Annotated in this window: 53 protein-coding genes and 1 pseudogene (1 of these 54 running past the window's edge); 28 read left to right on the forward strand and 26 right to left on the reverse strand. The window is 38.3% G+C overall.

Features of this window, described 5'->3' with window-relative positions:
* Positions 1-225 precede the first annotated feature (225 nt).
* Both EPA86_RS04670 and EPA86_RS04675 read right to left on the reverse strand, forming a co-directional pair.
* Complete coding sequence (locus EPA86_RS04670) at positions 226-1,389, reverse strand: saccharopine dehydrogenase C-terminal domain-containing protein (RefSeq protein WP_140602263.1); 1,164 nt, start codon at positions 1,387-1,389, stop codon at positions 226-228.
* 16 nt (positions 1,390-1,405) lie between these two features.
* Complete coding sequence (locus tag EPA86_RS04675) at positions 1,406-2,476, reverse strand: saccharopine dehydrogenase (protein ID WP_140602264.1); 1,071 nt, start codon at positions 2,474-2,476, stop codon at positions 1,406-1,408.
* Positions 2,477-2,698: 222 nt separating this feature from the next.
* Here EPA86_RS04675 and ygjK point away from each other — a divergent pair, with 222 nt between their 5' ends.
* Complete coding sequence (gene ygjK, locus EPA86_RS04680) at positions 2,699-5,092, forward strand: alpha-glucosidase (protein WP_246058260.1); 2,394 nt, start codon at positions 2,699-2,701, stop codon at positions 5,090-5,092.
* A 167-nt stretch (positions 5,093-5,259) separates the two neighbouring features.
* Complete coding sequence (locus tag EPA86_RS04685) at positions 5,260-5,658, forward strand: hypothetical protein (protein ID WP_140602265.1); 399 nt, start codon at positions 5,260-5,262, stop codon at positions 5,656-5,658.
* 93 nt (positions 5,659-5,751) lie between these two features.
* Here the strand turns inward: EPA86_RS04685 and EPA86_RS04690 are convergent, their stop codons facing one another.
* Positions 5,752-8,547: a bifunctional aconitate hydratase 2/2-methylisocitrate dehydratase gene (locus EPA86_RS04690; protein ID WP_140602266.1), complete on the reverse strand. Its 2,796-nt coding sequence runs from the start codon at positions 8,545-8,547 to the stop codon at positions 5,752-5,754.
* A 461-nt stretch (positions 8,548-9,008) separates the two neighbouring features.
* Between EPA86_RS04690 and acnB the strand changes: the two genes are divergently transcribed.
* Together acnB and EPA86_RS04700 are read left to right on the forward strand one after the other, a co-directional pair.
* Positions 9,009-11,597, forward strand: a complete 2,589-nt coding sequence (gene acnB, locus EPA86_RS04695; protein ID WP_140602267.1) for a bifunctional aconitate hydratase 2/2-methylisocitrate dehydratase — start codon at positions 9,009-9,011, stop codon at positions 11,595-11,597.
* A 163-nt stretch (positions 11,598-11,760) separates the two neighbouring features.
* Positions 11,761-12,297: a cytochrome b gene (locus EPA86_RS04700; RefSeq protein WP_140602268.1), complete on the forward strand. Its 537-nt coding sequence runs from the start codon at positions 11,761-11,763 to the stop codon at positions 12,295-12,297.
* Between the two features lie 61 nt (positions 12,298-12,358).
* Here EPA86_RS04700 and EPA86_RS04705 read toward each other — a convergent pair whose 3' ends face one another.
* On the reverse strand, positions 12,359-13,255 hold the full coding sequence (locus EPA86_RS04705; RefSeq protein ID WP_140602269.1) for a thioredoxin family protein: 897 nt from the start codon (positions 13,253-13,255) through the stop codon (positions 12,359-12,361).
* A 49-nt stretch (positions 13,256-13,304) separates the two neighbouring features.
* Positions 13,305-14,198, reverse strand: a complete 894-nt coding sequence (locus EPA86_RS04710; RefSeq protein WP_170309567.1) for a dienelactone hydrolase family protein — start codon at positions 14,196-14,198, stop codon at positions 13,305-13,307.
* Between the two features lie 223 nt (positions 14,199-14,421).
* On the opposite strand from EPA86_RS04710, the gene trhO reads away from it, so the two are divergent.
* From trhO to EPA86_RS04735, 5 genes are all read left to right on the forward strand, one after another.
* Positions 14,422-15,426, forward strand: coding sequence for an oxygen-dependent tRNA uridine(34) hydroxylase TrhO (gene trhO, locus EPA86_RS04715; RefSeq protein ID WP_140602271.1), 1,005 nt, complete (start codon positions 14,422-14,424; stop codon positions 15,424-15,426).
* 239 nt (positions 15,427-15,665) lie between these two features.
* Positions 15,666-17,729, forward strand: a complete 2,064-nt coding sequence (locus EPA86_RS04720; protein ID WP_140602272.1) for a S9 family peptidase — start codon at positions 15,666-15,668, stop codon at positions 17,727-17,729.
* Positions 17,730-17,822: 93 nt separating this feature from the next.
* On the forward strand, positions 17,823-18,167 hold the full coding sequence (locus EPA86_RS04725) for a cupin domain-containing protein (protein ID WP_140602273.1): 345 nt from the start codon (positions 17,823-17,825) through the stop codon (positions 18,165-18,167).
* An 8-nt stretch (positions 18,168-18,175) separates the two neighbouring features.
* A complete protein-coding gene (locus EPA86_RS04730) occupies positions 18,176-18,574 on the forward strand; it encodes a GNAT family N-acetyltransferase (protein WP_140602274.1) in 399 nt (132 codons plus the stop codon).
* 21 nt (positions 18,575-18,595) lie between these two features.
* Positions 18,596-18,961: a GFA family protein gene (locus tag EPA86_RS04735; protein ID WP_140602275.1), complete on the forward strand. Its 366-nt coding sequence runs from the start codon at positions 18,596-18,598 to the stop codon at positions 18,959-18,961.
* Between the two features lie 4 nt (positions 18,962-18,965).
* Here the strand turns inward: EPA86_RS04735 and EPA86_RS04740 are convergent, their stop codons facing one another.
* From EPA86_RS04740 to EPA86_RS04770, 7 genes are all read right to left on the reverse strand, one after another.
* Positions 18,966-19,697: a substrate-binding periplasmic protein gene (locus EPA86_RS04740; protein WP_140602276.1), complete on the reverse strand. Its 732-nt coding sequence runs from the start codon at positions 19,695-19,697 to the stop codon at positions 18,966-18,968.
* A 106-nt stretch (positions 19,698-19,803) separates the two neighbouring features.
* Positions 19,804-20,994 (reverse strand): sodium/glutamate symporter, encoded by a 1,191-nt coding sequence (gltS, locus tag EPA86_RS04745; RefSeq protein ID WP_140602277.1) that lies wholly within the window; start codon positions 20,992-20,994, stop codon positions 19,804-19,806.
* 20 nt (positions 20,995-21,014) lie between these two features.
* Positions 21,015-21,488 carry a potassium channel family protein gene (locus EPA86_RS04750; protein WP_246058261.1) on the reverse strand — a complete coding sequence of 158 codons (474 nt, stop codon included), beginning with the start codon at positions 21,486-21,488 and terminating at the stop codon, positions 21,015-21,017.
* Between the two features lie 149 nt (positions 21,489-21,637).
* A complete protein-coding gene (locus EPA86_RS04755) occupies positions 21,638-22,207 on the reverse strand; it encodes a hypothetical protein (protein WP_140602278.1) in 570 nt (189 codons plus the stop codon).
* Positions 22,208-22,308: 101 nt separating this feature from the next.
* Complete coding sequence (locus tag EPA86_RS04760) at positions 22,309-24,249, reverse strand: DNA topoisomerase III (RefSeq protein ID WP_140602279.1); 1,941 nt, start codon at positions 24,247-24,249, stop codon at positions 22,309-22,311.
* Positions 24,250-24,375: 126 nt separating this feature from the next.
* Entirely contained in the window at positions 24,376-24,744 is a 369-nt protein-coding gene (locus tag EPA86_RS04765; RefSeq protein ID WP_246058262.1) for a DUF5329 family protein, read from the reverse strand.
* An 89-nt stretch (positions 24,745-24,833) separates the two neighbouring features.
* Positions 24,834-26,729, reverse strand: a complete 1,896-nt coding sequence (locus EPA86_RS04770) for a beta-ketoacyl synthase (RefSeq protein ID WP_140602280.1) — start codon at positions 26,727-26,729, stop codon at positions 24,834-24,836.
* A gap of 129 nt (positions 26,730-26,858) precedes the next feature.
* Between EPA86_RS04770 and EPA86_RS04775 the strand changes: the two genes are divergently transcribed.
* The 10 genes from EPA86_RS04775 (at position 26,859) to EPA86_RS04820 (ending at position 34,919) form a co-directional block, all read left to right on the forward strand.
* Positions 26,859-27,884: a GlxA family transcriptional regulator gene (locus tag EPA86_RS04775; RefSeq protein ID WP_140602321.1), complete on the forward strand. Its 1,026-nt coding sequence runs from the start codon at positions 26,859-26,861 to the stop codon at positions 27,882-27,884.
* 166 nt (positions 27,885-28,050) lie between these two features.
* Positions 28,051-28,848, forward strand: a complete 798-nt coding sequence (locus tag EPA86_RS04780) for an NF038132 family protein (RefSeq protein WP_140602281.1) — start codon at positions 28,051-28,053, stop codon at positions 28,846-28,848.
* Positions 28,849-28,996: 148 nt separating this feature from the next.
* On the forward strand, positions 28,997-29,791 hold the full coding sequence (locus EPA86_RS04785; RefSeq protein ID WP_140602282.1) for a substrate-binding periplasmic protein: 795 nt from the start codon (positions 28,997-28,999) through the stop codon (positions 29,789-29,791).
* 134 nt (positions 29,792-29,925) lie between these two features.
* On the forward strand, positions 29,926-30,570 hold the full coding sequence (locus tag EPA86_RS04790; protein WP_140602283.1) for a dUTP diphosphatase: 645 nt from the start codon (positions 29,926-29,928) through the stop codon (positions 30,568-30,570).
* 109 nt (positions 30,571-30,679) lie between these two features.
* Positions 30,680-31,336 carry a DUF2726 domain-containing protein gene (locus EPA86_RS04795; protein WP_140602284.1) on the forward strand — a complete coding sequence of 219 codons (657 nt, stop codon included), beginning with the start codon at positions 30,680-30,682 and terminating at the stop codon, positions 31,334-31,336.
* Positions 31,337-31,463: 127 nt separating this feature from the next.
* Positions 31,464-31,985: a pilus assembly FimT family protein gene (locus tag EPA86_RS18430; protein WP_140602285.1), complete on the forward strand. Its 522-nt coding sequence runs from the start codon at positions 31,464-31,466 to the stop codon at positions 31,983-31,985.
* A gap of 87 nt (positions 31,986-32,072) precedes the next feature.
* The gene (gene mtnN, locus EPA86_RS04805; protein ID WP_140602286.1) at positions 32,073-32,807 is read left to right on the forward strand and encodes a 5'-methylthioadenosine/S-adenosylhomocysteine nucleosidase; all 735 of its coding nucleotides are present in this window, start codon (positions 32,073-32,075) and stop codon (positions 32,805-32,807) included.
* 1 nt (position 32,808) lies between these two features.
* On the forward strand, positions 32,809-33,780 hold the full coding sequence (locus tag EPA86_RS04810) for a cobalamin biosynthesis protein CobD/CbiB (protein ID WP_246058263.1): 972 nt from the start codon (positions 32,809-32,811) through the stop codon (positions 33,778-33,780).
* A gap of 130 nt (positions 33,781-33,910) precedes the next feature.
* Positions 33,911-34,261, forward strand: a complete 351-nt coding sequence (locus EPA86_RS04815; protein WP_246058264.1) for a rhodanese-like domain-containing protein — start codon at positions 33,911-33,913, stop codon at positions 34,259-34,261.
* A 28-nt stretch (positions 34,262-34,289) separates the two neighbouring features.
* Positions 34,290-34,919, forward strand: a complete 630-nt coding sequence (locus tag EPA86_RS04820; protein ID WP_140602287.1) for a trimeric intracellular cation channel family protein — start codon at positions 34,290-34,292, stop codon at positions 34,917-34,919.
* Here the strand turns inward: EPA86_RS04820 and EPA86_RS04825 are convergent.
* From EPA86_RS04825 to EPA86_RS04840, 4 genes are all read right to left on the reverse strand, one after another.
* Entirely contained in the window at positions 34,916-35,533 is a 618-nt protein-coding gene (locus EPA86_RS04825; protein WP_140602288.1) for a porin family protein, read from the reverse strand. The genes EPA86_RS04820 and EPA86_RS04825 overlap by 4 nt on opposite strands.
* Before the next feature lie 199 nt (positions 35,534-35,732).
* Positions 35,733-36,392 carry a lysophospholipid acyltransferase family protein gene (locus EPA86_RS04830; RefSeq protein WP_140602289.1) on the reverse strand — a complete coding sequence of 220 codons (660 nt, stop codon included), beginning with the start codon at positions 36,390-36,392 and terminating at the stop codon, positions 35,733-35,735.
* A gap of 24 nt (positions 36,393-36,416) precedes the next feature.
* Positions 36,417-36,740 carry a ribonuclease E inhibitor RraB gene (locus EPA86_RS04835; RefSeq protein ID WP_140602290.1) on the reverse strand — a complete coding sequence of 108 codons (324 nt, stop codon included), beginning with the start codon at positions 36,738-36,740 and terminating at the stop codon, positions 36,417-36,419.
* Between the two features lie 107 nt (positions 36,741-36,847).
* Positions 36,848-37,339 carry a DUF4136 domain-containing protein gene (locus tag EPA86_RS04840; protein ID WP_246058266.1) on the reverse strand — a complete coding sequence of 164 codons (492 nt, stop codon included), beginning with the start codon at positions 37,337-37,339 and terminating at the stop codon, positions 36,848-36,850.
* Between the two features lie 204 nt (positions 37,340-37,543).
* Here EPA86_RS04840 and EPA86_RS04845 point away from each other — a divergent pair, with 204 nt between their 5' ends.
* From EPA86_RS04845 to EPA86_RS04865, 5 genes and pseudogenes are all read left to right on the forward strand, one after another.
* Positions 37,544-38,422 (forward strand): TraB/GumN family protein, encoded by an 879-nt coding sequence (locus EPA86_RS04845; protein WP_140602292.1) that lies wholly within the window; start codon positions 37,544-37,546, stop codon positions 38,420-38,422.
* A 127-nt stretch (positions 38,423-38,549) separates the two neighbouring features.
* Positions 38,550-38,963: a GFA family protein gene (locus EPA86_RS04850; RefSeq protein ID WP_140602293.1), complete on the forward strand. Its 414-nt coding sequence runs from the start codon at positions 38,550-38,552 to the stop codon at positions 38,961-38,963.
* A 473-nt stretch (positions 38,964-39,436) separates the two neighbouring features.
* Positions 39,437-39,641 (forward strand): annotated as a pseudogene (locus tag EPA86_RS18515) (hypothetical protein); the annotation flags it as partial.
* A 159-nt stretch (positions 39,642-39,800) separates the two neighbouring features.
* Complete coding sequence (locus EPA86_RS04860; protein WP_425462562.1) at positions 39,801-40,616, forward strand: ankyrin repeat domain-containing protein; 816 nt, start codon at positions 39,801-39,803, stop codon at positions 40,614-40,616.
* A 143-nt stretch (positions 40,617-40,759) separates the two neighbouring features.
* The gene (locus EPA86_RS04865; protein ID WP_140602296.1) at positions 40,760-41,335 is read left to right on the forward strand and encodes a hypothetical protein; all 576 of its coding nucleotides are present in this window, start codon (positions 40,760-40,762) and stop codon (positions 41,333-41,335) included.
* A 287-nt stretch (positions 41,336-41,622) separates the two neighbouring features.
* On the opposite strand, the gene EPA86_RS04870 is transcribed toward EPA86_RS04865, so the two are convergent.
* The 7 genes from EPA86_RS04870 to EPA86_RS04900 form a co-directional block, all read right to left on the reverse strand.
* The gene (locus tag EPA86_RS04870; protein WP_140602297.1) at positions 41,623-42,225 is read right to left on the reverse strand and encodes a response regulator transcription factor; all 603 of its coding nucleotides are present in this window, start codon (positions 42,223-42,225) and stop codon (positions 41,623-41,625) included.
* Positions 42,222-43,382, reverse strand: coding sequence for a sensor histidine kinase (locus tag EPA86_RS04875; RefSeq protein WP_140602298.1), 1,161 nt, complete (start codon positions 43,380-43,382; stop codon positions 42,222-42,224). The genes EPA86_RS04870 and EPA86_RS04875 overlap by 4 nt, the downstream gene beginning before the upstream one ends.
* 119 nt (positions 43,383-43,501) lie before the next feature.
* Complete coding sequence (locus tag EPA86_RS04880; RefSeq protein WP_140602299.1) at positions 43,502-44,212, reverse strand: tetratricopeptide repeat protein; 711 nt, start codon at positions 44,210-44,212, stop codon at positions 43,502-43,504.
* Positions 44,213-44,471: 259 nt separating this feature from the next.
* The gene (locus EPA86_RS04885; RefSeq protein ID WP_140602300.1) at positions 44,472-44,966 is read right to left on the reverse strand and encodes a nitrous oxide reductase accessory protein NosL; all 495 of its coding nucleotides are present in this window, start codon (positions 44,964-44,966) and stop codon (positions 44,472-44,474) included.
* Complete coding sequence (locus EPA86_RS04890; protein WP_140602301.1) at positions 44,966-45,784, reverse strand: ABC transporter permease; 819 nt, start codon at positions 45,782-45,784, stop codon at positions 44,966-44,968. The genes EPA86_RS04885 and EPA86_RS04890 overlap by 1 nt, the downstream gene beginning before the upstream one ends.
* Positions 45,784-46,710: an ABC transporter ATP-binding protein gene (locus EPA86_RS04895; RefSeq protein WP_140602302.1), complete on the reverse strand. Its 927-nt coding sequence runs from the start codon at positions 46,708-46,710 to the stop codon at positions 45,784-45,786. Before EPA86_RS04895 ends, EPA86_RS04890 begins: the two co-directional genes overlap by 1 nt.
* 4 nt (positions 46,711-46,714) lie before the next feature.
* On the reverse strand, positions 46,715-48,070 hold the full coding sequence (locus EPA86_RS04900; protein WP_425462563.1) for a nitrous oxide reductase family maturation protein NosD: 1,356 nt from the start codon (positions 48,068-48,070) through the stop codon (positions 46,715-46,717).
* A gap of 122 nt (positions 48,071-48,192) precedes the next feature.
* Between EPA86_RS04900 and EPA86_RS04905 the strand changes: the two genes are divergently transcribed.
* Genes EPA86_RS04905 through EPA86_RS04915 form a run of 3 tightly spaced genes read left to right on the forward strand, consistent with a single transcriptional unit; the run spans position 48,193 to position 50,847 of the window.
* Positions 48,193-49,830, forward strand: coding sequence for an FMN-binding glutamate synthase family protein (locus EPA86_RS04905; RefSeq protein WP_140602303.1), 1,638 nt, complete (start codon positions 48,193-48,195; stop codon positions 49,828-49,830).
* A gap of 30 nt (positions 49,831-49,860) precedes the next feature.
* Positions 49,861-50,460: a glutathione S-transferase family protein gene (locus tag EPA86_RS04910; RefSeq protein WP_140602304.1), complete on the forward strand. Its 600-nt coding sequence runs from the start codon at positions 49,861-49,863 to the stop codon at positions 50,458-50,460.
* A gap of 36 nt (positions 50,461-50,496) precedes the next feature.
* A complete protein-coding gene (locus EPA86_RS04915) occupies positions 50,497-50,847 on the forward strand; it encodes a hypothetical protein (RefSeq protein WP_140602305.1) in 351 nt (116 codons plus the stop codon).
* Between the two features lie 460 nt (positions 50,848-51,307).
* Here EPA86_RS04915 and nosZ read toward each other — a convergent pair whose 3' ends face one another.
* From nosZ to tyrS, 3 genes are all read right to left on the reverse strand, one after another.
* The gene (nosZ, locus tag EPA86_RS04920; RefSeq protein WP_140602306.1) at positions 51,308-53,197 is read right to left on the reverse strand and encodes a TAT-dependent nitrous-oxide reductase; all 1,890 of its coding nucleotides are present in this window, start codon (positions 53,195-53,197) and stop codon (positions 51,308-51,310) included.
* A gap of 67 nt (positions 53,198-53,264) precedes the next feature.
* Positions 53,265-55,418 (reverse strand): transcriptional regulator NosR, encoded by a 2,154-nt coding sequence (nosR, locus tag EPA86_RS04925; protein ID WP_140602307.1) that lies wholly within the window; start codon positions 55,416-55,418, stop codon positions 53,265-53,267.
* 327 nt (positions 55,419-55,745) lie between these two features.
* Positions 55,746-56,945, reverse strand: coding sequence for a tyrosine--tRNA ligase (gene tyrS / locus EPA86_RS04930; RefSeq protein ID WP_140602308.1), 1,200 nt, complete (start codon positions 56,943-56,945; stop codon positions 55,746-55,748).
* A 218-nt stretch (positions 56,946-57,163) separates the two neighbouring features.
* Here tyrS and EPA86_RS04935 point away from each other — a divergent pair, with 218 nt between their 5' ends.
* Positions 57,164-57,671 carry the 5' portion of an OapA family protein gene (locus EPA86_RS04935; RefSeq protein WP_140602309.1) on the forward strand. It continues 908 nt past the right edge of the window, so 508 of the gene's 1,416 nt are visible here — the first part of the coding sequence; the start codon lies at positions 57,164-57,166; the stop codon falls past the right edge of the window.

A 57,671-nucleotide genomic window follows, 5' to 3' on the forward strand; every position in this document is an offset into this window, starting at 1 on the left:
GTAATCTCTTTGAGTTCGTTTAGTGATTGATTTCATAACACTCTCCAATTTAATCGTGGAAAAGTGTCAACCTTATTTAGGACGGGTCACCTGCATAAAAAAAGGACCATGCGGTGCATAATCCTTTTTCATTTTTTACTCAATGAAAACGCTCAACGTTAGTCAAGCGGTTTGTTAGCAATAATAGGCTTTTCTTTACGTAAGTTTGTTGTCTAAATCAGCCGCTTATTTCATCACTTGGTGAGTAATCACTTCACCTAAGTCAGTTAATTGCTGTATCCATGAAGCAACTTCTTTGCTTTGATGAGGTGCGGCGCTGACGCCTTTTACTGCTACGTTATTGAGTATCGATTCAATGGCGAAACTGACAGGAATAGAGACGAGTCTTGCCATGGCTTGACCTTTCTCATTTCCACTTGAGTCAAGCAAGTAGCTTTGCTGCCAAACGGTACCATCTGCATTTTTAGCTTCTAAATCAACATGAAGTACCACACGATCGGGTTCATTCTCTTCATAGCTATATTGACGCTCTAGTGATTCACTAATGACTTTTAATTCTTGCTCAGCGGTTTCAGCTGAAGCAGAAGACGTTAATTGAGCAACTTTATCAAATAGTTCAGCCCAAGCATCTGACCAGCCAGCTAATCGCAATGTACCACGAACAAATTGTTGTACATTTTCATCTGCTAAGTGGTATTGCTCCATGAAAGGCAATGAGTCTCTATTTGGGTAACATTGAAATGTTTCACTACCTTCAGGTAAATCAACAGTATAATCAGCAAGAGCTTCCCATGGCGCATTTGAATTGCCTTCAACACCATTTTCTAACCATTTTGCCGGCGATTTTAAAGCTTTTAACACACCTAATGGTGACCAACTGAATTTGTATTTGAAGTCGTTAGCAATTTTAGGGAAACCGCCACAATATGAGCGGAAATACAGTTTATTGTCGCTATGGTATTGCGAACTATTTTTGTAGTTTTCCACCAATGCATGGGCAAGTATATGATCTAAACCTGGGTCTAAACCAACTTCATTTACAAAGCATAAATTAGCTTCCTTTGCTTGTTGGTGAAGCGCTTGCATCTCAGGTGAGATATAACTACTTGACACAAAGTGAGCATTTTTCTCTAAGCAAAGCTCTGCTACTTTAATGTGCATAGTTGCAGGTAACATAGATATTAAGATATCACCCGCTTTAACCTTGTTGGCTAATGCTGACCATTCTAATGTTGATATCTCAATTTTGTCGGCGATTTGTGAAAGCGCAGCTTGTGCTTTACCTAAGCTTCTATTCCACACGATAACGTTACGATTATCATGGGCAAGCTTTTCTATGCCGGGGATAGAAGATAGACCGACACCAAGCCAATGAATTGTTGCTGACATAAGGGTTCCTTACTGCTTAAAGTGCTGCTGTTTTGTCGTTAAATAAACTTAATGCTTTTGGCCAAACACCTTGGCTCTGGTCATTAAGTGTGAGTAAATGTTTGACTAATTGTTCACCGTAATCTTCACTACTTTCTTTTGGTAACAGTGAAGGAAGATGATCTATAGCAATCATGTCCAATGGTGAATCACCTTGAATTAAAGAAAGGCAAGGTGATTTAAAGGTTGTGCATTCGCTATAAATGGGTAGTGGATTATAACTACCATAAGGGTCACAACTAACATCAACTATCATCGATAATGTTCTTTCTTTGCTGTCTAACATTTCTTTGGTGATAAAAGGTGGCAAATCTTGGTTGATGAAAACACAGTTGACTAAAATATCCATTTGTAAAATCTCAGCAAATGGACCACCTTTTTGTGTTTCAGCAATATCCCACTCCACGGTTTCAAGGGAAAGTGCTTTAGCTAAGGCCACTGCACCTGAGCCACTACGCCCTTTTGCCCCAATAACCAAAACCCTTGGTTTTGACTCACAGCGATTAAGTAACTCATTAATATCTGCAATTAATGCTTGTTGGTTAACATAAGAGTTAACTTCTTTAAGGGGTGGAGTAGCATTTTGCTGCTGGTTTAACCAAGCCATAACACCTAGAGCTGCGCCAGCATAACCCGCCCAATAGCCAAAAGCGGCTATACGGCGATTGTTTTCATCTACTAAGTATTCAAGGTCAAAAAGCTCACCTTTACCGTTAACAAATCGACTCAGTAATGCTTGCCAGCCTTGTTGTTCTTTATAAGCATGGGCAAAATATATATGTTGATGACGCAAGGGGAAATCGGCTTCAGGTAATTCTTTTAGCGCTAATATAATGGCATCTTCAGGGGCATCAACCCAGCTACCTTCTGGTGCTATTTCAGCGCCTACATTCTGATATTCATTAATAGAAAAAATGCTTTGGCTTGAAGATTCAATAGTTACTTTAAAACCAGCATCAAGTAGTTGCTTGGTATTTTCTGGAGTTAAAGCAGTACGTTGTTCTTGTGGTTTAGTTTCAGCACGTAACCACAGGTGTGTATGTGTCATGACAAAAAATTCTCTAATTGAACTGAATTTATACTATAAATAGTACAGTATACAGTATTCGAACGTCATGATATAGTTTTATCATGGACCATACGCTATTACTATGCAATTTTTTAAGAAAGAGATGTAATATCTCAATAAATGCAGTAGCTCAGAAAAGAAGAGTACCTAAACTTGAATATCAAATATAGCCTCAACTTAACGAAAAGAACAATCCTGTCTTTGATAAGCACAATTCTAATCACAGCAATTGCTCAAGCTAGCTCGGAGACTGAAAACCTTATTGATCGCACTGGCACTCCGCTGCAGTTCAAATCTTACGATCAATATGGAAATCAGAAGTTTAACCCGCTATTAGACAATGGTGCGTGGCACGGTTACTTATTACCACAGATGAGTGAAGATTACGCAAGCTTTACTGGGCCTATGGTTATCGCACAAGAATATGGTGTGTTTATTGCTAAAAAGCTAGAGCAATTACAAGTTGTTGATCGTAAGACAAATCAACAATATGACTTTACAAAGGCAAAGCGTGTTATTCAATCAAGGCCGGGTGAATTATTTCAGCAATATGGCTTTGATGATCTAAGTGTCGAGTTGTCCCTAGTTTTTGTCAATGACAGAACGGCTCTACTTACTACAGAGTTGTTTAATAAAGCCAGTATTGCCAAAGAGCTAGAGTTGCGTTGGCATGGAAAATTATTATCACAATGGGATGACAAACTCTCAGTTAAAAAGGCCTTACCTAATTGGGTGGTAAACTTAACCAGTGGTGTTGATAGTGTTGCTTTTACTTTCCCAAAAGTGCGTTCAACCTGGCACTTAATGCTTGATAAAGGCTCACAATATCAAATCAAACGCTCTATTAAGACTAGAACAATACTCTCTCAAGGAAATCAAAGTTATGAAAGTGTTGCTCAATTAACTTTAAAAGCAAACAGTCGCCAAGCGATTTATAGTGCACAAAGCTATTATCATACAACTGAAGAAGCCAGTGCTTATCAGGACAAGAGTTTGGCCATATTAGCTGAACCTAAACGCTTTATTGAAGCAACTAAAAAGCGCTGGCAAGAATATTTAGAAAATGGTCTATCACAAGAAAAATATAACCAGGGACTAAAAAGGTTAGCGCTTAAAAGTATTGAAACCTTACATGGTAATTGGCGTAGCCCTGCTGGGGAGCTGAAAAATAACATTGTTTCTCCTTCGGTTACAGCACGTTGGTTTAATGGGGCATGGGCGTGGGATAGTTGGAAGCATGCTTATGCTTTAGCAACGATTAACCCTGAGTTAGCGAAAGATAATGTGCGCGCTATGTTTGATTATCAGGTTGATGTGTCCGATGAATTACGATCACAAGACGCGGGTATGGTAGTCGATGCTATTTTTTATAACAAAGACAGTGCTCGCGCAGGTGATGGTGGCAATTGGAATGAACGCAATACTAAACCTCCGCTAGCGAGTTGGGCTGTTTGGCAAATATATCAACAAGATGGTGATAAAACTTTTGTTAAAGAGATGTATCCAAAACTGCTGGCCTATCACCAATGGTGGTATCGTAATAGAGATCATAATGGTAATGGTTTAGCTGAATACGGCGCAACTAAGCACAGGTTACATAATAACGACAAGCAACAAATTGTATTTACTGTTGAATATGCTCAAGCACCGAGTAATAAATTAAATTTATCTCATTGTAAAGTCAGTGGTTCGCATAGTTATCAATGTGCGGGTATGGAAACTTATCAGCAAGTATTAGATGTTGGTGGCTATAAAGATTTAGATATTCCAGCACAACATGCTGCTGGCTGGGAATCGGGTATGGATAATGCAGCGCGCTTTGGCTTTATTAATGCTGAGCAATTGACCGCTTATGCTCAAAAAAACTATCAAGGTGATATAAATAAAGCTAGAGCAGATTGGCAAGTAAGATTTTTTGTTAATAAAGACAAACAAGGTAATTTACTCGGTTATTCCATTGATCAAGAGTCAGTAGAGTTGAATAGCTATCTTGCCCAAGAGAAGCAGATATTGGCCAAAATGGCGCGCTTATTGGGCGATGACAAACAAGCTGACAGTTTTGAGCAAAAGGCCATAGCATTAATCAAAACCATTAACCAATGCTTTTATCATAAAGAAACTGGCTTTTATTACGATAGAAAAATTAGTGCTAACATTGATAAAGATGCAACCTGTCAGGGTACCTTACTTCATAAGCGAGGACGAGGGCCTGAGGGTTGGAGTCCATTATGGGCAAATATCGCTGAAAAAAAACAAGCTGAGAATGTAGTTAAGGTAATGCTTGATGAAAAAGAGTTTAATTCTCTAATTCCTTTTGGTACGGCGTCACTGCAAAATCCAGCATATGATGCTGATATATATTGGCGTGGTCGTGTATGGTTAGATCAATTTTATTTTGGAATTATTGCCTTAGATAACTATGGTGAGAAAGTGGCAGCAAAACAGTTAACACAAAAGTTACTTGATAACGCTGAAGGCTTGCTTGAGCAAGGCGCGATTCGAGAAAACTACAACCCTGAAACAGGTGCCGTGCAAGGAGCAACTAACTTTAGCTGGAGCGCAGCCCACCTTTATATGCTGTATCAAGCGTTATAAGTTACACCTGTACCTAATTTTAAGTTCAGCCACCCAAGTGGCTGAACTTGATAGTTTTCTGATGATAATGCTCGCTTGAGTTACTGACTTTCACTACACTTTAAGGTATAGCTATATTAGGCGTTAGAAACCTTTTGTAGATCTTTAGCCCGAGTGAAAGGAGTACTATGAGCATTTTTAAAAAGCACTTTAAGCTTTACTGCGCAATTATCGTTGTTTTAACAGGATTGATGCTATCAGCTTGCCAACATACTCCAGCTCAACAGGGAAATAAGCCTCTTCATGAAGTAAGCAAAGAAAGCTTATGGGATTTTGATCATGAAGTACGCTATTACCAAACCCCGTTATCGAAAAGCAGTTATCAATTAGAAGTTGTTGCTAATGGCAGGGTGAGATTTGAGCGTTTAGCGACCTTTTTAATGCGAATAAGTTATCAACTGTGTCAAGGTTATGGTTATCAACTAAAAGTGTTAGATGGTGTGGAAAGTTATGATCATTACCGTGCATCACCTAATCTAATAATGGGTAATTTGAAAGCTAGGCTTGAATGTCCAATATCGCAATAGTTAAGTCTCGAAGGTTATTAAAAGCTATAAAAAAGGGTTGCTAATTAGCAACCCTTTTTTCAATGTTAAATTAACGTGTTAATCGTTATATGATTAAACCACTGTAATTGGAATGTACTTAGTTGTCATTTCTTCAGTAGGTGGTGCAAAACGTGTTAAGTCGATACCTTCAACTGCAGATTTATACTCGTCCATAGTCGGGAAGCGACCTAATACTGTTGAAAGCACTACTAATGGTGTTGAACCTAGTAATGATTCACCTTTCTTCTCAGCACTATCAGCTACAACACGGCCTTGGAATAAACGTGTAGAAGTCGCAATTACTGTATCACCAGGTTCAGCTTTCTCTTGGTTACCCATACATAAGTTACAGCCTGGGCGTTCAAGATATAAGATGTTCTCATACTTAGTACGCGCTTCACCTTTCGGGTTAGCATCGTCGAATACGAAACCAGAGTACTTAGCTAAGATATCCCAATCACCCTCAGCTTTTAGCTCATCAACAATGTTGTATGTTGGTGGCGCAACAACTAATGGTGCATTGAATTCAATTGAACCGTTTTGCTTCTCTAAGTTACGGAACATTTGCGCGATAATTTGCATATCACCTTTGTGAACCATACAAGAACCAACGAAACCTAAATCTACAGGCTTGCTGTCATAGTAAGAAACCGGGCGAATAACATCATGTGTGTAACGCTTAGAAACATCTTCGTTGTTTACATCAGGGTCAGCAATCATTGGTTCTACGATTGTATCTAGGTCAACAACCACTTCAGCATAGTACTTAGCGTTTTCATCTGGTGCTAAGGCTGGCTCTTCACCAGATTTGATACCTGCGATACGCGAATCAGCAAGCGCAATTAAGCCTGCTAATGTACCGGCTTCGTTTTCCATACCCTTATCAATCATGATTTGGATACGGCTCTTAGCAAGCTCGATAGACTCAATTAAGGTTTCATCGTTTGAAATACAAACAGATGCTTTCGCTTTCATTTCAGCAGACCAGTCAGTGAATGTGAATGCTTGGTCAGCTAATAAAGTACCAATGTGTACTTCGATTACGCGGCCTTGGAATACGTTTTCACCTTCAAATTGCTTAAGCATTTGTGCTTGTGTTGCATGAACAATATCACGGAAGTCCATGTGTTCAGCCATTTCACCTTTAAAGGTTACTTTTACTGATTCAGGAATTGGCATTGCAGATTCACCTGTTGCAAGTGCAATTGCAACCGTGCCTGAATCCGCACCAAAAGCAACACCTTTAGACATACGTGTATGTGAATCACCACCGATGATAATTGCACGGTCATCAACAGTAATGTCGTTAAGTACCTTGTGAATAACGTCAGTCATTGAATGATAAACACCTTTAGGGTCACGTGCAGTGATAAGGCCAAAGGCATTCATAAAGCTCATTAACTTAGGCGTGTTTGCTTTTGCTTTACTATCCCAAACAGATGCCGTGTGACAACCTGATTGGAAGGCACCGTCAACGATTGGAGAAATGGTAGAAGCAGCCATTGCTTCTAATTCCTGACATGTCATAGGACCCGTAGTATCTTGAGAGCCTACAATGTTGACTTTAACACGTACGTTAGAGCCAGCATGTAGAGAGGCTTCAGAAGCAACACCTACAGCATTACGATTGAAGATTTTCTCAACAGCTGTTAAACCTTGACCTTCGTGTGAAATTTCTTTCGATGCAGCATAAACAACAGGTGCTTCAATACCTAATGCTTGGGCCGCAAAAGTTTGTAGTTTCTTACCAAACGTTACAGCATAAGAACCGCCAGCTTTCATGAATTCTTGCTTTTGCGGTGTGAAAGCAGAAGATATGTCAACGAGCTCTTTGTTACCGTTGTAAAGTTTCTTTGCTTTAGTGTCGATAGTAAGCACTGTGCCTGTTGCTACTGAGTACGCTTCTTCTAATACAGGGTCGCCATTGGCATCAGTTACGGTATTACCGTTTGCATCTACTTTTTTAACCCAGTTCTTAAGGTCAAGACCAATACCGCCAGTTACATCAACCGTGGTTAAGAAAATAGGTGCGATACCGTTAGTACCCGCAACAACTGGTGCAATGTTAATAAATGGTACGTAAGGACTTGCTTGCTTACCTGCCCATAGTGCAACGTTGTTAACACCAGACATACGTGATGAACCAACACCCATAGTCCCTTTTTCAGCAATTAACATGACTTTTGCACTCGGGTGCTTAGCTTGAAGTGCTTGAATTTCTTCTTGTGCTTCTGGTGTGATCATACATTTACCGTGTAATTCACGGTCAGCACGAGAATGAGATTGATGACCAGGAGAAAGTAAATCAGTTGAGATGTCGCCTTCACCAGCGATATATGTCACTACGTCAATTTTTTCTTCAATAGCAGGAAGTTTTGTAAAAAATTCTGCTTGTGCATAGCTCTCTAAAAGATCTTTAGCTACAGCACTCCCTGCTTTGTATGCTTCTTCGATACGCGCTGTGTCAGCATCGTATAAGAATACTTGAGTTTTTAATACGTCGGCAGCTGGTGCTGATACAGCGGCATCATCACTTAATGCAAGGTCAAGTAATACTTCAATTGATGGGCCACCTTTCATGTGTGAAAGTAATTCAAAAGCAAATTCAGTGGTAATTTCGGCAACTGTTTCTTGGCCTAAAATAATTTCTTTTAAGAATTTAGCTTTAACACCTGCAGCACTAGTTGTACCTGGTAAAGTGTTATAGATGAAAAAGTTAAGAGAATCTTCGCGGTATTCATTATCTTGCTCTTTAATTTGAGCAATAATTTCTGATAACAAGTCAGCACTATCAATAGGCTTAGGTGCTAAACCTTGATCCTTCTTACGACTTTCAATTTCTTGGATATATTCTAAATAAAGACTCATTTAATACTCTCTTTTAGCGTGTAATTGGCTAATAACATTAACGAATAGAAGGGGGATGTTAACCTCAAAGGATCAAATCGCCCTTGTAATAACAGGACAAATTTGTCCTTATTTTACCTGAATTTTTTCTTTCTACGAATCATTTGCTGAAATAAGCATTATTCACCAAATTTATATCAAGTAGAAGGCTAAGTTATAATACTTATACTACTGCACTTGTAACGCTTTCTTCACGGTATAGCCTAATTTATTGGTGAGTTTGATACCTAGGTCTAATAAGGCTCCTTTATTTTTGGTGATATAGTCATTTTACGTTAACTCTTTTGCTGCATTTAGCTTAGCAGTAAGTGAGAAATATGTTTAATCATGGGTACTAAGTCACATTGTCCTCGTCTTAATATAATTATATTGAGTGTAACCATAGCAAGTTGTCAGTACCCCCTAACAATAAGGTGAATATCGTGCTTCAAGAATATAGAAATCATGTAGCAGAGCGTGCGGCAGAAGGTGTTGTTCCTAAGCCGCTAGATGCAGAGCAAGTTGCTCAACTGGTAGAACTTATTAAAAATCCACCGGCAGGTGAAGAAACATTTCTATTAGAGCTATTGGCTGATCGTGTACCACCAGGAGTTGATGATGCTGCGTATGTTAAAGCAGGCTTTTTAGCGGCAATAGCTAAAGGTGAAGCTGAATCGCCCATATTAGATGCTGCTCGTGCTACTGAATTATTAGGCACTATGCTAGGCGGATATAATATTGAACCTATGATTGATCTTTTAGACTCAGATCATGCTGATATTGCCGTTGAAGGTCTTGCTAAAACCTTATTAATGTTTGATGCTTTTCATGATGTTAAAGATAAAGCAGATGCAGGTAATGTCTATGCTCAAAAAGTTTTAACTTCTTGGGCTGATGGAGAATGGTTTACAAACAAAGCAAAAGTTGCTGAAAAAATTACCGTAAAAGTATTTAAAGTGACAGGCGAAACCAATACGGATGACTTGTCTCCAGCACCTGATGCTTGGTCTCGTCCTGATATTCCAGTGCACGCAAAAGCGATGCTTAAAATGGAACGAGAAGGTATCACACCTGATGAACCTGGCGCAATTGGCCCGATAAATCAGTTAGAATCCTTGCAACAAGAAGGTATTCCTTTAGCGTATGTTGGTGATGTTGTTGGGACAGGTTCATCGCGAAAGTCAGCGACTAACTCAGTGCTTTGGTTTATGGGGGAAGATATTCCGCATGTACCGAATAAGCGTACTGGTGGCGTATGTTTAGGCGGTAAAATAGCTCCTATTTTCTATAATACCATGGAAGATTCAGGTGCTTTACCTATTGAGTTAGACGTGCAAAAAATGCATATGGGTGATGTTATTGACATTTATCCCTATGAAGGTGTTGTAAAAAATGCTGCAGGTGAAGTGATATCTAATTTTGAGCTTAGTGCGGTATTATTAGACGAAGTACGTGCAGGTGGCCGTATACCGCTAATTATTGGCCGTGGTTTAACGGGTAGAGCTCGTGAAGCATTAGGGCTTGAAGAAACAGATTTATTTGCTAAGCCTGTTGAACTTGAAGCATCGACTAAGGGCTTTACTTTAGCACAGAAAATGGTGGGTAAAGCCTGTGGTATAGAAGGTGTTCGTGCTGGTCAGTATTGTGAACCTAAAATGACAACTGTGGGCTCTCAAGATACCACGGGCCCGATGACGCGTGATGAGTTGAAAGATTTAGCCTGTTTAGGTTTCTCTGCTGATTTAACCATGCAATCATTTTGTCATACCTCAGCTTATCCTAAGCCTGTTGATGTACAAACACATCATACCTTGCCTGACTTTATGATGAATCGCGGTGGTGTTTCCCTTCGTCCAGGTGATGGTGTTATTCATTCATGGCTGAACCGTATGTTACTACCTGATACGGTTGGTACGGGTGGTGATTCGCATACACGTTTCCCATTAGGTATTTCATTCCCAGCGGGCTCTGGCTTAGTGGCATTTGCAGCGGCAACAGGCGTTATGCCATTAGATATGCCTGAGTCAGTGTTAGTACGTTTTAAAGGTGAAATGCAGCCAGGTATCACTTTGCGTGATTTAGTACATGCCATCCCGTATAACGCTATTAAACAAGGTTTACTGACCGTTGAAAAAGCGGGTAAGGTCAATGAGTTTTCAGGTCGAATATTAGAGATTGAAGGTCTTAAGGGCTTAACAGTTGAACAAGCCTTTGAACTATCGGATGCGTCAGCCGAACGAAGCGCAGCAGGTTGTACTATAAAGCTTGAAGAAGAGGCTGTAGCAGAATATTTGAACTCTAACATTGTCATGCTTAAATGGATGATCAGTGAAGGTTATGGTGACGTACGAACCATCACTCGTCGGATAAAAGCAATGGAAGCATGGTTAGCAAGCCCATCATTAATGGAAGCCGATAGCGATGCTGAATATGCTCATGTTATTGAAATAGACCTAAATGAAATTAAAGAGCCAGTTGTTTGTTGCCCGAATGATCCTGATGATGCGAAATTATTATCAGAAGTTGCTGGGGTTGATATAGACGAAGTGTTCATTGGCTCATGTATGACAAATATTGGCCATTTCCGCGCTGCAGGTAAATTGATAGAGCAGTTTAATGGTTCATTACCAACCCGTTTATGGGTAGCACCACCAACGAAAATGGATCGCGATCAGCTAACTAATGAAGGTTACTACAATATTTACGGCAGAGCTGGCGCACGCATGGAAACACCGGGTTGTTCACTTTGTATGGGTAACCAAGCAAGAGTTGCTGAAAAATCAACGGTGTTATCTACTTCAACCCGAAATTTCCCGAATCGTTTAGGTACAGGAGCTAATGTTTACTTAACTTCTGCAGAGCTAGCGGGTGTCGGTGCTATTTTAGGTAAATTGCCAACCCCTGCTGAGTACATGGAGTATGCTAAGCAGATAGATGCAACTGCCGCTGATACTTATCGTTATTTGAATTTCCATCAAATGGAACAATATACCCAAAAAGCAGATGACGTTATTTTACAGGTTGAGGCATAAAGTTAGTAAAAGAGTAAACTAATTTTAGTAGCAAAACGCCACTTTTAGTGGCGTTTTTTGTGCTTATTATTTACTTTGTAAAGGTATGTAAATTTTAATCTGAATGTAAAGTTAACCTGTATACTATGGCTATTTTCTGTTGTTAACTAGGTTGAGAAATATCATGGCACTTTCAAATATTACTAAACGTTTACACATACTTATTGCTATTAGCATGATTTGTTTAGTAGCAGTTGGCATTTATATGTCCAATACTGAAACTTTCTTTTTATATCCTATTCATAAGTCTATTGGGGCAATAGTGTTTGTCTTTGCGCTTTGGCGAATTGTTGTACGTATGAAAGAGGGATGGCCTGAGCCAGTCGGTGTTGCGCCAAAAATTCAACTTATTGCTGCTAAAGTAGTGCACTGGGGGCTAATCACTATGACAGTCGTTTATCCTTTATCAGGCTTGATGATGTCAGGTGCAGGCGGTCATGGCATCTACATTTTTGGATTAGAAATACTTGCTTCAAACTATGATGAAGTCACAGGTAAAGCTGTTGCGTTAAACGAGACCATTGCTGGAATAGGTCATGAAACTCATGAGCTATTAGTGCCAGTAATTATTGTGCTTATTATCGTTCATGTGGTTGGCGCATTGAAGCATCACTTTATTGACAAAGATGAAACAATCACCAGAATGTTTTCTTTGAAATAACAGCGCAATAAATCAAGATAACCAGTTGGCTCAATATATATTGAGCCAATCCTTATTTACTTTATTCCCATGAGAATTGATCATATTCAGGGAATTCAAGTTCTATTGATTCTTGCATTTCTACAGCTTTTTTTGCTTGTTCTTTTAAAGCAATAACATCATTTTGAATGTTGTAGCGCAGTTTTCTAGCTTGTGACCAAACCTTTTCATTTTCCGCACTAAATTGTTCTTTATTTTCTACATAACGAGCTAATGCTGGTCCAAGCACTTGATAAGCTTGTTTTAATCGTTTCGCTTGTTGCGACGAAAACTCATTAATTTGTTGGTAATATTTTGCTAACGCTGGTGACAATGGTTGCTCAATTAAGTTGTTTTCATTCGCCATGCGAGAAAAGTATTTTTGGTAATTTTCGAGCGAAATACTATCTGCACTAAGCCATTGTTGCATTGAGTCGCTATTAATAATGGTTTCGCTTTCGGGATCAATAATCATAACCGTTGGCGTGCCATAATAAATTGGCATGTTAAAACGAGATACGACATCAAAACCACGTTGATAATAACCAACATCAATAAAAAGTGTTTGATAGTGCTCGGTAAGTATTGTTTGCATAGTGCTTTGCGAAAATTTTGCAGCTAACCCTGTACTGTCGTGACACCACTGTGCGCCTAACACCAGTAATAGTTTTTTATGCTCAGCTTTGGCTTTCGCTAATTTATCATCGATGTCTTGCATAACATGGTCAGACTCAGCAAATTGATAGCTGGCTAATGTCGGGATTTTATCATTTTGTACAGAGAGACTACTGCATGCAGATAAAGTAAAGAGGGCTAATAGTGTCGTGAAAAGGCGCATTAATTGTCCAACCAGAGAAATATAAAAGAAGTGATAATAACTGATTGGCGTAAGAGATGGTATTGCTTTACGTTTGCCTAAATGAGCAGCAGTATAATGCAAGAGTATTGCATTATACTGATGTTTAACTAGAGCTTAAGGTCAATAGATTTTAGTCTTCATCTACATCATTGTGATTAAAAGCGGCACTGAAAAATTCAACGACATTGTGTTTAGATTTTCTCGCAATGCGCTTGTTCGGGGCTAACAGGACCTCACCTCCTTGACCTAGGTGAGAGTAGGGATCAGTTACTAACCATTTTGGCTCTAATCTATCCCAAGCATGATATGCGCGTTTGAACATATTTAGCGAAACGAACTGTGCATCCGTTGTTGCAAGGTTACTGACTAACATTGGGCATGTTTCAGGGGTGTCATAAGCATCTAGGTTGCCAGATTGAATAAGTATTGGTGCGCCTGTTAAGTTAGTAAACTCAAATCCGGGCACATTATTATATAGCCAACATACAGGGTAGTGGGCAACATGAGCGGCAAAACGTAATGGAGTGCCAGTTAATGCCATATATTGCTCAGTAGCAGTAAGCATGGATAAAACACCTCCCCACGAAAAACCAATAATGCCTATGTTATTAGCATCAATTTCAGGTCTTTGCGCTAAGTAATGCAAAGCGGAAAAAATATCAGGCAGGGTCTCTTGAGGTGAGTTTGGCCTGTTGTCGCTTCCGCCCATTAAATTTCTTGCACCCCAAAGATCAACCTCTAAGGTAGCAATACCTGCCTTATTTAATGCTTTAGCATAGAACTGACCCGTGCTATCGATACCACTGGTACTGTGAACAATAATAACAGCCGGTCTTGGCTTGCTACTTTCAGAACGCGGTAATTGATATTTAGCTGACAGTTGCCAAGTACTGCTTGGTCCTTGTACAGGGATGTTGAGATAAAAAGTATGAGGTAATGGTTGTGAGTTAACTTTTGCGTTGGCATCGAGCATATTAGTGAGTGTGAATAGGCATAAAAATAGCCCAAGAATGAAATTGTTCATTTTAATTCCTTCTATTAAGTGTGATCGAGTACTCCTTTCGAGCATTGAGAATAGTAGTGAATTGGTGATATGTCTAATAGCGACTGTTGTCGTTTATTGAAAATTTAACGATTCGTATTTTATTTGGTAGAATGCGCTCGAAAACCTTGATCTAGATCAAAGTTTGCCTTTTTTAAATCTACAGCACTGAATTTACGTTTCAGTTAGCTCAATGGAGAAAACGATGACAACTACACCTATATCCACAACCACGCCGATAACGATTTGCGCTTTATACAAATTTGTGCGACTAGATAATTATCAAGCATTGCGTGAGCCATTATTAGCCGAAATGACGTTAAATAACGTTAAAGGTACTTTATTACTTGCCTCAGAGGGTATTAATGGCACTGTGGCTGGCCCTGCACAGGGTATTCTAGCAGTATTAGCGTTTTTAAATGCTCAACCAAATTTAGACAATATTTCCCATAAAGAATCGTTCAGTGAAGTAAACCCTTTTCATCGAACAAAAGTGAAATTGAAAAAAGAAATTGTCACTATGGGGGTTGAGGGTATTGATCCAAATAAAGTTGTTGGCACATATGTAAAACCAAAAGATTGGAATGCGCTTATTTCTGACCCTGAAGTTTTACTGATTGATACGCGAAATGACTATGAAATTGAAATTGGTACCTTTAAAAATGCAGTAAACCCAGATACAGAAAGTTTTAGAGAGTTTCCTGAATACGTGGAAAAAAACCTTGATAAAACCAAACACAAAAAAGTTGCCATGTATTGTACAGGTGGTATTCGCTGTGAAAAATCAACTGCTTACTTAAAAGAACAAGGGTTTGATGAGGTATATCACCTTGAGGGAGGCATTTTAAAATATCTTGAAGAAGTGCCTAGTGAAGACACTATGTGGCAAGGTGAATGTTTTGTTTTTGATGGCCGTGTAGCGGTTAATCATGACTTAGAGCAGGGACAATATGATCAATGTTACGCTTGTCGTTTTCCATTAACACAAGAGCAAAAGCAAAGTGAGCACTATGTTGAAGGCGTTAGTTGTCATCGTTGTTATGACAAAGTGTCTGATGCACAACGCAGTCGCTATCAAGAGCGTCAACGTCAAATTGCTTTAGCAGCTGAGCGTGGTGAAGCTCACATAGGTGGTGAGATTACCGATATTATTCAACAAAGAAAGCAGCAGAAATCAGCAATAAAAGCGGCTCAAGCCAAGCAAAAATAAACTGTTAGTTTGTTCATTTAAATTAGTTTGAACGATAAAAACGCCATTAATGTCTATTTAATGGCGTTTTTGCTTTACACATTATTACCCTTAAAGCGGGTATGAGCATTGCCTATTTTTTCAAGATTGTATATTCTTGCAGCACATAAGATATAAGGCTGCAGTGGTAAAACCTATCCTGATTTTCTCCTGTTAACCACCTTATTCTAATTCGATAGTAACCGTTAAACGAGAGACTTATGAAACTACCATTTATTGCTGCAGGTTTAACCTTAGCAGTGAGCTTTAATACGGTACAAGCTAAAGTGCTAACTGTAGAAAAGCTCAATACACTCAATCAACTTCATGATGTGACCATCTCCCCAAAAGGTGAAGCATTAATTTATGGCTTAAAAAAAGGCACAAGTTCAAGTGACAACCACTTGTATCGTCAAGATATTAAATCAGGCAAAGTGACTCAATTAACGACTCATGAAAATTCTGAACATAATGTTGTGTGGGCCGATGATGGACAATCTATTTATTTTCTATCTTCACGAAGTGGTAGCTCACAAATATGGCAATTACCTCTCGCTGGCGGTGAAGCTAAGCAAATTTCAGATTTAGCAGTAGATATTAATGGTTTTAAGATTTCTAAAAACGGGCAAACCTTCGCTTTATCTATGACGGTTAAGCCTGGATGTCAGACCTTAGCGTGTACTAATGATGCGCGTAAAGCGGATAAAGAAAAGAAATATAATATTCGCGCTTACGATCAATTAATGGTGCGTCATTGGGATGTTTGGTTAACTGATTACAAAGAGCATTTGTTTGTTGCTAAACCTAATGCACAAGGTTTAATTACCCAAGCTGAAGATATTATGGTGAACTGGAGCAGTGATATTGCTGGTATCGGCAATGTGGCGATTCACCCAGAAGGCACTTCATTAGTATTTGCGGCAAAAGATTCGTCCAATGACGTGGCGGCAAAGGATCACTCTTGGACAACGAATTATGATTTATTTGAAGTAGATTTAGCAAAAGCAGCTAAACAAAATAGTTACGAGTTAGTAAATATTACTTCAGAAAACACCGCTTGGGATACCGCACCTGTTTATTCATCAAATGGACGTTTTTTAGCCTATAAGGCGATGTCTATTCCAGGCTATGAATCTGATAAATTTGCGTTGAAATTGCGTGATAACCGTTCAGGTAAAGTGCGTGATGTTGCCCCTAAATGGGATCGCTCTGTAAGCACATTGCGCTTTGCTGCTGACAATAAAACCTTATTAGTTACCGCACAAGATGTTGGTCAAAAAAGTATTTTCGCTATTACCCCAGAATTTAATGAAGTACAAAAGGTTTATGGTGTTGGTACAAATGGCGATGTATTAGCTCACGGCGATAACATTTACTTTACTCGTCACACACTAGGTTCACCTAAAGATATTTTTACTATTAGCCAAGACGGTTATGGTTTAAAGCAATTAACTGACATTAATAAAGAGAAATTGGCAGATATTCAATTTGCTTCATACGAGCAGTTTAATTTTAAAGGCTGGAATAACGAAAAAGTTCATGGTTATTGGTTAAAGCCAGCTAACTTTGAAGCAGGTAAAAAATATCCAATCGCTTTCTTAGTTCACGGTGGTCCACAAGGTAGCTTTGGTAATATGTTCCATTATCGTTGGAATGCGCAATTATGGGCTGCTAAAGGCTATGGCGTTGTGATGGTGGACTTCCATGGTTCAACAGGCTATGGACAAGAATTTACTCATTCAATCAGTCGTGACTGGGGCGGTAAGCCACTAGAAGACTTACAAAAAGGTCTTGATTTCATAGTCAAAGATCAGCCATGGTTAGATGGCGATAATGCTTGTGCCTTAGGGGCATCATATGGCGGATATATGATGAACTGGATTGCGGGTAACTGGTCTGATCGTTTTAAATGTTTGATCAATCACGCAGGCTTATTTGATATGCCAAGCTTTTATCAATCTACTGAGGAGCTTTGGTTCCCTGAGTATGATTTAGGTGGGCCATTGTTTGGCGATGAAAAAGGCAATATCAGTGACGATTACAATAAATATAATCCATCAGCTTTTGTTAATAACTGGAAAACACCTATGTTAGTTATCCAAGGTGAGTTGGACTACCGTGTGCCGTATGCACAAAGTTTAGGTGCATTTACCACATTGCAGCGTAAAGGTATTGATAGTCGATTAGTGATGTTCCCTGACGAAGATCACCATATTCGTAAGCCAGATAATTTAGTTGTTTGGTATGAAGAAGTATTTAAGTGGTTAGATAAATACACTAAATAATATGACTACTTAATTTGGTTTTTCAATGAACAAAAGGCACATTGTAATGATGTGCCTTTTTAGTAACTAAAGAGATGATAATCAGGAGGTGTAATGACCGTAGTATCAAAAGATAACGCTAAGCATTATTTTTGGGGAGAACAATGTGATGGTTGGCATTTAGTTCAATCAGGCAACTTAAGTGTTATTCAAGAACGTGTGCCCAGTGGTTGTGGAGAAAGTCGTCACTATCATGTCATTGCAGAACAATTTTTCTTTGTACTTTCTGGCGTTGCGACTATTGAATTGGAAGGTAAACTTTTTCAGCTGCAGAGCCACCAAGGTTTGCATGTTAAGGCTGGTATGTCACACCAAGTGACTAATAATGAAGCCACTGACTTAGTCTTTACGGTTACCTCAACGCCACCGAGCCATGGTGATAGAGTAGATAGAGTATAGGAGTTATTTTGCAGCAAATAATAGAAAGGGTTACCCCAGCAGAAGATTTTGTTAGGCTAAGAAAAGTAACAGGTTTAACACCAAGAAGCTTACTTGCAGCACAAAAAGCATTGCCTAATAGTTTGTACGGTGTACATATTATTTTAAATAATGAAGTGATTGGCATGGCGAGAGTGGTTGGCGATGGCGCACTCAATTTTGACATTGTAGATGTAGCGGTTGATCCAACATACCAAGGGTTGGGCTATGGAGCAATGTTAATGGAATATGTGATGAAATACCTTGATAAGACTGCTATGCCAACAGCCTATATTACCTTAATGGCAGATGTGCCAGAATTATATTTAAAGTTTGGTTTCAAGTATAGCCGCCCGGAAAGTGAAGGCATGTATATGGTGAAACCATAATTTATTGCGAGGGATTATAAGATGATAAAAGCAAGCTGCCACTGTGGCAATGTTCAAATAGAAATTCATGCTAAGACTGATACATTAACAAGCTGTAATTGCTCAATATGCCATAGGATTGGCGCACGATGGGCATATTTTAATCCTAAGGATATTAGAATTTCGCATCAAAGTGTTCCCACCAATGAATACCAATGGGGAGAAAAAATGATTAACTTTCATCATTGCCCGCAATGTGGTGGTACAACGCATTATACGCCCGTCGATAAAAATTCCACCAGAATGGCAATAAACTTTAGACATGTTGCAAAAGAGCTGACCCAAGGTTTAGCTATAAAGTACTTTGATGGAGCAGATACTTGGAAGTTTGTTGAAGAACCTTTTTAAAAGGCTATTGCCTTATCGGGTTTAGCTTTCCGGCTTTTATGGCTAAGCTAATCTGCTCTGAGAGCAAATTAGCGAGTTCTCGTTTCGATGACTTTTTCGAAAAAACAATGTAGCTGCCCACTGGTTGATTAAATTGGTAATTTGCCAATGAAATTTTTTGTTGAAATTCTTGCAAAGATATCAGCGGTCTGATGGTTTCTTCGCGTTCTAAAAATGTATCGATGTGACCTTTAAGCAACATTTTGACTAATTGCTTACGAGAGGTCACTTCAATTTTCTTGATCGCTTTATTTTCATCAAAGTCTTTAAAATAAGCGCCACCACGTAAAGTACCAACAAATAACCCTTCTAAATCACTCAACTGATTTATTGTTATTTTGCGTGAAGTTAAGGTGAAAAAACGCAATGGCTTATGCTGCATCAGATAGGGGGGCTCAATAAAGATAAGGTCTTTTTCACGCTCAGTTGATTTAAGTAACCCCATCATAATGTCTGCCTGACCATTTTTGACCATGGATAAGCAGCGTGCAAATGGACAGTGAATAAACTCTGTTGTTAACCCTGCCGCAGAAGTTACTTGCTTAATTATTTCGACATTTTCACCTAGCCACTCATCAGCAATAAAATCAACAAAAGGCGGCTCAATGAACATAGCCACTTTTAGCTGTTGCTCGCTTGCTTGCCCTGGAACGCTGAACAAGTAAAACAAAGAGAATAAGATCAAGATATGTTTCATATGCTTAGTGTAGTAAAAGACCTGCTAGAGTTCCTATAAATAGCTTCAATATTTACACTAAAATCCAATTATCAATGGATTATAACTATTCTGAATTATGCAAAAGTTAAACTAACCAATTCATAAACCATTGAATAATTATTGCATTTGAAATATCAATAAAAAATGCTCCAATTAGCGGGATTACAATAAATGCTTGTGGTGAAGCGCCGTATTTTTTTGTGACTGCTGTCATATTGGCTATAGCCGTTGGCGTTGCGCCAAGCCCCAAACCAGCATAGCCAGACGCAATAACTGCAGCATCATAGTTTTTACCTAATGCTTTAAAGACAATAAATATAGTGAAGAGAGTGATCACGAGTACTTGAGCAAGCAACAAGAGCAAAATTGGCATCGCCAAATCAATCAGCGTCCATAGCTGTAAACTCATTAATGACATAGCTAAAAATAACCCTAAACTAAAATCAGAAATGAGTGCTAAGGTTGGTGTGCCTGATGGCCAAGGTATGCTTTTCCATACAAGTGGTACGGTATTAGTTAAAATAATACCGCCGAATAAACAAGGAACAAATATGGGTAAAGTGATCCCCAAAGTTTGCAGGTATTGATGCAAGTGAATGCCAATACCAATGGCAATGCATAAAATAAGTAATACGGTATAAATAGTATTGACGGTTATTTTTTCTTCTTCGTGAGCAAAACCTACAGATAATTGTTCATTGCTAGATGAGCTCAATTGGTGTTTATTAATTAAATGATTTGCAATTGGACCACCGCATATACCTCCTAAAACTAAACCAAAGGTTGCACAGGCAATACCTATTTCCATGGCATTGTCTATGTTAAAGGATTCAGCAAAAATTGGTGCCCACGCAATGGCAGTACCATGACCACCACTAAGTGATACTGAACTGCCTAATACACCAACTTGTGGAGGTAACCCTGTTAATAAAGCTACTCCAACCCCGGTAATGTTCTGAATGAATAAGTAACAAACAGCAATAATAAGTAAAGTGATTAGGGCTTTACCACCTTTGAGTAATGTTGAAAATCGTGCGGATAAGCCAACACAGGTAAAAAAGATGACAAGTAAAATATCTCGTTGTTTTAAGGAAAAGTTGACACTTTGATCAAATATTAAATAAATACAACTAAATAGAACGGACGCAATAACACCACCTGTAACAGGCTCAGGAATATTGTATTTTTGTAGGAATTGAATTTTTCCATTTAAGAAACGGCCTAAGAATAAAACTAAAACCGCTAGAATAATTGTTTGTCGTGAGTCGAGTTCCATGGCTGAGCCTGCTTAGGTGTTTATTTAATTGATTCTAGTTTTTTTTCTAACTCGGCTAGTTTTTTATATATCTCAGCATTTTGTTGGAAAATATCTTCATTTTGTTTTCTTAGTTCGCGGTTTTTGATATTTGTATCGGCGAAACCAAAAATTTTATTGGCAAATATAGCACCAACACCACCTAATATTCCGACACCCAGTATAAACATCACAAAGACCGCGGCTCTTCCTATCAAGGTAACAGGATAAACATCACCAAAGCCTATGGTGGTTGAAGACATCATCATTAACCATAAAGCATCGGCGTAATTTTGTACTGGAGAAGTTTCAACTGTAATTTCAGCGAGGTAGGCTATATAGCCTAAGCTCAAATTTAGAACACTAAATACGGCAAAAGAAAGCAGGCCAAGAATGCCATAGTTATAGTTTTTTACGCCAAACTCATCCACCCTGTAAAGGTTAGTTTTTTCCATGGCATTTTGCAGAATAATCATATAGGTAGCCTCAATATTAAAATGAAATAAGCGTTTTTAAATAATACTACCTTAAGTTCATTAAGAGGCATAGTATGTAGCGATTCCTTAGTGGTAGTTTTGTCACTATCACTAAGGCTTTTAGGTTGAAAATTTGCACGAAAAAGTGTCTACTCGCCTTGGCTAATTTTTGACATTACCCAGTTAAAGTTTTCTCGAATAAACTGCTTATCTGCTGGAGAGGCTGATGCGATCATTTTTTGGTTTTGTTCTTCTTGAGCTTGCATTTGTTTAAATTCTTTCTCTAACTCAGCTATTCCTTCTTTGTCATGTTCACCTAGAAATCGCATACGATTTTTTAAAGCTTGTTCACGCATTTCTCTGTTTCTACCCGCATTGTAGTTCGGGTTGTGCTTTCCTTGCATAATGGCGCTAACTGCGCTCATAACGCGTATCGTATAGCGATAAAATGATTCAGCATTATCAAAGCCTGCTTTTTGGGCGAAAGTATTGACCTCTTTGTTCGCATCTGGATACTGCTTAAGCAATGCTAACATGGCATCAATATCCCCCATTGGAATGAGCTCTTGTTTTTGATGAAATTCAGGGTGACTGACTTCAAAATCAGGTGCATTTTTCATCGCCGCACTCATGCTTTCTATCTTTGTTTTAGTTAACTCGTCAGCAGCGAATGTTATTGTGCTCATTATAAGTAAAAGTAGTACTAAACAGTTTTTCATTATTGCTCCTTATTTGTCATATAATACGGATAATGTATACAAAACGAACAATCAATTCTAGGTGAAATTGCTATAAGTTATAATCGTGATTGTTATGTTGGTTAGCTTGCTTTTTTTACGGTGTGTTTTTGAAACTTCTTTTTACCTCGTTTCGGTTTAAAGGCGACTTTAGGTAAGCAAGAAAAATCTTGTTGTTCTGCGCTGTTTACCATTTGTGTAACGGTTTGCGTTAAGGGGGTCATAAAATGCTGGTAACTGGTTTCTTTTTCACTAATAGCTGTTAACGTAGCTTCCCACTGCGCTGTCATATCAGGAAGAGTCGCGTGTTCAGGTAGCGCATTGATTAAGGCAATGCCCGTTTCTGTGGCTATTATGGCTTTACCTTGTCGTTTTAAAAAGTCGCGTTTAAAGAGTAAATCAATAATACCAGCTCGAGTAGCGTCGGTGCCTAATCCATCTGTTTCGCGTAATACTTTTTTAATGCTGGCATCTTTCACATAACGGGCAATGCCTGTCATAGCACTTAACAAGCTAGCATCAGTAAATGAGGCGGGAGGGCTAGTGTTTTTTTCAATAAGCACACCTTCTTTACAGTGTAATGCTTGACCTTTGTTAAGCGCTGGTAATGCTTGATTGTTTGATGCTTCATGCGGTTCTTTTTTGTTTGCAGGAAAAAGTTGCTTCCATCCTTGTTCAGTTTCAATATTAACACGGCACGTAAATAACCCCTTTGCAATATTTACCGTAACATTGGTTTGTTGGAACTGATAAGCAGGATAAAATTGCACTAAATACTGTCTGACAATTAACCCATAAATATTTTTTTCAAAAGGGTTAAGCGTCAAGTTATTCGCTGACTTTTCGGTAGGAATTATAGCGTGATGCGCGGTGACTTTTTTATCATTCCAAGTTTTACTCTTTAACGAAATATCGGCGTTTTCTGCTTGTTGTTTTACTGATAAAGGCTGTGCTGGCAAGTTACTCTGGCTAAGCATTTTGACAATAGCAGGAGCTTGCTTAAATTGTTCTTTAGGTAAATATCGACAATCTGAACGAGGGTAAGTGATTAATTTATGCTTTTCGTATAACGATTGGCATACATCAAGTACTAGCTTGGCGTTCATTGAAAATTGTTTAGCAGCGCTTATTTGCAGACTAGACAAATTAAAAGGTAATGGCGCACTTTGCTGCTTTTTTTCTGTGTTTATATCCTCAACAATAGCGGGTTGATCACTTATTCGTGCAATGACATTTTCAGCTAAGGCTTTATTGAGCACTCGCCCTTCATTGTCACAATAAGGTTGGCAGTGTTCACTGGGTTGCCACTTTGCGCTGAAACCTTCATTTTGGTGAGTTTGTAAGTGTGCTAAAACTTGATAAAACGGTTTACTGATGAAGTTTGCTATTTCTTGCTCACGTCTAACGACGAGGCCAAGTACTGGCGTTTGCACTCTACCGACAGATAGTACACTGTTAAAACCTGATTTTTGGCCTTGAATGGTGTAGGCACGAGTTAAGTTTATGCCATATAGCCAGTCGGCTCGAGATCGCGCTAGAGCTGAAATTGATAACGGCATGAACTCACTGTTATGTTTAAGTGCTTTTAATGCTCTTTTTACTGCTGGAAGGTTGAGATCGCTGATCAACAGTCGTTTGATTTTTTCTTTTTTTGTTTTAGATACTTTCAGATAATCAATGACTTCATCAACTAAAAGCTGTCCTTCTCGATCTGGATCGCCAGCATGGATAACTTCATCGGCTTTCTTAACGAGTGCTCTTAATGCCGTCAGCTGGCTTCGGGTACGATAAATTGGTTTGAGCTGCCATTGTTCAGGGATAATAGGCAAGGTATTCATTTGCCATTTTTTTAGTTGAATATCGTAATCTTCAGGGTTAGCTTGCGCTAAAATATGACCAATGCACCAACTCACCACATCACCATTAGCTAGTTCAATATGGGTTTTATGGTTTTTATGGGGCTTAGGTAAGGCTGCCGCAATAGCTCGACCTAAACTAGGTTTTTCAGCAATATAAAGTTTCAAGGCGCACTACCTTTAGTCATCATAGTAATAGCATAACTCAAGCACTGTTTTTTTGTACAGTTAATTTTAAAGTGATTCTTTATTTAGGCGGTTTAGATATTAGTAGGATGGTTGTGCTTAATAGTCTTATTGTCTTTTACGAAACTTTTCAAGCTCAGTTAGTAGCCATTCCTGGCTGGTTATAGGAGTTTTACTGGGACAATGAATAAGATAGGCCTTTCCTGAAAATGTACTCTTAGCTGCAGCCATGCGGATGAAATCTTCAGTTGTTTTTATTTCATCACTATAGTAATTATATTTTTTATTAATGTGTTCAATGGCTTCTTCACCATTGTGAAAACTGCCGTTGCGTTCGAATTGGCAGGTAGTGGATTTTACAAAGTCGAGTAAAAAGGTTACCTCTATTTGGAGAGTAGTCTCTTCGGCATGAGATGCAAAATTACCTAACATGCAAAGCCATGTTATGAACAACGTTTTGGGCAATGAGTATTTCATTCACCTACTCTCTTTGATAAAGCGGTAGCTTGTGTAAAAAAAAGCAGCCTGAGCTGCTTTCTATTAAATAAATTTAATAATACCTAGTGTTAAACCATATCGCTAAATGGGTTTTGACTGGGTAAATCTATTGCGTGCTTATATTCAGCAAAGCTTAACTGTTCGTTGTTAATTTCAATGGCTTCCTCATCAAGTAAACCTTCGCCAAACTTGTAAATAATATCAAATTGACCTTGGTTAGCATTGTCACGATATTGCTGTTGTGCTGTTTCTACTTGTGAAAGTTTTTCTTGATAACTTGTCATCGCTGCTTCACCGTAGCGTTTAGAGAGCATATCAAGACTTACTTTAGCTGATAACACAGTTGCCGTTGCATTATTGCCGCCAAACCCTTTTGAGTTAATAAAAGCAATATCCATATCAGGGCAATGCCAATGATCGGTGGCAATATTTAAGTGTTGATTGTGAACATCTTCTGCTACTTCATCAATGGTTGTTACGCCAGGCATAATGTTGTCATGAAATACACCTAATGCTATTGCCATTTGATCGCCACTTGCTGGACCAATTGTGTGACCCACATATGCTTTCGGTGCTGCTACTGGCCAATTTTCAATGTTGAACGTTTCAGCAATACGATGATAAATGAGTGATTCGGTGACACGGTTTTGTGGTGTACTTGAACCATGAGCTAAAATAAAACTACGTTTTTGTAATGCTTCTTTTCCCAATATTTGTTCAGCTAATGCAACGGATTTTGCCATGGTTATATAATTACCAGGCCCTGGTGCAGTAATCGATTTTTTAAAGCCATCAGCATTAATGAATACATCGGCAACGGAGCCCATAATGTTTGCGCCCATTTCCATGGCTAAGGCATCATCCATCAATACGACAAACTGTGCACCCTCACCAATGGTAAAACCACAGTTACGACCAAAAGGTCTACTGGTTCTGCGATGATCGGCTTGTTCAGCTCCATCTAATTTCTTTAGCCCTTCTTCGTTGGCTAAAGCACTCATATTACCAAAACCTTCCACAATTTCTGGAGTAATTGGGGCTTCACTACTTCCAACCACAGCCACACGAACACGACCTGCATGAATGTCATGCACAGCAGCTCTTAAATTATAAAGAAAGGTTGCACAAGCCCCTGAAGAAGTAAACGTTGTGCCAACATTACCGGTTACATAGGCATTGATGAAGTCGGTCGACATGGTATTTAAACCAAGAGCTAATTGTTTTGTACTTACTCTTGAACCCATTAAGCGGCTTTTTAACATACCACCTAAACCTTCATCGTTAAGTTGACCTGCAACTGATGCAGAGTAAGCGCCAACTTGATCAGGTGTGATTTTCTCTAAAATAGCGTCCCATTCAATGCCGGTTGAGCGAATAGCATCGGTAGCAGCAAAAATGGTAGCTTGTAGCCCACGTGGTTGATAACGACTGTTGTAGAGCTTTTCAGGTAAGAAGCCTGTTGGCATCTGTCCCGCTGCTTTAATCGGATTATTACGGTAAGTATCATGAGTTATAGTTAATTGCTCAGGAATTTCTACGCTAACTCGGCCTGATTCAAGCTCAGTGACAACCCAAGATGAAGGGAGAGGTTTGGGTAATTCTTTTGCTTTAAGCTCAAATTTTATATGTTGCTCTGTCGGGGTAATATTCATTTTCTGATGACCATGGGTCGCATCAGGATCAAAATGATTCTTCTCTATTTTACGAATTAATGTGCCTTCAAGTATTTGCTTACCAAACTTTGCTTCTATATCGGTTTGAGCAACGGGGTTATTCTCTCCATCAACTAACTGACCATCTTGTAATGAAACTAAGTTCATTAAACTCGCTAAACCAACCATAGTTTCTTGGCGAGCTTGCGCTGTTAATTTATCAATAACTATTCGACGAAACCCTTGGTGAAAGGAAGTACGTCCAGCAGCATTAATGCCACCCATGCCAACAATTAAAGGTAAAGCAGTCATAGAAAACCCTAAAAAATAATAAGAACTAAATTCATTAAGGTTATTTTAGACAGCAATATAAATAATTAATCGGGTAAAACAGCCTAAAAATGAGCTATAATGGCCAAAAGTGACGTAAGGGAAGGGATAATGCCTGAAAAAATAGCTGTATCACCTAAATTACACGTGAGTTTAGCGATATATCAACATGTTTTAGCGACAAGTCTAACCTTGCCGGTGGAAATGTTGCTCGCTGGAGAAGCATATGCAAAACGTTATAATAAATCGATCGATAAACTGCAGACGCAGTTTATCAGTGATAGCGATGCCGTCATAAGTTCAAGAGCAGGTATGAGTTTAGTTGCTGATATTGTTTTGGCAGATATTGAGCACAGTGAACAAGTACCTGATTTCATTATTGTGCCTAGCTTATGGCGTAACCCAAGGCCTGTTTTAAGAAAGCAAACACGATTAATTAAATGGTTAAATCATTGTTGGCAGCATGGAAGTACTTTGATTGGTGTGGGTACAGGTGTTTGTTTTTTGGCTGAGTCCGGTTTGTTAGATGATCATCCCGCAACAACCCACTGGCACTATGGTGAACAGTTTAAACGTGATTATCCAGCGGTCGATTTAAAACCTGATTTTTTCATTACTCAATCTGAGCGTATATATTGTGCGGCAAGTTTAAATGCCTTAGCAGATATTATTGTACACATTATTGAGCAGACTTATGGCAGGGCAGCCGCACAAAATGTTGAACGTAACTTTTCTCATGAAATTAGAAAACCCTATGAAGAACAGCGCTATCTTGAAGGAGCGGTTGATCGGCATGCTGATGAATTAGTTGCTCAAATACAGTTTTGGCTCAGGACAAACTTACATTCAGAATTAAGCTTATCAGAAGTGGCTGAACAATTCGGCTTAAGTCAGCGTTCATTTACACGGCGATTTAAAGCTGCTGTGGGTGTAAGGGCGACACAATACTGGCAGCAGTTAAGAATTGAAGCGGCAAAAGATTTGTTAGCATCCAGTAATTTAACTATTCAAGAAGTGGCGGTACATGTGGGCTATCAAGATCAAGGACATTTAACTAAGTTATTTAAAACTCACCTAGGTTTAACACCGAAAAAGTATCGGGCTATGGTACGCAGAAAATTATTTAGTCAAGAATAAGCTGAAAATGTAGTTTTATTAATGTCGGCTTTTTTTACAAAAAATAATAAATCGTAATAGAGATTTTCTTAATATCTTGTTTTTTATTGATAATTATTGTTGGTGTGTATTTTGCTGTAGGCTGAAGGAATTTTATGCAAAGGAAAAAAGGACTATGCAAATTTTTATGAAAAATACAAAAAAGGTTGTTGCAGGAGCAGCGTTATCTTTATTGTTTTCAATATCAGCATCTGCATCAGTGATGCAGGGCACTTTTGACAGTGGGCTTCCTGCTGGATGGGATTGTACCGGGAATTGTGGCGCTGATGCAGCTAATGGTGTTGTAACGGCTCCGCCAACAGGAAACAGTCAATATGGCTGGGTTTCTACTGCAAATGGCGTAGACGGTACAGGTTTACCTAACATTATCGGTAAAGAAGGTTCAGTATTATTGTCAACGCTATTTTCGGCTGATGCAGGTGATGATCTAGAGTTTTTCTTTAACTACGTTACCTCTGATGGTTCGGGTTTTGCGGACTATGGTTGGGCAAGATTATTAGATGATAGCTTCCAACAAGTCGCTATGCTATTTACAGCACGCACTAAGCCTTCAGGAAATATTGTGCCAGGTGTTGATATGCCATTACCAGAAGCTACGCTTACGCCAGGTACAGTAGAAATTATTGGTGGTGGACCTGCCTGGTCAGTTTTGGGTACAGATAGTGGTCGCTGTTATAGTGGTGGGTGTGGTTATACAGGTTGGGTGCAGTCAAATTATAACATTTTAAATAGCGGTAATTATTACCTTGAATTTGGTGTGACAAACTGGACAGACAATGCTTTTGACTCTGGTTTGGCTTTTGATGGTATTACTATTGGTGGTATTGCTATTGATGAGCCAAAAGAAATACCAGAGCCAGCAGGTATTGCTTTATTTGGTTTGGCATTAATGTGCCTTGCTCGCGCTAAAAAGATCAGAAAATAAACCTTCATATTTGGGCTTCAATGCCAATTGAATTGGAACTGATTACTACAATAGTTAGGGTAATCAGTTCTTTTCCTATCTTTGTTTCTATTTAGTTGAAAGCTAGCTAAAATAGCTATATTCAATCGAATCTAGGTGAATATTTATAGTGAATTATTTTAAGTGTGGCGCTTTTTCACCTTTTAAATACTATTTGTTTTTCATTGTCGTAAATGTTACCTGCAGTTTTACCACTCACGCTGTTGAAGCAAATAAACAGTTAACGCTTGCAACAACAAAATGGTGTCCTTATACCTGTGCAGAAAAAGGATATGAAGCTAATATTATTGGAAAATATGTAACTGAGCTATTAGAAAAACATAACATCATGGTAAATGTACAAAGCTATCCGTGGGCACGGGCTGTGCACTTTGCTGAAATTAATGAGGTAGATGGTTTACTGACGGCGACCCCTGCTGAAGCGCCAAATTTATCTTTTACCACAACACCTATTGCTAATTTTCATGTCTGCTTTTATACGCACAAGACAAGTGATTGGCAATATCAGTCGCCCTTACAACTTGATAATTTAACATTGGGTGTTATCAAAGGATATGGATATCAAGATGAAATTGATAAATATATCAGCCTACATAGCAAGAGTGAGCGAATTGTTTCATTAAGTGGTAATCAAGGGTTAATACGTTTGATTTCAATTCTAAAAAAGCAGCGAGTTGATATTATTGTTGAAGATAAGTTGGTGATGAATTGGCAAGCAAAAACCAACAATATTGATTTAACAGATATTAAGAATGCGGGTTGTACTACCCCACAACCCTTTTATTTAGCGCTAAATGTAAAAGCACCACAATCTAAAGCTTTGATTGAGCTATTGGATATTGAGCTTGCCCGACAAGAAAATCAGCAAAAGCTGCAGCAACTCATTGAACAATATGCCTTTTAGTTTTTGTGTTGAGTGGTTATTCAGACAGAATTTTTGGCGCCTTTGTATTCAGTTAATTTATTCTTGTTAGTTCGCATTTCCTACGGCAAAATACCCTCTTTATTCTTTAATTAAACAATAAGTGACTTTACCCCATGAGTGAACAACTTTCTGAAGCAATCTCAGTTGCTGAAAAGCAAATTAAACAAATGCTAACTATGCAAGATGCTATGAATAGCCGAGTGAGTGAAACATGGCGAAATAATGGCTATGAATGGTATAGAGCTATTTGGGTAGAGTGCGCAGAAATGTTAGATCATCATGGTTGGAAGTGGTGGAAACATCAAGAAATTGATGTTGCTCAGGTACAGCTTGAATTAGTAGATATCTTTCACTTTGGCTTGAGCCTTCGTTTATTACAAGATGAAAGTGTAGACATGATTTCGCAAGGCTTAGCGACTGAATTACATCAAGGTACTGGTGAGAATGACTTTAAGATCGCTTTAGAAAACTTAGCGTCATCTGCTGTTACTGATAAAGCGTTTGATGCGAAAGCACTTGCTGATTGTATGAGCTTGATGAGTATGGATTTAGATGAACTTTTTAGACAATATGTTGGTAAAAATACCTTAAACTTCTTCCGTCAAGATCATGGCTATAAAGAAGGTACTTATATTAAGGTATGGCACGGCGAGGAAGACAATGAAGTGCTAGCTAAGCTTGTTAATGAATTAGATGCAGGCGCCGATGATTTTCAACAACAGCTGTATCAAGCATTAGAACAAAAATATCCTAACTAAATCCTTGGCTAAAATACAAGTTTACATCTCTGGCATACTTTCTGCTTAATTAGAAAGACATGGTTCGCTTGCTAAAAAAGCGTCAAGAAATTGAATGCTGGAGATGTTTATGGAATTTATATTATTTGCCTTAATTAGTTTGATCGTTGTTGTAGCTGTATTGGCTAGCCGATTAAATGACAATAGCTTTCCTTTTCCTTTTGATAGTAAGAATACTATTTTCACACCTGCTGAGAAAAACTTTCAAAACTTGGTAGAACAAGCAATGGGGCCCAAATATCGAGTCCTAAATCGTGTTAAATTGTCTGATATTGTCACCATAAGACAAGGTGTCTCTAATCGCGCCAGTCAGTCTGCAGCTGCGAATGCTGAAGGAAAATTTCTCGATTTTGTTATTTGTGAACGCCAGTCTATGACTTTACTAGGTGCAATTGATTTAGTTGATACCCAAGGCAAAGGCTACAAAGTGAAGAAAGATTGGTTTGTTAGCGGCTCACTAGAAGCGGCATCAATTCCTCATTTAAGAATCAAGGTTAAAGCAAATTACACCTTAGATGAAATTCGCGCTTGTATTCAAAATCGCCTAATTGCAAATCGTGGTGTTAATGCTGCACCACAACCTAAAGTAAAAGGCCGTGTTATTCCTGCGCCATTAGTTAAGGCAAGAAATAAAAGTGTAGGTGCCGTAACGCCTGCAGCGGCTCAAGCCCAACTAGGGCAATTAGAAGCGAATTTAAACACACCAACAGCGGCGTTACCTCATTAACCTCTTTTTTGCTTAGTGCTTATTTATTTAAGCACTAAGCGCTTCATTTCACTTATTTTGTCTTATTTTTTTCATGTGACTAAGGTAAAGTAACCCTCTGTGTTTTCAAGAGTTTCGTTCCATCGATATGTATAAAGTTAAAGGGTTTACGTTAATAGAGTTAGTAATTGTTATTGTTTTACTTGGCATACTATCAGTCATAGCTGCACCTAAATTTATTGAGTTACAACGTGAAAGCCGTATAAGTGTTTTAAATCAGGTACAGGCTTCCTTTAAATCTGTTGCCACAATGACAAATAGCAAAGCAATTATTCAGCAATTTGAAGATGGCACTATTGATGTAGATGGCAATGCAATTCAAATAAGAGGCAGCTTCCCGACGGGACATTGGAATAATACTTGGCGATATGCCATGAACATTGGTAAAGAGATTGGATTTACTCGTACAAATCAAATATGTACTCAAAATGATTTATGTGGAGTGGGAAATCAACGAAATGCACCAAGTTTACCTATTGCGACAACAAGTCGTGGTTTAGTACTGATCTGGCTGGAAGGAATGAAGCTTTCAGACTTATGCTATAGCTATTATTATAATGACGAATTAGGTGAATTTCCTGAAGTAGGTATGGTAACCGATGGTTGCTAATTGGAATAAATAGTTTAACTACTGCTTAAATTAGCTAAAACCCTTTATAATGACAACAGAATGAAATAAACACCCACAGGAAAACAAATGAAAGCAGGTATTATTGGGGCGATGGAGCCTGAAGTTGCTATTTTAAAAGCTAAATTAGTTAATGCAAAGACAACTGAGCATGCCGGATATACTTTTTATCAAGGTCAGCTAGAGGGTAGCGATGTAGTTATTGTACAATCTGGCATCGGTAAGGTCGCATCAGCCTTAGCAACAGCTGTGTTAATAGATCAGTTTTCTGTCGATTATGTTGTAAACACGGGGTCTGCTGGTGGTTTTGATCCAACATTAAAAGTAGGTGATATCGTAGTGAGTTCTGAAGTACGCTACCACGATGTTGATGTAACGGCTTTTGGTTATGAAATTGGTCAGTTACCTGCAAACCCTGCTGCTTATATACCACACCCACAGTTAGTGGCTGCCGCTCAGGCAGGTATTGAGCAATTAAGTCAGGAAAAGGAGTTATCACTTCGTGCGATCTCAGGGTTAATCACTACAGGTGATACTTTTATGACCAAAGAAGATGATATTACTAAAGCGAGAAATAACTTCCCAACTATGGCAGCAGTAGAAATGGAAGGGGCAGCGATTGCTCAAGCCTGTTTACAATTTAAAACACCATTTGTCATCATCAGATCGTTATCAGATATTGCGGGTAAAGAGTCTCCACAAAGCTTTGAAGAGTATTTAGAAACCGCTTCTGTAAACTCCTCTCAGTTAGTGATCAATATGTTAGCTGAATTAAAAACAACTCAACTATCTTCAGAGAGTTAACATGACTATCGACACATTATTTGAGTTAAATAACTTTAGCTATAGTGTGTTGATACTTGTTGTGGTTGTTATATTAAAAGCGTTTGTGACTCGGCTAGTTAGCCATGAGCCACTGCGTTTTTTTCATTTTTACTGCCGCCAATTGAGCAATAAAGTAAATAAGCCTGAAAATAGTCAGCAGCAAAAGAAGATTGCGGGATTGATTGCAATATTGGTTACTCTATTACCATTGACCATTATTTTATGGTTGTTTGAAGATTTTGTCGCTGTCACTGAACTTTGGCATGCTTTGTTGTTGTATTTGGCTCTGGGTTCTTTTGGTCTCAAATCAGTAACAAAGCAAATAGCGCAGGACTTAGTCGCTAACCAAAGCTATCAAGCTAAACAAGTATTATCACCTTTGACTTTAAGAGATACAGATAAACTCTCTCCCATTGGGATTAGTAAGGCAGCAATAGAGGTGCAATTATTAAAAACATTGCAGCAAGGTTATGTTGTGGCGTGCCTTTATTTATTATTCGGTCCGTTAACGGCGCTTTGCTATCGTTTGCTGCTAGAGATGCATTATTGCTGGAATGTAAAGTTGGCGAAATACGAGGCTTTTGGTGGTGCGGCTAAAGCCTTGGTGGAAATAATCCAATGGCTTCCAGTGAGGTTGTTTTCATTATTATTGTTAATGCTAAGTTTAGGAAAGAATTTTTTATTGTTTTGGCGCTTAAGTAAGCCTTATTTCTTTCAATTGAATAATAACTTTGCTTTACAGTTGTTTGCCTTAGTATTAGAAATTAAACTAGGCGGAGTTGCTATGTATAATCAACATAAACTAAGACGGATTAGTTTTAATGACTTGGCTAAACAGCCACAAGTCACAGATATAATTCATGCCAATAAAGAGATAAAGTTAGTGATTTATCTAAGCTTCATTATGCTAATTTCACTAGCAATAATTAGCGGTGTTGTACGTCCTACCTAGTTATTTAAAAATATTGAGCATGATTAATTAATACTACTTTCATTCATAAAATAAAAGAGAAAAAAACATGAATTTATTCAAGATAAAAACTTATTTTAAAATGCTTACTTTAGTAGTTAGCAGCTTCTTTATGTTGAACGCTTTTGCTGGGCAAACCCCTGCCATTTCACAGCAAGCATTAATTGAAGCGATGGCTCAAGACGCGAATAATATTGTAGTACTCGATGTGAGAAGTGCTGAAGAGTTTAATGAAGGCCACATTAAAGGTGCAATTAATGTTAGTCATAATACGGTTGAAGAAAATTTAGCTAAGCTTACTCAATATAAAGATAAAAAAGTAGTTGTGTATTGTCGCTCAGGCCGTAGAGCAGGCATAGCTGAGCATATTTTAGCAGAAAATGGTTTTACTAAACTTTATCATTTAACGGGTGATATGAATGGTTGGGTGGCAGCTAAGTTACCTACAGTAAAAACAAAATAACTTCCGTTAACGTTAAGAATAAAGTGACATGAGCGAACTGCTTTTTTATTTAGACATCTTTGGGATAGTAGTGTTTGCATTCTCAGGGGCACTAATGGCAGGTCGCTATCAGCTTGATCCTTTTGGGGTTGTGGTTTTAGCTTCCGTAACAGCTATTGGTGGTGGCACTATTCGAGATGTCATTCTTCAAACCCAAGTATTTTGGGTTGCTAAACCTTACTACTTGTATGTAATTTTAGCGACATCGTTGTTAACGATCATGCTAATTAGGCAGCCCAAACTTATTCCCAAACGTTTTCTTCTTATTGCCGATGCATTAGGTCTAGCTTTATTTGCTGTGCTTGGAACGCAGAAATCACTATATTTGGGGGCTCCTGTTCCCGTTGCAATAGTGTTAGGTACGATTACCGGTGTTGCTGGCGGTATGATCAGAGATGTATTATGTAATGTTATCCCTTTGATTTTAAGACAAGAGATATATGCATTAGCTGCCATGTTAGGTGGTTGTTTGTATATATTGCTTGATTGGTTAGGTTGGGGTGAAAATCAAGCCATTATAGCCTCTATGTCTGCCGCATTATGTTTGCGGTTAGCGGCAATTTATTGGCGAGTATCACTACCCGCCTTTGATATTCCTGAACAAGATAATAAGCGTTAGAAGGCGTAGCTAATACCCACATTAGGAGAGGTAAACGTTAAATCACCCATGTCTTGGTAACGTAAGCCTACATTCATACCAATGCCACAATTCCAACGATACTGCCAGCCAGCTTCTAAAAATAAACCTGTGCCAGTATCACCTTGCCAATTCTTATTGATTGAATCATCAGAATACAATTCATAATCGTAATATTGAGCGCCTAGCTTAGCGTATAAGCTATTTCTTTCTGAAATAGGCAAGTCAGCTTTAATGGCAACAATAAAATTATCTAATTCAAACTCTTCGGCTGCTGTATTAAATAGTGGGCCGCTACCATCATCATAGTTACATTGCCATTTGTCTTCTTCAATTTCATCACAATCCCAGCTCCAATCGTCAATTTCTACTGATTTGGCATAAGCTAGTTCGATGGAAAAATTATCTGCAAATTGATAGTTATAGAAGAAGTAAGCTTGGGCGAAACCATCGCCATCATTACTAGAGTTTTTATATTCGCCACTAGCAATCCCCGTTGTTAAACCGTAACTGTGCGGCTTAACTTGTGCTAATACGGAAGTACTTACTAATGCGAGGGATAATAATGAGATTTTTGATAGGTGACTAAATTGCATGTTTTAAATCCTTTTTTGATACTTTATAAGTATAGATTATCAAGACATTATGACAGCAAAAGATTTTGCACGGTTTGATAACCTCTAAACGATAATAATAAAAAGTGCGTTAAAAATTACTAAGTAAAATTATCCGTTAGCTCAGTATTATTATCTGTTTAGCAAATGTGGGAAGAATGTAAAAAACTGTAAGTCGAGTTTATTTAGCAAGAAATAACGCACTCATGTCTTGGTGTGCTTTCTCATACCATCCCTCTTCAATGGAAACGGCAGGCAATGCTTCAATCTCAATCACCCCAGTCTTAGCTGTTTTTGCTGATTCATTATAAACCGAGAGAATATTTTTAATGACAACAGGTTGAGCTTTTAATTGTAGCTTTTCGACTAATACCTTAGTGCCAGCCTCAAAAGGTTCAATTTTACCAGTTTGTGAACGAGTACCCTCAGGAAAAATAACGACTTTTTTGCCTTTGCACTCTTTGACATCTTTTAATAATTTGATAATAGCACGGCGATCTTTTTGATCTACGGTGATATGACCAACCATATTTACAATATGAGATACTGGCCATTTGTCCATAATGCCGGTACGGCCAATAAACCTTACGTCATTACCGAGCACTTCTTCTAGGGCGAAAATATCAGCCATGCTTTGATGATTAGCAATTAAAATATCTGTATCTTGATCGATTGAACCGATTAAATTAACCGTTCCACCTACACTGCGTACAATGCGAATACTAAAGAAACGACGAAATTTATTAAAGACGCTACCATGTTGTTTACAAAGTGATAAGGCAACAGACTCAGCAAAAATAGTTAGATAAGTTATGTATTTTTTTATATAGAAAGACATCATGAATATTATTTTTAGTACCGCAGATTAAGCTTCTATTCCCCAGCCATCATTGTAACCTGAAAACTTGGCAGCAATCTGTTCAAAATTTGTTTCTTGGTCAACAATAGCTTGATGAGTTGGTACCATTTTTACTGTGCAATCTAAATCCCAAACGTTCGGAGTTTCATCGGGATGTATATTAATGGAGAGTTCAGGCATAACTTGCTGTAAATGTTCAGCCATAGCTTCTGCTTGTGATTTTTGCTCAAATAAATGAAAGAAAACCACATCATGCTCTACTGATAAATCAATGCCGGCTTGCTGCATTTCAGTAAGTACTTGGCCTGTTTCATCGTTTGGGAAATTCATAGTAAAGTAACTTGTTATGCTGATAAAGCCGACATTATAAAGTGCTAAAACCAGCTTGAGAAGTGTTTTGCATTAATTGTTATTTTTATTCGGTTCGCAAGCTCTAATTATTTAATTTTAGGGTATTGTTTTAGCATGGAATGTACAGCAAGTTGAATCTTTTCATTTACTTCTCGGCTGTTGTCCTTTGTTTTTATTTTTAACGCTTGAGTACTTCGCCAAATGGATCGCTTTTTCTTCGGATCAACAAGATCTATGATTAAGGCGCCTTGCCTAATATTTAAATCTCCATCAGTTTTATACCATGCATTTGCCTTTAAGCAGTATTCACAAAAAAGTACTGATTTATTATAAATTGAAAAATCACGGCCATTTGTAAAAATATGATAAGTGGCAATGATATCTGCGTCTTCTATGTCAGCGTATTCAAAGTTAAGTTGTTCCATATTCTTTTCGATAGCAATTTCAATGCTATTACGAATAGCTCTACTTAAATTCTGGCTTTCTGCAAATTCGGTATTTTGTTGATAAATACTGTATTTACTCACTTGTTCAAAGTTGAAGCGACTATGGTAGATAGCATCACTGGTAGGAACCATCGAACATGATGCAAGGCATAAAAGGAGTAATATGGTCGAAAGTTTTATCAGTTGCACGGTTATAACTATTTAGGTATTTGTGAAGTAATTAGATTATCAATTAGTGTAAGTTATTAACAGTAAAAATATTTTCTTCATTGCTCGGCTAGTTATCACGCTATATAGTAGGGCACTAGGAATGACTTAACTAATAAAGGGAAAAGTATGAAAAGAAACCTATTGTCAAAGATAATGCTAGCTTCAGCTATGCTAGCAAGCAGCTTAACATCAAGCTATGTGGCTGCTGAAACATCTGTATGGAAAGTTTCAAAAGGTAATGATCATATATACTTAGGTGGTACGATTCATATTCTACCGGTATCTGAATTCCCTCTACCTCAAGAATTTACTGATGCTTATCAAAAAAGTGATGCAATCGTGCTTGAAGCGAAATTGCCTGAAGCAACCGACACAGCATTTCAAATGAAAATGATGCAAGCCATGTCTTATCAAAATGGTCAGACATTATCTGGAGTGTTATCAAAATCAACATACCAAAAATTATCCGATTATCTTGCTGGCTTTGGCGCAGATATTAATACCTTAAATGGATTTAAACCGGGCTTTATCATGACGATGATGGCGTTATTAGAAGCACAAAGAGCGCAATTGTCAGGTGATGGAGTTGATACTTATTTCAATCAAAAAGCGTCAAAAGACAATAAAGCTATAGAATATTTGGAATCAATTGATTTTCAAATGAATATGCTTGCTAGCATTGGACAGGGTCACGAAGATAAATTTATCGAATCGAATTTGTCACAGATGGATGACTTCAAAGGCATGTTTACCAAGTTAATAAAATCTTGGCGGGCTGGCGATGTTGCAACACTTGAACAAGTAGTCATCAAGCCTTTAAAAGAGGACCCTAAAAGTTATCAAACAATGCTGGTAGATCGTAATAAAAATTGGATTCCATTGATTGAAAAAATGTTTAACGACAATGACAAAGAATTTGTTCTCGTTGGCGTTGGGCATTTAATCGGTGATAAAAGCGTTGTGGCACTGCTTAAACAAAAAGGCTATAGCATAAAGAAACTGTAATGCCTTCACATTTGTGCGTAATGACTATGGGGTTTACTTTATTGGTGAGCTCCATATGGTGTTTTTGAAGAACTTCGGCTAATGTAAAATATCGTGTTATAGACGTTAATTGAAAAGGAAGAGATTTATGAAATTCCCAATTGAAGGGGCGTGTCAATGCGGACAGTTAACCTATAAATTATTTGAGCCCCCTAAACTGGTGTTAGCCTGTCATTGTACTGAGTGTCAAAAATTATCATCAAGTCCTTTTAGTGTAACAGCCGTTATTGATTCATCTGCCATTGAGTTTGAGGGAATATTAAAGGAATGGTCGAGAAGTTCAGATAGCGGCAATAGAAATAACGCCAAATTTTGTCCTACCTGTGGCAATAGAGTCTACCATTACAACCCTGAAGATAAACAAACTATAAAGCTAAAACTAAAACCCATTCATTTATCTGATGCATCCATTTTTGAACCTAGCGTTCATGTTTGGGTGAGTGAAAAGTTAAGTTGGTATCAAATACCTGATGGTGTGAAGGTAGTAGAAAAACAGCCATAAAGTGAAAATGTAATTTAGTTGAATAAGTCTTAACCTGCTCTGTCAGCTTTGATAAATAGGACCCAATTAAAGCTGACAGTCGCAATTGTGCCAGAAACGGACGTATGCGTTTGGTTTACCAAACGGTTTCTTTGTACGTAAAGCCGACGGTTGCCAATTGAGAATCTAAGCGGCTATAGGTCTTTAAAAAAAGCAGCCTCTGAAGGCTTAAAAAAACAAACAACACCATTTTCTTAATGTTTTGGTTCCTAAGTTTGAGAAAAAGAGGAGCTTAAAGTTTCTTTAATTAATTCAATCGTTGCAATCTGTAATAGGCCAATCTATATTGTTTGAGTGCTTTTTCATAATTACAAAAAGCCTTTATATTCACTTGGATAACACGACTTATACTTCGAAAAGGGATATTAAAAATGGGCGCATGGAATTCAAAGCCTTTTGGGAATGACAATGCCCTAGATTGGTTGTTGGAGCTTGAAAAATCTGATATCAAAAATCGAAGATACTCCTGATGCTAATGAATCCGAAGTCTTTATGGCAGCAGCAATGATTGCGTACGCTGCGTCTCAACCTACCGTGAAAGGTATCCCCGCAGAGGCTAAAAAATGGGTAATAACTCATGGGTATGTTCCCTGTACTAACGATATTTTTATCTGTATTAGAGGTATTCGAAATATACTGGCAAACTCCGAACTGCAAGAGTTGTGGGATGAAAGCGGAAACGGCAAGACATGGGAAAAAAATACAAAAAAGTTGATTTTAAATCTTGACCATATTGATACGCAAGCCCTTCCTGAAAGAGTTCCCAAACCACCGCGTTTACCAAGAGTACTTAGTAAGATGCTTGAGCATCCAGAAAGCAAAACGAACCCTAAGCTCATTGAAAAGATATGGTCAAAAATTCACGGCTTAAAAGAGATTAATGCCGTTTCATCTGAAACGGATGGGTATTCACCACTGGTGTTGTTTGCTAAGTTCGGCTTGAAAGAGGGAGTGCAATACTTGCTAGATAAAGGCGTTGATGTGAACAAAAGTACTCCCTTTGTCAATAACTCACTAGCTTTATCATTCGCTTGTTTAAATCACCACTATGAAATCGCCAAACTACTGCTATCAGCAGGAGCAAAGGTGTCAAGCGTATACGCAAAGTTTAGTGAGGAAGACAAATACCGTCTCGTTCACGATGAAGGCAAGTTAGATAGAGCCATTGACGTCATTCGACCTTCTGGGGCCTTGATAACTGTCGCAGAATCCAAAAACGGATCCGTTGAAATTGTAAAGCTTCTTGTTGAATATGGAGCCGACATTTATGAAAAAGAGCTCAATGGTTATACACTCGCTCATCTTTGTGCCAAAAGTGGCAATGTAGAACTGCTCAAGTGGTTGGTTTCTCATGACGTGAACATAGATGAACGGAGCACTTTTTTTAAAGAAACGGCGCTTTTTTCAGGTTTAGGGAACTCCGAAATAGTTGAAGTCCTTCTAACGGCAGGCGCAAATCCGAATATACCTGACCGCTACGAATCTACTGCATTAGATAAAGTTGAATGGTTTGATGAACAAACCGACGAGGTAAAAAAACTGGTAGGCTGCTCAGGCAATATGGAGCAAAGTATGCAACGGAGCTCGGTTATAAGCACCTTGCCCATATCGTAAGTCACAATGAATTCGACGACTATTTCTTTGTGAATAGAAAATTAACGTTCTCTAGATGTCACTGTACGCGCAATAACACCTCAAATGAGCAGCCATTTCCAAATTTGGAGGTTTTTGATTTGGTAGTGCTATTGGATGCCAATGTGGAAATAAATGATGATTTCTTACGACAGAGAAGTGAGGAGGTTGCGTTCGTCAAGCAGTGCATTGATGACGGGAAACACATTTTTGCAATAGGACACAGTGCTCGTTTGATAATAAAACTTCTGGGAGGAAATATCGTCAACTTAGACGAACCAGTTATTGGCTGGTATGAGATACAACCAATTGAAAATCTGAATGAATCCGACTTCTCAATAGACAACCCAGTCAATGTTTTTTGTTGGCAAAAACAAACATTGACAATACCCGATAGCGTCCGAAGAATCGCTAAATCTCCCACCTCAAATAACGCTCTCATTCAATTTGGCGAGAATATCATCTGTGCCGAATTTCTGCCCAATGTAAGCAATGGTAATGATTATGTCGAACACTTCGGGGTGGATGTCAAAAAGGGAAAGTTCATACAGTCCAAAGCTGAACTGAGTAATTCCAATAGAAAGCGTCAAGATGCTATGCACAACTTACTAGATGCCATTCTCGAGTTTTTTACTTCGAAACTAGAAAAGCGCTCTCGAGGCTCTGTTCCTGCCGATAACCACTCCTTTACCGATTGTTAGATAAAAAGATCGTGTTAGTTGATCTAATACCGATAGCGCTTGTATCTGTAATTTATACAAATTTTTAGAATCCACATTAATCTTCACGATTCATTGGCTGAGTGCAATTACTCGTCTTAATGAGGTCTAATTTCTCGCTTCTAAAGGACTACTATTTGTCTGAAGAAGACCGTCACCAATGAATAAATCAGTGTCTGCTGTTCGCTCGTAGCTGTCTGACAGCTGAAACCTAAACCGATTCATCAATATGTTAAGCTCAGAAACGAGCTACTAAAAATTTAGTTTGGTTAAATCCAGCCCTTCTGCTTAGCTATTCTGGCAGCATCAACTCTATTTGTTGCATTTAATTTTGCTATGGCTTCTGAAAGATAGTTTCTTACTGTGCCCTCTGATAAAAATAAGGTAGTAGAAATTTCCGCTGTAGTTAGACCATCACCAGCAAGCTTAATAGCTTTACGTTCTTTATTGGTCAATGGGTCGTTATCATTTAGTGCCATTAAGGCGAGTTCAGGGGCAATAACATGCTCACCAGCTTTAACTTTTTTGATAGCTTCCACTAAATACTCAGTTGGTGATTCCTTAAGAATAAAGGCTTTCACGCCGAGTGCCATTGCACGTTTTATATAACCAGACTTAGAGAACGTTGTCATAATGAGCATGTTGATATCTTGATGCTCTTTGATGATAATTTCAGCTAACTCCAAACCAGAGAGAACAGGCATTTCTATATCGCTTAAGATAAAATCAACGTCTAATTCGTTAAGCATATCTAATGCTATTTGGCCATTTTCTGCCTGCCCTACAACGTCTATTTCATCTTCTAATGATAACAAGCTAGCTATCGCACCGCGGACTAATGCTTGGTCTTCAACAACAAGTACTTTGATCATATTGGTAAAGCTTCCTTTTTGATTACCTGCTCTTTGGCGAAATTGGTTAATGGAATAGTCACTGATAATTTCACGCCGCTTTCTTGAGTAATTATTAATTCACCTTTTAGCTCTTCAACACGAGAGCGTATACCTTCAATACCATTACCAGGTATGATTTTCGCGGTATTACCATTATCACCTATATTTAGTTTAACCTCAGTTGGATCTGAGATAACGGAAACCGAAGCGCTATTCCCATTACTGTGTCTTAATATGTTGGTTATCCACTCTTTACTTAACATGATCAAGGTAGACTCCACTTTAGCTGGCAAATCATTAATATCATGGTATAACTTTGCGTCAAACTTCATGTGTTTGAGTTCATTGGTTAACTTTTCAAGTACGCCAATTAAACCATGTAGTTTCAAGCCTGTGACTGCAGAGCGCACTTCAGAAAGAGTTTGACGCGCTAAATTGGCTACTTCTGCTATTTCTTTTTGCGCTGCAACAAAATCTTGCTTGGCTGAGAGTTTTTCTGCTAGCTCTGATTTTAACGCTATCGAAGACAGTGAATGACCTAATAAATCATGCATATCGCGCGCGATACGCTCACGTTCAGCAATAGCGGCAAGTTGCTCGACTTCTTGGTTACTCTTTTGCTGTATACAAGCATGTATGTATTCTTTTTGACTAAAAATACCGTAAACAAACAGGCTGACAGTACAAGCAAATGAGGGGCCTAGGTAGTAAGGGGTAACTAAATCAAGCACTAAAGCTGATGATACTTGTGCAATCAGGTTTACGAGTAGCAACGACACAGCGAATCTTCGTGAAAAATAGTAACCACTAAAAAATGCAGCATAACCAAAAAGTGCGTTGGTGCCAGGGTTAATGGAAGCGCCAAATGCTGAGAGTAAAATAATCACAATGATTGGTTGAATAACTGACTTGCCTGTTAACTTTGTTGCTTTGATAAAAGCGATAATAAAAGCGAAATATATGATGAAGACAGTGGCAATATTGCTTGCAGTATACGTACTGTAACTGACAATGAAATTCAAAAAATAAAATAATGAAAAAATGAGCGAGAAGTAACTCCATTTTGCCGCATTGGTTTGGGCTATTGGCTCAATATAAAAGGGAGCTTTTTTTGACACATTCTCAGGGGTATTCATGCATATTTACCTTAATTAAAGACTGGTCAAGTTACACTCAGAGCAACTTGACCAATTTACGATGTTAATCGCTGTGCAATATTATAATAAACAAAGAATATTGTTTTCTCTGTGTTTTTTTATTGCTTTAGTTTATTTTGGTTTTGTTCTAGCAGTATTTTTGCCCAGCTGTATTCAGGGTTAATGTTTAACGCTAACTGCCAATCTTGGTTTGCCTTTTCAATATCTCCCTTGTTTTTATGCGCTAGGCCTCGCCAAGTGTAGGTTTCAGCATATCCCCAATGATAATTTGAATAACTGTCTGTTGAATAAGCTGAAATTGCTTTATCAAATGCTTGATAAGCTGCTTGACTGTCACCACCAAAGATAGCCGGCGTACTAATTTTACTGATGCCTGTTATTAACTGTACTCTGGGGTTTGTTGGATCTAAAGCGGTAGCTTGTGCCAGTATTTCACTTGATTTTGGCCCATAGTACATACCTTTTAGGGGCTCGAGTGCAATTTTGTAGCCATATACTTGTGCTAATAAGGCTTTGATTTCAACATCATCAAGCGTACTTTCATTGAGTTGCTCTAATATCTCAATAGCTTGATCAATAGCCTCAATTGCTTGTTCACTTTGGCCAGTTAAGTTAGCACTTAAACCAAGGCGATAATAGGCAAGGGCTTTGTCGTAACCATTAACTTCAGCAGTAATCGCTTTCAACTCTACGACATCGAGTACTCCTGCGGCTTGTTCTATTCTATCTATTTCAGCTTGTCCTGCTAAAGCGTTAAAAGTTACCGGAATGGTTAATGCCATTGTAAGTATTGTTTTGTAGATATTCATGTCATGCTCCTTGTTAGTTGACCATAACAGTATTAGCTAAACCATGAAGTTATTTTAGAGAGGTTTGTCACCAATTTGATGTGACAATTGTCATCAGTTGGGGCAAATCATATAAAAACTGTAAAAGAACAATTCTTATTAATTTATTGGGTGACGTTAGTGTAAGGTGAAAGAGAAGAGCTGAAAGGTTAAAGATGAAATAATAAATGCCGCTTACTTAGCGGCATTTTTAATAATTGTTGTTTGGTAAGCTTATCCGTTATAACAATACGTCAATAGTTATGTCTTTAAAGTGCAGGACATTACCACCAAACTCTTTAGCAAACGCTTTTGCATCAGTTTCTTTGCTAAAGCTTGCTAAAGTCGAACCCATAGCGCCTTTTTGTGAAGAGCCTGAAACATACCATGCAGTTTTTGCATCAATAAAGTGCTCATCGTTGATGCTGCCCCACGGCATTTTGCTCATATCGTGAACCATCATTTGTGAAACATTACGCTTATTTTCTGGGTCGAGATAATAGCTGAACAAATCTCTGGTTGAGCAAAACTTAAATACTTTGCTGCCTTGCTCTTTTCTAAAGGCTTCACCTTTTGGGCCATCAAAATGTTTAATTAACATGCCACATAGATGACATTCGTCACTACCTTCAATGGCGACCGCTTGATGAAGCATTTCTTGTTCAGCATTATCTGAGCAAGAAATTAGGCCAACTAAAGCAATGGAGAGGGTGATTATTTTTAAAAAATTTGCCATTAGAGTTTCTTCCTTCTAAAAATGAAAATTGCTAAGGTTAATGGAATAGCAACCCAAGCAGTTAACGCCGTAATTAATTGACCTTGTGATAGGCTGGCATTTATGGCAACAGCTAAGGCACCATTAACATCGCTGCTATCAAGACCCGCTAAGTTAACTAAACGGAATATATCTGCAGGGTTAAGCATCATCAGCTGCGTTAATCCTGTTTGACTAATACCATCTTCAACACCGACTAATAGTGCTAATAAGGCTAAGTCAAAAGCTAACGCAAATAAAAACCAAGTGATCAGGGCAAAGCCTGCAGCTTTTGATTTTTCTGATACAGACAAGCTGATTAAGTATGAGATAGCGGTGAAACTCAAACCAAGCAAGACCGCACTTAAGATAAACAGTGAAAAGGCACTGACTATGGCATTGTCTTCTAATTGAAAATAAAGCAATACCGCAGAAGCTCCAAAACCGATTAATGTTGCTAAAGCTATGATACTGCCTTGTCCAATGAACTTACCTAAGAGTAATTGTGTTTTACTTAAAGGGTAGGTGAGTAATAACAGCAAAGTGCCACTTTCTTGTTCACCAACAAAACTGTCGTAACTTAGTAATAGCGCGATAAGGGGAATAAGAAATACCGCTAAACTCGCTAAACTGGCGATAGTGGTTGACAGCGAGGTAATGCCCATTTCTCCTGAGGCAGCAGCACCAAAATAAGTTAATCCCACTGACAGTAAAGCGAAAATAAGCGTGATTGATACTAACCAGCGATTTCTTAAACCGTCATGAAACTCTTTGTTAGCTACGGTGAGTATTTGTTTCATTAGCTTTGCCCTTTTGCTTGTTGCTTTTGTGCATGCAGAGCGAGGTAATGCTGATACACTTGTTCTAAATTGGCAGACTCAACATGAATGTCTTCAATATTGTCAAAGCCTAATAAGGTTTTTAAAACACTAATTTTTTCAGCTTCAGGTACATTAAGTGTTTGTGAACATACCGGTGAAATAAAGTTAGCTAAATGGTCATGACTTGCTATTGCACCATTAAGCCCATGTGCTTTTATTTCAACGGGTAGCGCTGCTTGATGGCGAAGCTCTGCTAAGCTTCCCATGGCAAGTAACTGGCCAGAAGATAAGATCATTGCGCGGTCAATATGTTGCTCAACACCCGGTAGTACATGAGAGCAGAGTATGACACTTGAGCCTTGAGATTTTAACTGGTCAACCGTGCGATAGAAGTCGCCTGTGGCAATAGGGTCTAGGCCGACAGTTGGCTCATCTAATAATAAAAGCTTAGGTTCACCAATAAAGGCTTGTGCTAAACCTAAACGTTGGCGCATACCTTTTGAATAGGTTTTAACTTGTCGTTTCATGGCATGAGTAATACCCACTTGTTCGAGTAAATCGATAGCCTGTTTTTTGTTGAAACCTTTTAATTTAGCGAAATAGGTTAATACCTCTAAACCTGTTAATTGCTCATAAAAACTTACGTTTTCAGGTAGGTAGCCAACTTTGGTTCTGCAATGCCATGCTTCTTTTGAGTCAGGCGCCATACCCATTACGGCAACTTGTCCTCTACTTGGCGAGATAACACCAAGGATAAGTTTCATCATGGTGGTTTTACCTGCGCCGTTATGGCCAAATAAACCTAATACTTCACCTTCACCTAGTGTCATGGTGACTGATTGCAAAGCATCAAGTTTGTTATAGCTTTTACCTGCATCGGTAAGAGAAACGATAGGGGTTGTCATGGTGTTATTCCTTTGTCGCTGCGTTTTGGCTAGCTAACAAATCTGCAATTTGTTGTGTATGTGGTGACGTCATCAAGGGGTGACTGTCTTTAATACCAGGTGGTTTTAATACCGGAAACTGGCGCTGCACCCAACGTAAGATAAGAATAGCTGGGCTGTCCATTATCATTTTCATTTCAGGGTATTGCCAAATAAGCTTATCAATACCGTCATTTGGCTCAAAAGCGGTATCACCAATATTGTCATTATTCATGTCCCAGCCAAGGTAGTTACTCCAATAATTTCCTTGACCATTTTCACTCCATTCTTGTTTCTTTGAGGAAACATACTTTACCTGTGTGGGGTTGTTGATAAAGGAATTACCGTAAATCTTGACCCCATCTGAACCTGCGGTTAAGTGAATACCAATTTCTGCAGTATCAACAATATTGTCGGTAAACGTATTAAAGCCTGAGTTATAAACAAACAAGCCTTTACCATCGCGACCTAACACTTTGTTTTCAGGTTTTGTCCATACGCGAGTAATGTGATTTTCTTTGATTGTAGAGTAGGTAATGTAATTAAATAAGAAACCATAATCTTCACTATCACGGGTTTTATTCCCCTGAATAATTAGTCTGCGTGAGCTCATCATGGCGTAGCCTGCGCGGGTTTCATAAGCGGCGTTATTTAAAATAGAGTTATCATAAGAATACATATAGTGAATACCATAGCGCAAATTGTGCATAGTGTTGTTTTCTATGGTGTTATTCTTACTTGCGATAACGTATATACCATCTCGGACATGGTAGGTTTCATTGTTAAAAACACGGCTATGGGAGACATTTGCCACTTGAATTCCATTGCCTCTATCTGCAGAGCGAAGTGTTAAATTGCCTTCAACTTTATTGGCAAAAATTTGGGCATTATCAATTTTATTAAACCAAATACCAAAGCCGTCGCCTTTTAAAAAGTTATTATTGATATTGAGGTGGCTAGCTTTGTCATTAGCATAAATACCAGAATTTTCTTCGGTTAAGTCGTAGCCCCAGTTAACAATGTTCAAGTGCTGTATGGTGATATTAGAGTTTTTAATGACAACAGCATGGCCCTTGCCTTGAGCATCAATAATGGCTGGCTGTGCAGATTTGGAATTAGGGCCTTGTAAAGTAATTTGCTTATGAATAATGAAATTACCAAAATAGGTACCAGAGGCCAATGTAATGGTATCACCATCATTGGCATTATCTAAAATGGTTTGTAGATTATCGTCAGGTGTTAGCTGAAAATCTTCAGCGAATGTTGCTGAGCTAATGACAAGTAATAAATAGCTAAAAGCAAGGTAAACTTTTCTGGTCAGTGTTAGTTTAGGTGTTACTATGTTTAACAAATGCAAAGGATTTTCTACACAAAAATTTCAGTGGACATAGCATAGCATTTTTTGTGGAAATACAATTGATCCTGATTAAAAAATTTTCACTATAAAGAAAACAAGGAATAAGCATGACCGTAATGCAAAAAGTTTATTGGTTGATCGCAGTGTTTGGCAATGTATTAGCTGTTTATGTTTTTAGTACTCAAGGCGGGGTTGTATCGAGTAGCTTTTTACTTTTTACATTAAGTTATAGTGTGATCGGCTTTTACGATCTCAGGTATAGCAAGCACAGCCTTAACAGACTTTACCCCGTTGTGGCCTATATAAGGTATTTTTTAGAATCTTACCGTGTTGAAATTCAACAATATTTTATTGCTAACGACACCGAAGAAAAACCCTTTAACCGAGAGCAACGCAGCTTAGTTTATCAACGTGCCAAAAGTGTTCGAGATACGATTGCTTTTGGAACTCAACGAGATTTATTTGAAGAAAATTATCTGAGCCTTTGGCATTCATTAGCACCGAGCAAAGTGCTTGATTCAGCAAAACGAATCACTATTGGAGGGGTAAACTGTTTACAGCCATACAATGCCTCATATCTTAATATTTCTGCAATGAGCTTTGGTGCATTAAGTTGGACAGCTATTGAGTCACTTAATCTTGGCGCTAAAAAAGCAGGATGTTTTCATAACACTGGTGAAGGTGGTGTTAGTCCTTATCATCTAAAACATGGTGGCGATATTGTATGGCAGCTAGGTACGGGGTTGTTTGGTTGTCGAGATAGTGCTGGTCATTTTGAAGCGGAGAGTTTTAAAAAAACAGCTTTATTAACACAAGTGAAAATGATTGAGATAAAGTTGAGTCAAGGAGCTAAGCCAGGTCATGGTGGTGTTTTACCTAAAGCAAAAATTACTGAAGAAATTGCCGCTATTCGACATATTAGTATGGATAAGGATTGTGTTTCTCCCGCGGTGAACCCTGAGTGCACAACCCCTAAGTCGCTGTTAAGTTTTGTTGAACAAGTTCGTACGTTAAGTGGCGGAAAGCCTGTAGGTTTTAAATTGTGTATTGGCAATCCTGCTGAATTTTTAGGCTTATGTAAAGCAATGCATGAAACAAAAATATTTCCTGATTTTATTACGGTTGATGGCGCTGAGGGCGGAACGGGCGCAGCGCCAGTAGAATTTAGTAACCGACTTGGTATGACTTGTCTAGAAGGTGTCTACTTCGTTCATAACGCTTTAGTTGGTATGGGCTTTAGAGAGCAGATTAAAGTTATTGCCTCAGGTAAAACAGCCTCAAGTTTTGATTTGCTGGCTAAAATTGCCGTTGGTGCAGATATTGTGAATGCTGCTAGAACTATGATGATGGCCATTGGTTGTATTCAATCAAGGCACTGCAATACTAACCAATGCCCAACAGGAGTAGCAACTCAAGATCCAGCCCGAGCAAAAGCGATTAATATTGATGAGAAAAGTGATAGGGTTAAAAACTTCCATCATAATACTTTAGAAAGTTTTTATGAGTTGGTCGCTAGTGTCGGTTTAGATGATCCTGCAAAGCTTACACCGAATATGATTAAACGTCGTTCACCCTATGGCATGCAAATGTCTATAGGTAGTTTAACTAAACCATTAAAGCATAACAGCTTAATTGACGGTAAAGTAGAAGAAGAGACATGGCTGCATTGGTGGCAACAAGCAGATGCCGAGCAATTTTACGTACAAGATACTGATACTTTGTTTGCGGCGGAGTTAAAGCATTAAGGTTAAGTTCATTCAATTAAAGGAAAGAAGATGAAAATCTATGGGGATTTAAAATCAGGCAATTGTTATAAAGTAAAACTGCTGTGTTCTTTACTTAATATTGCACACGAATGGGTTGATATAGACATTTTAGCTGGCGAAACTAAGACTCCTGATTTTATCGCTAAAAACCCTAATGCCAAAATACCTTTGTTGGAACTTGATGACGGTAATGTATTGATAGAATCTAATGCCATTATTAATTATCTTGCTGCTGGTAGTCGCTTAATACCAAGTGATAGGTTAGAAAATGCAAAAGTTCAACAATGGCAATTTTTTGAACAATATAGCCATGAACCTTTCATTGCAGTGGCGAGGTTCATTGCCAAATATTTAGGATTACCCCAAGAGCGCTTAGCTGAATATAAAGCGAAGCAAGAGGGTGGACATAAAGCACTAGCAATTATGGAACAACAATTAAAAGTAACGCCTTTTTTATTAGGCAAGCACATAACCACAGCTGATATTAGTTTGTATGCCTATACGCATGTTGCTAATGAAGGTGGTTTTGATTTGTCTATCTACCCGGCCATTAATGCGTGGTTTGAACGAATAAAAAGCCAAGAAAATTATATTGCTATGCCGAAGTAAATAATTTAGCTAAAGGTGGTTATATTGGGTTTTCACATGAAGAAAATGACTAAAGTTTTCACATCTTTTGTATTATTACTATTTGTACTTTATCAAAGTTATTTTTTTATTTTACCTAGTATCACGCTTGTCAATAATACGAGTGACACAATAAATGTTGCCGTGGTAACACTACCTAATAGTCGCATAGACTTTGGAGAAATTAAAAGTTCTCAGCGTAATACTATTTATTATGAGCTTGAGCAAAGTGATGGTGAATATCAATATCATATCGCCATTAAAGACAAGATATTTAAAGGGAAGTGTGGCTACATAACCCATTCGGAGTATCATAAACGCATTGAGATTGTAGTGGATATTAATCAAGTCAGTTGTCAATTTAATTAAGATTCAAAAACAGTCGCCCACGAATTACTATGTTTGGCTTATTGAGCTGCGTAACAAAGCCCATCCTGTTAATTTATTTCGGAATAAAAAAGCCCGATATCTAATGATATCGGGCTTTAAATATTAACTAGTACGTTAAGTTAAAACTTAATAAATTAAGCTTCAACAAACATACGACCACGTCTTTCCATGAATGGCTTGTTAAGCTGCGTGACAGAACATTATCTGTCATGAATTTTTTCCATAAAAAAACCTGATACCAAAGTATCAGGTTTTACGTCTTTATTGGTTGTTAATTTAAAGCGTATTAAGCTTCAACTAACATACGACCACGTCTTTCCATGAATGGCTTGTTAAGCTGCGTGACAGAACATTGTCTGTCATGAATTTTTTCCATAAAAAAAACCTGACACCAAAGTATCAGGTTTTATTTCTTTATTGGTTGTTAATTTAAAGCGTATTAAGCTTCAACTAACATACGACCACGCATTTCCATGTGAAGTGCGTGACAGAACCAGTTACAGTAGTACCATTGTACACCTGGTTTGTCGGCAGTGAAGGTAATAGAAGCAGTCGCTTGCGGACCGATTTCCATTTGTACACCGTGGTTTGTCATACAGAAACCATGGGTAACATCTTCAACCATATCTAAGTTAGTTACGATCACTGTTACTTCGTCACCAAGCTTAACTTTAAACTCATTCATACCGTAGTTAGGAGCAATAGAAGTCATGTAAACACGAACTTTGTTGCCGTCACGGATAACTTTGTTATCAGTCATGGTGTTAACGCCATCTTTCTTAGCTTGCGCTAGTGTAGGTGCAAAGATTGTATCATCACGTGACCAAACTTTAGCAGGCTTAACTTTAGAACGGTGAATAATAGTACCGTCATGTGGTTCTGCGTATGTAGGACCATCATGAACAAGTTTCATTTCATCACCTGAAATGTCGATTAACTGATCATTTTCTGGTTTTAATGGACCAACAGGTAAGAATCTATCTTTAGAGAACTTACAAAGTGATACTAACCACTTACCATCGGCATCACGTGTTTCACCAGAAGACGTACCGTTATGACCTGGTTGGTAATGTACATCTAGTTTTTGACGAATGTAGTTAACTTTCTTACCTTGATACGCTTCGATTGCTTCTTCAATATTCCATTTAGCAATTTGGCTATCTAAGAATAAAGTTGTATAAGCGAAACCTTTGTTATCGAACGCAGTATGTAGTGGACCTAAACCTAATTCTGGCTCACCAACAACGGTATCACGTTCTTTGATTTTGCCTGCAAATAAGTCATCTAACTTATCAATAGCGATAATAGATACAGTTGGAGATAATTTACCATTTGCCATGAAGTACTTACCATCTGGTGAAGTATTCATACCGTGTGGTGATTTAGGTACAGGGATGTAACGTGTTAGTTCAGAACCTTTACGACCATCTAATACTGGAACATTATTGCCGTTGTAAGTTTTGAATTTACCGGCTTTAAGCGCAGCTTCACAACGTGCAAGGTTAAATACAACCACATGGTCACGTTCGGCAGAAATCATTTCACCTAAGTTCATACCCATTTCTGAGTTGTATGAAGTAGAAGCGAAGTATTTACCATCGTAATCAGCATCAGTGTTATCTAAGTTACCATCAACCATTACTTGGAAAGCAACTTCCATTTTTTCTGCGTCGATTACATTGTATAAAGAACGGTAAGTACTAACGTCTTCTAAAGACTCTTTACCATCGTTATTCATTGGAATTTCAAACTCACCATTACAAATAACGTATTTAGTGTAAGGTGCTTTTTGAACACGTAAACCGTGAATCGCTTGTACGTTAGGAATAGTGATCATTTTGTCAACTTTCATCACGTCACAACGAATACGTGCTACACGAGAGTTCGCTTTATCGTTGATGAATACGTACTTACCATTGTAACGACCATCAGTCATTGACATATGAGGGTGATGTGAATCACCAGCTAAAATGTGAGCACTCTCGCCTTTAATGCGTTTAGATTCATCAGTTAAACCCCAACCAGTTGCTGAGTCAGTGTTGAATACTGGGATACGCATTAACTCACGCATTGATGGGATACCCATAATACGTACTTCACCTGAGTGACCACCAGACCAGAAACCGTAGTACTCATCTAATTCACCTGGGTGAACTACTGCACTATTACCAGCTTCTGCAGCACGAGCTTTAGCAGTAGATGCGAACATAGCTGCTGTCATAGGGGCAGCTACTGCACCAGCACCAATTAAAGCTGTTTTGCCGAAAAACTTACGACGGCCTTCATTTTCCAATGCTACTTCATTGGAGCTGTTTTCTTCTTTACTCATTGCTTTTCTCCACTTTTAAAAACTTGTCTAAATATTTATGTTTGTTGTATTGCTACGTTAAATCTTATTAAGCTACATTTACTGCAGGTATTTCTGTTTCTTTAAACTTCTGCTTTTTACGTGCTAACTTTTTCAATGGCGGACACTTCTCTTCATTGAAATACGTTACCTGACAATCAAGGCAGTAATGACATTCACGCATATTAATTTCACCATCAGGGTTAATTGCTTGAATTTCACATTCTTTAGCACAGGTTTTACAAGGTTGACCACATTCTGGGCGACGTCTTAACCAGCTAAATAACCTGACACTATTACTGGTTGATAATGCTGCGCCTAATGGACATAGGTAACGACAGAAGAACTTACGGTTAACCACGTTAATCGCTAATAAAGCAACGGCATAAATAATAAATGGCCATTCACGATCAAATTTTAATAAGAAGGTGGTTTTGAAAGGCTCTACTTCGGCAAACTGTTCTGCAGTTGCTAATGACTCCATTGATAAGCCAAATAAGCCAAGTAGAATTAAATATTTTACAGCCCACAAACGTTCGTGTACTGCCCAAGGCAATTCAAATTGAGGAATTTTTATATAACGTGCAAAGACATTGATCAGTTCTTGTAATGCACCAAATGGACATAACCAGCCACAATAAACTGCACGACCCCATAGCAACATAGTAACGGCTGCTGCACCCCATAGCATAAAGATTACTGGGTCTAATAAGAATAAATCCCATGAGAAGTCAGACATAAAAGCTTGTAAAAACGTGAACACATTCACAATCGAGAGTTGTCCACCCCATGACCAACCAATAAAGACTACCGTTATAATTAAGAATAAGTGACGGAAGTTATGCATAAAGGTTGGGTGGCGCACTAAAATATCTTGGAAGAATAAAGATGCGAGTAAAATAACCATTAATATAGCTAAAATTATGACTTCAGAATTTTTCTCTTTCCAAACTTGTTGCGCTAGAGTGAGCTCAGGCTCTGGCATGATCACTGGTGGGCGGTCGACATATTTGTCTAAGGTATGGTAGTCAGCTTTAAAACTGGTAAAAATACTGTCTAATGGACCAGTTTGGCGACGAACTAATAATTCTAATTGCCAGTCAGAAGCTGGATTAAACTCATGATGTTCACGAATGATAAAAATTGAGCGCTCATTAAAGCGTGGGGCACCATCTACATAAATATCGGGTAAACGTGAATGGTCTAAATCGCGAAATGCGAATGCTTCACCATTTTGTAGTACTTGAATTCGGTCAAATATTGCACCACGAACATAACCTGAGCCTTTAAATGAATAACCTGTACCCATTAAAGCAAGAGCATGTTCACCTTCCTTCAGGTTAGACATTAAGTATTCGTACTCAGTGTCACCAAGTAAGTTACGACCGATGGTTGGAATATTAACTTGAGCAAAATAAATCTCTGCGAACATATCTTGTTTTTGTTCTGCACTTGCTTCGTCAACATGCTCAGCTTCTGTGCCAACAAATGCTTCATCGACGGTTTTACGGTTTAGGTATAGTTTTCGAATTGAACCGTCACCCGTCAAAGTAGTCCAGTCAGCCTTTTCATAAACATCTGGATAAATAGTACCCATAGGCTGGATGATTTCTTGACTAGCGCTGATAATGCCTAGAGAGCGAGCTACTTGAGTAGCTGACTTCACAATAGCAACATTCATTACCATGACCGTTACCGTAGCGCCAGATAAACCATCAATATGGACAATACCTTCGGTTTTGTTACCACCAACTTTTAAACGGTCTTTAACACCTAACCCATCGTATTGTTCAGTGAACTCATGCAGCTTACTTTCAGGAATACCTGCAAGAATAATAGGCTCATGATGCTCAAGGACTTTAGCGCCGAGATATACACCTTCAGGGTTAATGGCAACAAGCATATTGACAGGTTCACCTGAATAGGCAGGAATTTTTGCTAAATCATTCGTTTCGAAGGCATAACCAATGACTTCTTCGCCTTTGTAAATGGTCCAAATTAGTGGGTCGCCTTCTGTGGCTGCCACTTTGTCACTAATTTTGGTTTGCTCAGGAAAAATTTCCTTAATTAATGGCATTGGATCTTTAGGAGGGCTAACAAATAATGCCTGTGCAGGAAAGGCGATACACAGCGACAACGCGAGAAATTGGATAAGCGCTTTAGAGATTTTTTTCGATAAATGTTCAAAAAAAGATAATAACATTTGGACTCAATCATAAATTTTGTGAACGCAATTAACATAAGTAACTGCGACAATATGTCACAGTTTAACGATCTTATGCATTATCGTTATGATTTAGATCAAGAAAAGGTAGTGAAGTAAATTATGGAATACTAAGGAAAAATCACTGATATTTACCTTATAAAAAGTAAGGTTTATTTTGTATAAGTCAATGTTTTAGAGAGCTTTGCTAGTAACACCTGTAAATGGTTATAAATTTTTAATACGTGATTAATTAGAACAAGATACTGAAGGGGTGATCATTAAGTGGGCGATATGTGCACACCTAATGATCAATGACTTTGATGGTTATTTGACTAAAACTCGGGCAAATTTTCGTTTACCTACTTGGTAAATCGCTTTGCTACCAGCTTTAATAATTAAGTTTTTGTCGTTAACTTTTTCGCCTTCAATTTTAGCCGCGCCTTGTTTAATCATACGCATGGCTTCTGAAGTACTGCTTACTAAACCTGCTTCTTTTAATAAATTAGCAATGGCAATCTCACCGTTTTCTGGTGATAACTCAATCTCAGGCATTTCTTCAGGCATAGCGCCTTTTTGGAAGCGGTTTATGAATTCATCATGAGCAGCTTGAGCCGCCGTTTCATCATGAAAACGAGTAATTAATTCTTTAGCTAAATCAATTTTTACATCACGAGGGTTAGCGCCTTGAGCTACTTTAGCTTTATAGCCTTCGATGACTTCTAAATCTTTAAAGCTGAGTAGTTCATAGTAGCGCCACATTAAATCATCTGAAATTGACATAACTTTACCAAACATATCGCTTGGCGAGTCTGTTATCCCAATATAATTACCTAGTGATTTAGACATTTTCTGAACGCCGTCTAGGCCTTCAAGTAATGGCATCATCAATACAGTTTGCGGACGTTGCCCTTCTGATTTTTGTAACTCTCTTCCCATCAACAAGTTGAATTTTTGATCGGTACCGCCCAGTTCAACATCAGATTCTAGTGCAACTGAATCCCAGCCTTGTACTAACGGGTACATGAATTCGTGAATGGCAATTGCTTGACCGTTAGCATAACGTTTTTTGAAATCATCGCGTTCCATCATGCGAGCAACGGTTTGGCGAGATGCCAGTTTTAACATGCCCGCAGCTCCCATTTTATCCATCCAGGTGGAATTAAAAGCCACGGTGGTTTTTGCAGGATCAAGTATCTTAAATACCTGTTCTTTATAGGTTTCAGCATTTGCTAAAACATCTTCTTTTGTCAGTGGCTTACGGGTAACGTTTTTCCCCGTTGGGTCGCCAATCATACCGGTGAAATCACCAATAAGGAAAATAACTTCATGGCCCAATTGCTGGAATTGACGCAGCTTATTAATCAGTACCGTGTGACCTAAATGCAAATCAGGTGCCGTTGGATCAAAACCAGCCTTAATCTTTAATGGCTTGCCAGTTTTTAGTTTTTCTAGTAATTCATCTTCGAGCAAAATTTCTTCTGCACCGCGTTTTATCTCGGCAAACGCTTGACTGACATCGGTCATTCCTGAGCTCCACTACATGGTTTTAGGTTGAAAAGTATGGCGAACATTTTTTGTAACATATCGCGAATGGTCGAATTCTACTGTACTTTGCCTGTAGGATAAAACCCTAATAGCACTTCAGGCAGTATTTTTTAGAAAAGTTTTGTTATAGTAAGTGATAATTGTTAATGTTCTGATGCTTTAAGCACTCAATTGAAAAGATCAAAAGTAGTCACTCGTTGAAAAACCTAACAGAAATTTTTTTACAGCTTCCTAAAATTCATCGCATCATAATAAGTGCATTATTATTCATTATTGTGGTCATTTTACTTTCTCCAACTCAAAATATTGAGGAAGAAGGTGAAAACCTAACCGTGGGCAAACGTTATCAAATTGCTTTACCACAAAGTGCTGACTCAAAAACGATAAACCCCATTGAGATGCCATCTCTTACTAGCTCTCAAGCTAGCGTGCCTGAAGGAAAAGTTGATATTGCCCCCCAAAGTAGTGATTTACCTTCAATCAAACAAAGTTACCAATGGCAAACAGCAAAAGTAAAAAGTGGAGATTCATTGGCGCGAATTTTTAAACGTCTCGGCTATAGCGCACAAACGACTTATGCGGTTAGTACTGCCAAAGGTGAAGACAGTAAGTTGCTTAAAAAATTGGATGTCGGCGAAGAGCTGAAAATTGCTAATGATGATAATGGCCAGTTAGTGGCATTAGAATATCCTTTGTCGAAAACCG

The organism is Litorilituus lipolyticus (assembly GCF_006439335.1).
GTDB classification, from domain to species: Bacteria; Pseudomonadota; Gammaproteobacteria; order Enterobacterales; family Alteromonadaceae; genus Colwellia; species Colwellia lipolytica.

Coding starts and splice junctions, on each gene's coding strand:
- EPA86_RS04670 (WP_140602263.1), bottom strand. CDS start 1,389: ATGTCAGCAACAATTCATTGGCTTGGTGTCGGTCTATCTTCTATCCCC.
- EPA86_RS04675 (WP_140602264.1), bottom strand. CDS start 2,476: ATGACACATACACACCTGTGGTTACGTGCTGAAACTAAACCACAAGAA.
- EPA86_RS04685 (WP_140602265.1), top strand. CDS start 5,260: ATGAGCATTTTTAAAAAGCACTTTAAGCTTTACTGCGCAATTATCGTT.
- EPA86_RS04690 (WP_140602266.1), bottom strand. CDS start 8,547: ATGAGTCTTTATTTAGAATATATCCAAGAAATTGAAAGTCGTAAGAAG.
- EPA86_RS04700 (WP_140602268.1), top strand. CDS start 11,761: ATGGCACTTTCAAATATTACTAAACGTTTACACATACTTATTGCTATT.
- EPA86_RS04710 (WP_170309567.1), bottom strand. CDS start 14,198: ATGAACAATTTCATTCTTGGGCTATTTTTATGCCTATTCACACTCACT.
- trhO (WP_140602271.1), top strand. CDS start 14,422: ATGACAACTACACCTATATCCACAACCACGCCGATAACGATTTGCGCT.
- EPA86_RS04720 (WP_140602272.1), top strand. CDS start 15,666: ATGAAACTACCATTTATTGCTGCAGGTTTAACCTTAGCAGTGAGCTTT.
- EPA86_RS04725 (WP_140602273.1), top strand. CDS start 17,823: ATGACCGTAGTATCAAAAGATAACGCTAAGCATTATTTTTGGGGAGAA.
- EPA86_RS04735 (WP_140602275.1), top strand. CDS start 18,596: ATGATAAAAGCAAGCTGCCACTGTGGCAATGTTCAAATAGAAATTCAT.
- EPA86_RS04740 (WP_140602276.1), bottom strand. CDS start 19,697: ATGAAACATATCTTGATCTTATTCTCTTTGTTTTACTTGTTCAGCGTT.
- gltS (WP_140602277.1), bottom strand. CDS start 20,994: ATGGAACTCGACTCACGACAAACAATTATTCTAGCGGTTTTAGTTTTA.
- EPA86_RS04750 (WP_246058261.1), bottom strand. CDS start 21,488: ATGATTATTCTGCAAAATGCCATGGAAAAAACTAACCTTTACAGGGTG.
- EPA86_RS04755 (WP_140602278.1), bottom strand. CDS start 22,207: ATGAAAAACTGTTTAGTACTACTTTTACTTATAATGAGCACAATAACA.
- EPA86_RS04765 (WP_246058262.1), bottom strand. CDS start 24,744: ATGAAATACTCATTGCCCAAAACGTTGTTCATAACATGGCTTTGCATG.
- EPA86_RS04770 (WP_140602280.1), bottom strand. CDS start 26,729: ATGACTGCTTTACCTTTAATTGTTGGCATGGGTGGCATTAATGCTGCT.
- EPA86_RS04775 (WP_140602321.1), top strand. CDS start 26,859: ATGCCTGAAAAAATAGCTGTATCACCTAAATTACACGTGAGTTTAGCG.
- EPA86_RS04780 (WP_140602281.1), top strand. CDS start 28,051: ATGAAAAATACAAAAAAGGTTGTTGCAGGAGCAGCGTTATCTTTATTG.
- EPA86_RS04790 (WP_140602283.1), top strand. CDS start 29,926: ATGAGTGAACAACTTTCTGAAGCAATCTCAGTTGCTGAAAAGCAAATT.
- EPA86_RS04795 (WP_140602284.1), top strand. CDS start 30,680: ATGGAATTTATATTATTTGCCTTAATTAGTTTGATCGTTGTTGTAGCT.
- EPA86_RS18430 (WP_140602285.1), top strand. CDS start 31,464: ATGTATAAAGTTAAAGGGTTTACGTTAATAGAGTTAGTAATTGTTATT.
- mtnN (WP_140602286.1), top strand. CDS start 32,073: ATGAAAGCAGGTATTATTGGGGCGATGGAGCCTGAAGTTGCTATTTTA.
- EPA86_RS04810 (WP_246058263.1), top strand. CDS start 32,809: ATGACTATCGACACATTATTTGAGTTAAATAACTTTAGCTATAGTGTG.
- EPA86_RS04815 (WP_246058264.1), top strand. CDS start 33,911: ATGTTGAACGCTTTTGCTGGGCAAACCCCTGCCATTTCACAGCAAGCA.
- EPA86_RS04820 (WP_140602287.1), top strand. CDS start 34,290: ATGAGCGAACTGCTTTTTTATTTAGACATCTTTGGGATAGTAGTGTTT.
- EPA86_RS04825 (WP_140602288.1), bottom strand. CDS start 35,533: ATGCAATTTAGTCACCTATCAAAAATCTCATTATTATCCCTCGCATTA.
- EPA86_RS04830 (WP_140602289.1), bottom strand. CDS start 36,392: ATGATGTCTTTCTATATAAAAAAATACATAACTTATCTAACTATTTTT.
- EPA86_RS04835 (WP_140602290.1), bottom strand. CDS start 36,740: ATGAATTTCCCAAACGATGAAACAGGCCAAGTACTTACTGAAATGCAG.
- EPA86_RS04840 (WP_246058266.1), bottom strand. CDS start 37,339: ATGGTTCCTACCAGTGATGCTATCTACCATAGTCGCTTCAACTTTGAA.
- EPA86_RS04845 (WP_140602292.1), top strand. CDS start 37,544: ATGAAAAGAAACCTATTGTCAAAGATAATGCTAGCTTCAGCTATGCTA.
- EPA86_RS04850 (WP_140602293.1), top strand. CDS start 38,550: ATGAAATTCCCAATTGAAGGGGCGTGTCAATGCGGACAGTTAACCTAT.
- EPA86_RS04860 (WP_425462562.1), top strand. CDS start 39,801: ATGCTTGAGCATCCAGAAAGCAAAACGAACCCTAAGCTCATTGAAAAG.
- EPA86_RS04870 (WP_140602297.1), bottom strand. CDS start 42,225: ATGATCAAAGTACTTGTTGTTGAAGACCAAGCATTAGTCCGCGGTGCG.
- EPA86_RS04875 (WP_140602298.1), bottom strand. CDS start 43,382: ATGAATACCCCTGAGAATGTGTCAAAAAAAGCTCCCTTTTATATTGAG.
- EPA86_RS04880 (WP_140602299.1), bottom strand. CDS start 44,212: ATGAATATCTACAAAACAATACTTACAATGGCATTAACCATTCCGGTA.
- EPA86_RS04885 (WP_140602300.1), bottom strand. CDS start 44,966: ATGGCAAATTTTTTAAAAATAATCACCCTCTCCATTGCTTTAGTTGGC.
- EPA86_RS04890 (WP_140602301.1), bottom strand. CDS start 45,784: ATGAAACAAATACTCACCGTAGCTAACAAAGAGTTTCATGACGGTTTA.
- EPA86_RS04895 (WP_140602302.1), bottom strand. CDS start 46,710: ATGACAACCCCTATCGTTTCTCTTACCGATGCAGGTAAAAGCTATAAC.
- EPA86_RS04905 (WP_140602303.1), top strand. CDS start 48,193: ATGACCGTAATGCAAAAAGTTTATTGGTTGATCGCAGTGTTTGGCAAT.
- EPA86_RS04910 (WP_140602304.1), top strand. CDS start 49,861: ATGAAAATCTATGGGGATTTAAAATCAGGCAATTGTTATAAAGTAAAA.
- EPA86_RS04915 (WP_140602305.1), top strand. CDS start 50,497: ATGAAGAAAATGACTAAAGTTTTCACATCTTTTGTATTATTACTATTT.
- nosZ (WP_140602306.1), bottom strand. CDS start 53,197: ATGAGTAAAGAAGAAAACAGCTCCAATGAAGTAGCATTGGAAAATGAA.
- nosR (WP_140602307.1), bottom strand. CDS start 55,418: ATGTTATTATCTTTTTTTGAACATTTATCGAAAAAAATCTCTAAAGCG.
- tyrS (WP_140602308.1), bottom strand. CDS start 56,945: ATGACCGATGTCAGTCAAGCGTTTGCCGAGATAAAACGCGGTGCAGAA.